The organism is Wenzhouxiangella sp. AB-CW3, from assembly GCF_014725735.1.
In the GTDB taxonomy this organism is placed as follows: Bacteria; Pseudomonadota; Gammaproteobacteria; order Xanthomonadales; family Wenzhouxiangellaceae; genus Wenzhouxiangella.
In genome coordinates this window covers 1,984,720-2,042,390 of record NZ_CP061368.1, presented here as the reverse complement: position 1 = coordinate 2,042,390, position 57,671 = coordinate 1,984,720, and the positions used below count along the sequence as shown (strand labels likewise).

Genomic DNA, 57,671 nt, shown 5'->3' with positions numbered 1-57,671 from the left:
GTTGATCAACCGGCGAGCCCCGGTTTTCGGCCTTGTCATCGTTAGCCGACCAGGAGCGGATGGTTGGCACCGTCGGATCGGGGCGGCCGATAAAGAAGCCCTGGGCGTAGTCGACACCGAGGTCGGCCAGCATGGCCAGGGTTTCGGCATTCTCCACGAACTCCGCCACCGTTTTCTTGCCCAGCCTGCGGGCGATGTCGGCCATGGACCGGACCAGGTTCTGGTCAATATGGTCCGTGGTGAGATTGGTGATGAAACTGCCGTCGATCTTGACTGTATCGACCGGAAACTGCTTGAGATGCGCGTAACTGTTGAAACCCGAGCCGAAGTCGTCCAGGGCGAAGCGACAGCCCAGCTCGCGCAACTGCTGCACCATCTCCCGGGTTCGCTCGAGGTTGCCGATGGCCGCGGTCTCGGTAATTTCGAATGTGATGCGGTTGGGATCGCTGCCTGCTTTCTCCAGCCCCTTGCGGATGAAGGGCACCAGGGTGGCATCGTCAAAGGCGCGACCAGAGAGGTTGACGTTGAGGGTAATGCGTTCCTGCGAGCCAGCCAGGACATGCAGGGCCTCGGACACCACCCAGCGGTCGATATCGTGAATCAGGCCGGTCTGTTCAGCCACGGTGATGAACTCCGCCGGCGGCATCAGGGAGCCATCCTCGGCCAGCATGCGCAACAGCACTTCGTACTGGCGAATGCTGTGGTCGTGAATGTCGAGTACGGGCTGAAAGACCAGGCGAAAGCGGCTCTGGCTGAGCGCATCGCGAATCATCGGCACCCAGTGCAGGGCGCGGCGTTCATTGACCAGGGCGCCGTCGCGCTCGTTGTAGACGTGAACCCGGTTGCCCTGGTCGCTCTTGGCGACAAAGCAGGCCTGGTAGGCCCGGGTCAGGGCCTGGGTGGCAGTCATTTCACCGTCGGGAAGCATGGCTATGCCGATGCTGGCGGTCAGCGGATAGACATGCGCGCTGTCGCGGAAGCGTGCCTCGGTGAGCATGCGTCGCAGTCGCTCTCCAACCTCGATGGCGTCGTCCTCGCTGCAGCCATAGAGCAGGACGGCAAACTCGTCCGAACCTGGCCGGGCGACGATATCCTCGTCCCCGGCCTCACCACGTATGGTGCGGGCAATACGATTCAGGAGGCGATCGCCGGCCTGGTAGCCCTCGTAGGTGTTGACGACCTTGAAGCGGCCGATATCGATGTAGAGCAGCGCGGCCGTGCGGTCCTCGCTGGTGCAGACTTCGGCCAGTCGCTGCTCGAGAAAATGTCGGTTGAACAGCCCGGTCAGCTCGTCGTGGCTGGCCCGGTACTTCAGCCGTGCGCTGGCGATGCGCTGCTCGGTACGAATCAGATCGACGCGCCGTGCCAGCACGGATCGGGTTCGACCCAGGCGCTGCAGACGCATGGCTGCCTGCAGGCGCATGTGCAGCTCGGCCATGCCCGGCGGGGTGGTCAGCACGTCGGTGACCAGCTCCGGCTGCACCTTGTCGACGGCATCGCTATCAACCAGTGCCAGCAGGGCGGTGCCGCTGCCACCGGGCAGGGCCCGCAGGTTCTCGGCGAAGGCCGGGAGCGTCAGGTCGGGGGTGTCATCATCGAACAGGCAGATGGGAGGCCGGCCTGCCATGTCCGGGCCGTTGGCTTCGTAGTGGCGCAGCGCGGCCATCGCCTCGGTGAAGTGCTTCAGGCCGGCTACGCCGCTGAACCCCTGCAGGCCCTGCTCGATCTGAACAGCGAGCTCATCGCTTGGCGAAACCAGCAGAACGACCGGGCCGGACAAGGCCGTGCCATCATCGTGCCCTGAAGCTGTTTGCTGCTCAATCAAGACGCCCCTGTGCCTCCTTATGGAATGGTCACCACGGCTGCGGCCGTGCCTGGCAACAGGCGGCCGCAATCATCCTCGTTCCCATTCAGCGGCCGCGAAGGAGGGCAACTTTAGAAGGAGGGTGAAAAAGTTTGCTGTCGGCTAAAGCAATGGCCGGGCAGGCCGCTACAAACGGTACAGGCCATGCGTGTACGACAGCGCGGGCACGGCGTTTGCATGCCATGGCCATAGGCACATCAACAATTGATCCAGGACCAGTTGAGGACGCAACATTGAAGAATCTTTCGGTAAAGATCAAACTTGCGATTCTGGTCGGCAGCATGGCGGTGCTGCTGGTCGTGATCGGCGTGACCGGGTTGAGCGGCATGAACCGTACGGTTGCCGGCCTGGAGACGGTCTATGAGGATCGCACCGTCGTCATCAACCAGTTGACCGAAATTCGTCACTTGCTCAATCAGAATCGCTACGCCCTGGTGTCGTCGGTGGTGACACCCAGTGAAGAGTACGTGCGTCGGCAAGCCAATCGTGTTGAGGGCAACATAAGCCGCATCGACGAGATCTGGTCGGACTACCTGCAGACCTACCTGACACCGGAAGAAGAGATCCTGGCCGGCGAATTTGCCGAAGTGCGTGGTGCATTCGTCGATGCCCTGCGGGAAGTGGTGATCGAGTTGCGCGAGGGTGAGATCGAATATGCCGAAATGATGATCCAGTCTCAGATCCGGCCGCTCTACGAGCCGGTCGGAGAGGCTATTGCCGCCTTGGTGGATCTCCAGGTTCAGGTTGCCGGAGAAGAGTATGGCGCCGCCACGGCCGCATATGCACGGCAGCGAAACCTGACGGTCGGCATTATCCTGATCGGCCTGTTGTTGTCGGGGATATTCAGCATACTGCTTCTGCGTGGCATTACCGGCCCGCTGGACCGGGCCTTGCAGATTGCCCGTGGGCTGGCCGAAGGCGATCTGACTCAGAAGATCGAGGTCGGGTCGCGCGATGAGATCGGTCGGCTGCTTGAAGCCATGCAGGACATGATTGCACGCCTGACCCAGGTGGTTGGTGAGGTCAATGGCGCCTCCAGCGCTCTGGCCTCGGCTTCGGAAGAAGTCTCGTCCACTGCCCAGAGCCTGAGCCAGGGAGCCAGTGAGCAGGCCGCCGGGGTCGAACAGACCACTTCTTCGGTGGAGCAGATGTCGGCCTCGATCGAGCAGAACAACGAAAATGCCCGCATTACCAATGATATGGCCGACAAGGCGGCGCGCGAAGCCGCCGAGGGCGGCGAGGCCGTGGGCAAGACGGTCGATGCGATGAAGTCCATCGCCGAGAAGATCTCGATCATTGACGAGATTGCCTACCAGACCAACCTGCTGGCGCTCAACGCGGCCATCGAGGCGGCGCGTGCCGGCGAGCATGGCAAGGGATTCGCGGTGGTCGCCGCCGAAGTGCGCAAACTGGCCGAGCGCAGCCAGGTGGCGGCTCAGGAGATTGGTGAGGTGGCCCAGGGCAGTGTGGGCCTGGCCGAGCAGGCCGGCGAGCTGCTAGAGCGCATGGTGCCCTCGATCCAGAAAACCTCCGATCTGGTCAAGGAAATAAGCGCAGCCTCCACCGAACAGGCGGCCGGCGCACGCCAGATCAACGACGCCATGGGGCAACTCAACTCCACCACCGAGCAGGCCGCTTCCTCATCCGAGGAACTGGCTTCGACCTCCGAGGAGATGAGTGGTCAGGCAGAACAGTTGCAGCAGCTCATGACTTTCTTCCGAGTCAGCGAAGCCGGGTTCGTCGGCGGTGGCGAGTTGCCGGCTAGTGACTCACGCGGACTTTCTTCGCGTCGTGGCAGGCGGCCCAGCGAGGAACACGGCAATGACCCGGTTGCACCACGAAAGGCAGCGATTCGCAGCGACAGCGACGAGTCCGATTTTGTTCGATTCTAGAGGATCACCATGACGCACAGCAGTTCGAGCGCACAGCCTACCGATCCCACGGCCCGCCAGGCACAGGCCGAGCAGGATCGACAGTTTCTGACCTTTCGACTCGACAACGAGTTGTACGGCTTCGGGATTCTGCATGTGCGCGAGATTCTGGAGTACAGCCGCCCCACGCGCATGCCCATGATGCCGGAGTTTGTCCAGGGGGTGATCAGCCTGCGCGGGGAGGTCGTGCCGGTCATCAATCTGGCACGCCGATTCGGACTGCCCGAATCCGAGGTCACCAAGCGCACTTGTGTCGTGGTCATCGAGATCTCGCGCGGCCAGTTGAAGCAGGACCTGGGGGTCATGGTCGACAGTGTCTCCGAAGTGGTCGAGATTCCGCCGGAACAGATTCGCCGGGCCCCGGAGTTCGGGGCACGCATCGGCCCGGACTTCGTGCGCGGCATGGGCAAGGTCGACGATCAATTCGTGATCCTGCTGGCAGAAGAACGCGTCCTGTCCATGGATGAGCTGGCCCAGGTCAGCGAAGCCACGGAACAGGTCGCCGAAGAACATTCACCTGCGGATCAGGAGGACACCGGATCCGGCCAATGACAGTGCCCCCCGGGGCGGGAGAAAGACCAGGACATGTGGTTTTCCAACCTCAAGATTCGGACCATTTTCATCGTGCTGGGCAGCATCAACCTGGTGCTGGCGCTCCTTGCATTGACTGCGGTGACCAACTATCGCGGTGCAGCCAATGACCTGAGAGAGGCGGAGGTCAACCGCCAGGAATCCATCGCGATGGCCAACGAAATGCGTGAAAGTTCGGTCAACCTGACCCGGTTTGCGCGCGCCTTCGTGGTCACCGGCGAGCCTCGTTTCGAGCAGATTTACAACGACATCATTGCCATTCGTGCCGGAGAGCAGCCACGGCCCGAAGACTATCATCGCATCTACTGGGATTTCGTTGCCGCAGGTGACGTGCCGCGGCCCGACTCGGACCAGCAGGTCGCATTGCTGGATATGTTTCGCGAGGCCGGCTTTACCGAGGAGGAGTTCGCCCAGCTCGACCGCTCGCTGGAGCGATCCAGTGCCCTGGCCCGTACGGAGGCCGAGGCCATGGACCTGGTCCGCAATCAATCGACGCGGAGTATTGGCGAGGATGCCGGGGGCGATCTGGGTCGGGCCCGTGAAATGATGTTCAGCGACGAGTATTTCCGTCAGGCAGCCCGCATCATGGAGCCGCTCGACGAGTTCTATCTGCTGGTCGACCAGCGCACCCAGGGCGCCATTGATACGGCCGAGGCCGCTCAGCAAAGGGCATTTATTGGCGTGCTGGTGGCTTTGCTACTGATGGTGATGATGGTGGCCGGTTCCCTGTTGATGGTCTACTGGCGCCTGGGAGGCTCGCTTAACCGGGCCCGAGAGGCTGCCCAACGGCTGGCCGAAGGTGATCTGACCAGCGAGATAGAAGTCACCAGCAACGATGAAGGTGGCCAGCTGCTGGGTGCCATGCGCGAAATGCAGCAGAAGCTGGGGCAGATCATCGGTGATGTTCGGGCTGGTTCCGATTCGCTGGCGTCGGCGTCGGAGCAGGTGTCGGCAACTGCCCAGACCCTGAGTCAGGGTTCCAGCGAGCAGGCGGCCAGTGTCGAGCAAACCACTTCCGCGGTCGAGCAGATGGCCGCTTCCATCGAGCAGAACAAGGAGAACTCCCGCGTGACCAACGAGATGTCGGCCAAGGCGGCACGGGAGGCCGGTGAAGGCGGCGAGGCCGTCGGCAAGACGGTTGGCGCGATGAAGGAGATTGCCGAGAAGATCTCGATCATCGACGAGATCGCCTACCAGACCAATCTGCTGGCGCTTAATGCGGCCATCGAGGCGGCACGCGCCGGCGAACATGGCAAGGGTTTCGCGGTGGTGGCCGCCGAAGTGCGCAAGCTGGCCGAGCGCAGCCAGGTGGCGGCTCAGGAGATCGGTGAAGTTGCCCAGGGCAGTGTGAGCCTGGCCGAGCAGGCCGGGCAGTTGCTTGAGCAGATGGTGCCGTCGATCCAGAAAACGGCCGACCTGGTCGAGGAAATCTCGGCTGCTTCCGAGGAGCAGGCCTCCGGGGCCAGGCAGATCAACGATTCCATGGAGCAGTTGAATTCGACCACGCAGCAGTCGGCCTCTTCTTCCGAAGAGCTGGCCTCGACCTCCGAGGAGATGAGTAGCCAGGCTCAGCAACTTCAGCAGCTGGTCGCCTATTTTCGTCTGCGCGAAGGGCGGGTCGCTTCGGGTCAGGGCCGAAACAGGCCAGAATCAAGGAGTGGCTTTGAGAACAGTGCGCGGCGCCGGCCGGTTCAGGCAGGAAAGGCTGAGCCCGCCACGGCAGACTTTGTGCGTTTCTGATGGCACGAACATCAGCCGCAGTTGAACAACGAAACCGGTGGTCGCTTGCGGGTGAACCGGACAGCATGAGGGAAGGAGAGAGAACATGCTCAAGGATCTGAGAATGGCGTGGAAGCTGGGCATCGGGTTTGGCCTGATCCTGCTGTTGCTGGTCAGTGCAACCATCATGTCTTTCTGGGCACTGACCGGGGCCACGAATGATTTCGGCGATTATCGTGAACTGGCCATCAGCGGAAACGATGCGACTTCCGCCAATGCCGATCTCCTTCGCATGCGCCTGATGGCGCTGGAGTATAACCACAGCAGTTCGGAAACCGATCTCGAGGCTCAGCGTGAAGCCATGTCGGACCTGCGCTCAGCGCTGGAGGATATGCGAGCCAATGCGACCGAGGCTCAGCGGATCTATTTTGACCAGATTGAATCCGCTCTCGAGGAGTTTGATTCGGTATTCGAAGAAATCCGGGGACTGATGGAGCGCAGGGACGACCTGGTCTTTGACTACATAGATCCCGACGCGGAATTCATGGAACAGCAGCTCAGCCAGGTGCTGGTCAGCTCGCGGGCTGACGGAGATATGGATGGTGCCTACGAGGCTGCCGTGGCCATGCGTCACCTGCTGCTGGCACAGATCTATACCGGCCGTTTTCTCGACTCCTATGCCATGGGGGATGCGGATCGTGTGCGCAGTGAGTTTCGAAACTTCAGTGGCGCACTGGTAGGGTTGCTGGATACCCTTGAAAACCCCATGCGAATGGCCATGGTCGAGGAGCTGGTCGAGGCCCACGAGGAGTTTCTCGAATCATTCGAGGAACTGGTGACCACGATGCTCGATCGCAATCAACTGAGGGAGCAACGACTCGATCCGGCTGGAGAACGAGTGACACAGCAGCTCGAAGAGCTTGCCGCCGGTATCGTCGCCACACAGGATGAACTCGGCTCGCAGGTGGCTACGCGCAACCAGCGCGGCATTGCCATGCAGATCATTGTAAGTTTGATTGCACTGGGCCTGGGAATACTCATGGCCTGGATAATCACCCGAAGTATTGTTCATCCGGTACAGCGGGCCCAGGCGCTTGCCGACCAACTTGCCGAGGGCGACCTGACCGCAGAGATCGAGGTTGATCGCAAGGACGAGATGGGTCAGTTGCTCGATGCGCTTCAGCGCATGACCGCCAGACTGTACGAGGTGATTGGCGACATCAAGGGCGTGGCGACTTCCATGTCATCGGCTTCCGAGGAGGTGTCGGCCACGGCACAGAGCCTGAGTCAGGGCTCCAGCGAGCAGGCGGCCAGTGTCGAGGAAACCACTTCCGCGGTCGAGCAGATGGCCGCTTCCATCGAGCAGAACAAGGAGAACTCCCGCGTGACCAACGAGATGTCGGCCAAGGCGGCACGGGAGGCCGGTGAAGGTGGTGAGGCTGTCGGCAAGACGGTCGGCGCGATGAAGGAGATTGCCGAGAAGATCTCGATCATCGACGAGATTGCCTACCAGACCAATCTGCTGGCGCTCAATGCGGCCATCGAGGCGGCGCGCGCCGGCGAACATGGCAAGGGTTTCGCGGTGGTGGCCGCCGAAGTGCGTAAGCTGGCCGAGCGCAGCCAGGTGGCGGCACAGGAAATCGGCGAGGTGGCCCAGGGCAGTGTGAGCCTGGCCGAGCAGGCCGGGCAGTTGCTTGAACAGATGGTGCCGTCGATCCAGAAAACGGCCGACCTGGTCGAGGAAATCTCGGCTGCTTCCGAGGAGCAGGCCTCCGGGGCCAGGCAGATCAACGATTCCATGGAGCAGTTGAATTCGACCACGCAGCAGTCGGCCTCTTCTTCCGAAGAGTTGGCCTCGACCTCCGAGGAGATGAGTGGCCAGGCCGAGCAGCTACAGCAACTGGTGGCCTATTTCCAGCTGCGTAGTGAGCTTATGTCGGGGATCGGTTCACCCGATGGTGAGCATGATCGCAATATGCTCACCGATCGTGCTGAAAACGCATCCAGGCATCAGGAGCGTACCGATTCTGTCCGTCAGCTCAGTCGAACCAGCCATGGCGAGCGTGAGCAGCAGGAGGAGGATGAATTTGTTCGCTTTTGACCAGGGAGCCTCAGGATCGCCGGTCTGATTGTTGTCTCGATGGACCGGGGCTATATAGTCTGAATTGCAGGGCATGGTGTCTTGTCGTTTCATGGAGTGTCGTCGATCTTGTCATCGAGAACCTTATCAAGGTCTTCCAGCGGGACATCCCGGCCACCTCCGGGCGGTGTGCCGGCCCTGACCGATTCCGAGTTCGAGCTGTTCAGAAAGCTCATGTACGAAACGGCCGGTATCAATCTGTCGCCGGCCAAGCGGGCGCTGGTAGCCGGTCGTCTCAGCAAGCGACTCCGGGAGCTGGGGCACCACAGTTTCCGTGAGTACTTTCAGTGGATCAGCGATGCCACGCCCAACTCCGCGGGGCGTGTCGAGCGTCAGTTGGCCATCGACCTGCTGACCACCAACGAAACCTATTTCTTCCGGGAAAACAATCACTTTGACTTTCTGCGGCAAGAGATTCTTCCGCAGTGGCAGAATCGCCGGGTTCGGATGTGGAGCGCGGCCTGCTCCAGCGGCGAGGAGGCCTATACCCTGGCCATGATCATGACCCTGGACGGCCGCTGCGACTGGGAAATCCTGGGTACCGACATCAGTACCCGTGTGGTCGAGAAGGCCCGCATGGGTGTTTACCCGATGGAACGAGCGGAAAAGATCCCGCAGCGTTACCTCAAGGCATGCTGCCTCAAGGGCGTGGGCGCAAAGGCGGGCCAGTTCATGATCGACCGCACAATTCGCCAGAAAGTGCGCTTCCAGACTGGAAACCTGATGAATGACCAGTCCAGTCTCGGACGTTTTGACCTTGTGTTGTTGCGCAATGTCCTGATTTATTTTGATCCCGAGGTCAAGCGGCGCGTAGTCCGGAATGTACTGTCCCGTCTGGTGCCGGGCGGGTGGCTGTTCGTCGGTCATGCCGAAAGCCTTAATGGCGTGGTCGACAACATCCGGCTGGTCAGGCCCTCCATCTACCGGAAAGAGGACTGAGCATGAAGTCACTGCTTTCCGATCCGCAGATCACGGTGGTGAACCTGGCGCCCGGCGAACTGCATTTTGGAGATGGGCGAACCGTCATCACGACTCTGCTCGGATCCTGTGTGGCGATCACCTTGTGGCATCCGCAGCGAAAGCTGGGTGGCATGTGTCACTATCTCCTGACCGATCGCAGTCAATACACCCGCAGTGCTCATTACGCACCGGGCTACTACGCGACCGATGCCATCGAGTTCTTTCTCAAGACCATCAGGAAGAACGGTTGCCGCCCCGATGATTTCGAGGTCAAGCTGTTTGGCGGCGGCAACATGTTCGAGAACATCAAGGTTCATGGCAATCCCATCAACGTCGCCCAAGTCAACGCCGACGAAGGGCGACGGATGCTCAACGAGAACGGGTTTCAGGTCAAGGCGGCGGATGTGGGTGGGGTGCGCTACCGCAAGATCTATTTCGAGCTGGCCAGTGGCGATGTCTGGGTTCAGTACGGTCGTCACAGTCATAATACATTTCAAGAGGAAACCAGATGAGTCTTCAAGGCGCTACCAGGCGGGGGGGGGTGAGTCGACCCGTCAAGGCATTGATCGTGGACGATTCGGCACTGGTACGGCGCGTGCTGAGTGACGTGCTGTCGGCCGATCCGGGCATCGAGGTTATCGCCACCGCGCATGACCCCATTTTTGCCATGCGCAAGATGAAACAGCAATGGCCTGATGTCATCGTGCTCGATATCGAGATGCCGCGCATGGACGGGCTGACGTTTCTGCGCAAGCTGATGAAGGCGCGACCCACCCCCGTAGTGATCTGCTCGACCCTGACGGTCAAGGGTGCCGAAACCACCATGCAGGCCCTGAGCGCCGGGGCGGTGAGCATCATTACCAAGCCCACGGCGGGTCTGAGTGATTTTCTCAACAGTGGTGCCAACGATGTGGTTTCCGCGGTCAAGGGTGCGGCCCAGGCACGGCTGAGAAACCTGGGGCAGTCGGTTGCCCGGCGGCCGGAGCCGGTTGCCCGCGGGCGTGAGCCTGCCGGCTCGACCCGGGAACCGGCGGTTGCACCGGTGGCAACCGCGATGAGTGAGACGACCCAGCAGGTGGTGGCGATTGGTACGTCGACCGGCGGCACACAGGCCCTGGAGCGTGTGCTCACGGCGCTGCCTGCGGTTACGCCGGGAATCGTGATCGTTCAGCACATGCCGGAGAAGTTCACCGCCATGTTTGCCGAGAGGCTCAACAGCATGTGTCGCATTGAGGTGCGCGAGGCACGTGACAACGACCGGGTGTTTACCGGGCGCGCCCTGATTGCGCCCGGCGGCCGTCACATGGAGTTGATTCGCCGCGGTGCCCAGTACCATGTTCGCCTGACCGATGCCGCTCCCGTCAATCGTCACAAGCCCTCGGTCGATGTTCTGTTTCACTCCGTGGCCGAGCAGGCCGGTCGCAACGCGGCGGGCTTCATTCTCACCGGCATGGGCGATGACGGCGCCCGCGGTTTGCTGGCCATGTCCCGTGCCGGCGCGCACACCGTGGCCCAGGACGAAGACAGTTGCATCGTGTTCGGCATGCCGCGCTCGGCCATCGGCTTGGGCGGGGTGGCCAAGGTGTTGTCACTGGACAAGATGGCAGGAGAAATCATGCGCTCGGTCTCGGCGGCTCATTGATTCGTTTGTGATGATGGGTGTTCATTGCGCTTTCAGGGCCGTTACAATAGGCCGCTTTGAACTGACCGGAGCCTTGCCCGATGGAACAGACCTCGCTGAAGAATCTTCTGGACGACCTGGAGCGCCGTGTGCGGGCGCTGAGGGGGTATCTTTGACTACGATGGCAAGGTAGAACGTCTCGAAGAAGTCACCCGTGAGCTGGAAGACCCGGACGTCTGGAACGATCCGGATCATGCCCAGGCACTGAACAAGGAGCGCTCCGACCTGGACCGTCTGGTGACCGCACAGCGGGCGGTGATCGAAGGCGTGGCCGATGCGGGCGAGTTGCTGGAGCTGGCCCTATCCGAAGATGACGAGGAGACCCTGGCCAGTGTCGGCGGTGATCTCGAATCGCTGCAGAAGCAGGTCGAGGAACTGGAGTTTCAGCGCATGTTCTCCGGCGACATGGATGATCGTCCGTGTTTCATCGACATTCAGGCCGGCTCCGGCGGTACCGAGGCCCAGGACTGGGCCGAGATGCTGTTGCGCATGTATTTGCGCTGGGCCGAGCGTCGCAACTGGAAAGCGGAACTGATTGAGGTGTCGGCCGGTGACGTGGCCGGCATCAAGAGCGCAACGGTGCGCGTTGAAGGCGACCACGCCTTCGGCTGGTGCCGTACCGAAACGGGCGTGCATCGACTGGTGCGCAAGTCGCCGTTCGACTCGGGCAACCGGCGCCATACCTCGTTTGCCAGCGTGTTCGTTTCGCCCGAAATCGATGACAGCATCGAAGTGGAAGTCGATCCCTCGGATCTGCGCATCGATGTCTACCGGGCCTCGGGCGCGGGTGGTCAGCACGTCAACCGCACCGAGTCGGCCGTGCGTATCACGCACGAGCCCACGGGAATCGTGGTGCAGTGCCAGACCGACCGCTCACAGCACAAGAACAAGGATCGGGCCATGAAGCAGCTGCGGGCCAAGCTCTACGAGTTCGAGCTGCAGAAGCAGCAGGAGAAGGCCCAGGCCGCCGAGGACGAAAAGGCCGATATCGGCTGGGGTAGCCAGATCCGCAACTATGTGCTGGACCAGTCGCGCATCAAGGACCTGCGCACCGGCGTGGAGCGGTCCGATACCCAGAAGGTACTCGATGGCGACCTCGACGAATTTGCCGCCGCCCAGCTCCAGGCCGGGTTGGAGTAGGGCATTGGCCAATTTCCGCGGATGCACGCAGATGAGCACGGATAGGGTTCCAGACGCCTGTTATCTGCGTTGATCTCCGATGATCTGAGTTCATCTGCGGGTTTAATGAAGACGGATAATGCAATGACGGACAAGGACAACAATGGTGCGCTGGAAGTCGACGAGAATCGTCTGATTGCCGAGCGGCGCGAGAAGCTCAGAAAGTTGCGCGAGCACGGTGAGGCGTTTCCCAACGATTTTCGGGTCACCGTCACGGCCGCTGAGCTCAACGAGCGCTTCGCCGATGGTGAGCGTTGGGACCAGTCGGCACTCGAAGGTATCGAGGAGCCGTTCAGCCTGTCCGGGCGGATCATGAGCCGGCGGGTGATGGGCAAGGCCAGTTTCGTCCATATTCAGGATGGGTCGGGTGAGCGTATCCAGCTCTACCTGCGCCGCGACGATCTGCCCGAGGGCGTTTATCGCGATTTCAAACAATGGGATATCGGCGATATCGTGGGCGTTAGCGGCCGGGTCATGCGAACCCGGACCGGCGAGTTGTCTCTCCACGCGAGTGAGCTCTGCCTGCTGACCAAGTCCCTGCGCCCGCTGCCGGAAAAGTGGCATGGTCTGAGCGACCAGGAAACCCGCTATCGGCAGCGTTATGTCGACCTCATCGTCAACCCGGATGTGCGAGAAACCTTTGTCCGGCGTTCGTTGATTGTCCGCTCGATTCGTCGCTATTTCGACAGTCGCGGGTTTCTCGAGGTCGAAACGCCGATGATGCATCACATTCCCGGCGGCGCCACCGCCCGGCCGTTCGTGACCCACCACAATGCGCTGGATCTTGATCTGTACCTGCGTGTTGCTCCCGAGCTGCACCTCAAGCGTCTGCTGGTGGGCGGTCTGGGCAAGGTCTACGAGATCAACCGCAACTTCCGCAACGAAGGTGTTTCGACTCGGCACAATCCCGAGTTCACCATGCTCGAGTACTACTGGGCCAATGCCGACTACAACGACCTGATTGCACTGACCCAGGACCTGCTCAATACCGTGGTCAGCGAGCTGCCGGGCATGAGCGACGGCCGGGTCAGCTTCCAGGGCGAAACGATTGATTTCAGCAGTCAGTATGACCGCGTGCGCGTGGCCGATGCCGTGATCGATCACTACGAGGAGGTCGAGCCCGCCGACATCAAGAACGCCGATCGGCTGCGCTCGGTGTGCCGTTCGCATGACATTCACGTGGACGACAACTGGGGTTGGGGCCGTCTGCTGATGGAGTTGTTCGAGGCAGGTATCGAACAAACCCTCATCCAGCCCACCTTCGTGGTCGACTATCCGATTGAAGTCTCGCCGCTGTCGCGTCGCAACGACGAGGACCCGGATTTTGCCGATCGTTTCGAGCTGATTGTCGCCGGCCGGGAGATTGCCAATGGCTTTTCCGAGCTCAACGATCCGGAAGACCAGGCCGAACGTTTTCGAGACCAGGTCGAGGCGCGTGACGCCGGCGATGCCGAGGCCATGCATTTTGATCACGACTACATCCGAGCCCTGGAATACGGCATGCCGCCGGCCGCCGGCGAGGGTATCGGCATCGACCGACTGGTCATGCTGCTGACCGACTCTCCGTCCATTCGCGACGTGCTGCTGTTTCCCTACCTGCGGCCGGAGAGCGATTCGGCCGGTTGACCCCACGGCCATGATCGCGGGCTACGGCCGGTAGGAGACATGCTGTCGAGGCGGCAGGTCTGGCACAATGGCCTCATGACCGCGTTTCCAGAGCAAGCGACCGGGGCCATGAATGTCTGTTGTTGACGTTGCCGTCATCGGGGCAGGCTGGTCCGGATTGACTGCGGCCAGCCGTCTGGCCGCCCGTGGCCTGTCGGTGTGTGTGCTGGAGAAATCGCGTGGTCCGGGCGGGCGCAGTGCGACCCGGCGCGAGGACGGGTTGGCCTTTGATCATGGCGCGCAGTATTTCACGGCCCGCAGCGATGCATTCCGGCGCCGGGTCAGCGTCTGGGAACAGGCCGGTCTCGTGGCCGAATGGCAGCCACGTCTGCGTGTACTGGGTCCGCGACCGAATGACCTCGATGACCCACCTCAGCGGCGCCTGGTGGCCGTGCCTGGCATGAACGGGTTGATCAGACGACTGGCCGATGGGCTCGATTGCCGTTACAGCTGTCGGCTGACCTCGGCCCGCTTTGAGCGCCAGTGGCAGCTGGAAACCGAAGTTGGGAAATCACTGACGGCACGCGCGTTGTTGCTGACAGCACCACCGGCTCAGAGTGCCGAGCTGCTGGGGGAAGGGCATGCGCTTTACCCGACACTCAGTACCGTACCGATGCAACCATGTTGGGCGGTCATGCTGGGCTGGGACGAGACGCTGCCGGTGGAATTCGACGCCGCTTTCGTCAACCAGGGGGCGCTGACCTGGCTGGCGCGCAACAACAGCAAGCCGGGACGGTCTGGCGGCGAGTCCTGGGTGCTGCATGCCAGTGATTCGTGGTCGGAGGCCAATCTGGAAGAGGAGCCGGGCCGGGTTATCGACAGCCTGTATGAGGCGTTGATTTCGATCGATGCCGGATTCGGAAAGACGCCTCGTATCAGGACCGCCCACCGCTGGCGTTATGCCATGGCCCGTCGGGCCATGCAGAAAGGCTGCCTGGTCGACGGCGAAAGCCGGGTCGTGGTGGCAGGGGATTGGTGCAGCGGCAGCCGGATCGAGGGCGCCTGGACCAGTGGTGTGGCCGCGGACCGGATGCTGGCCAGCCTGCTGCTTTAGATTTTTCTCTCAGGTGTTGCCGGCCAGCGGGGCGGCTGTTTCATGCAGGCGGAGCTCGATCTCGCCATCTGGATCGCGGGCGATGGTGAGCATGGCAATGCCGTTTTCATCAATGCGGATCGCACTGCCTTCCTCGTGCCAGTCGCCGAGCACGATGCGCTGGCAGTGGCGCTGGTCGACCTCGATATCGTGAATGGCCCGCCGGTGAGTATGGCCATGGATGATGCGCCGGACGCCCGAGTGATGACGAAAGCATTCGCTCACGGCATCGGCGTTGACATCCATGATCTGCTGACCGGTCTGGCCCGTGTGCCGCTTGCTGCGCCAGCGCGCCAGCCGCGCCAGGGTGCGGCGCAGCCATAGCGGGTAGGACAGTACCTTGCGTTGCCAGTCTGGGTTGCGCGCCTTGCGCCTGAAGCGCTGATAGGCGACATCGTCGGTACACAGGATATCGCCATGCATCAGCAAGACCTCGGTTCCGGCATGGTTCAGATGCCACGGCTCTTCGATGCGCTCCATTCGGGCCAGTTGGCAGTAATCGTCGCCGACCAGGAAGTCGCGGTTGCCGCACAGAAAGCGAACCTCGACCCCCTGTTCGGCCAGCCGGGCGCTGGCCGCGGCCACATCGCGCTCCATCGCACCAATGCCATCATCCCCGATCCAGGCCTCGAACAGATCGCCCAGAATGTAAAGCGCCCGGGCCTGGCGCGCCGGCCCATCGAGAAAATCGACGAGCAGGCGCGTGGTTTCCGGGCGCTGCGGATCGAGGTGCAGATCCGCGATCAGGTAGATGGGAGCGACGGAACTCAGGGCAGTTCCACCCGCTCGAGGATGACCGGCTCTTCAGGTACGTCGCGGTGATGACCGTGGATGCCGGTAGGAACCTGGCGAATGGCATCGACAACATCCATGCCATCGACGACCCGACCGAACACGGCATAACCCCAGGCCTGGCCCGACTGGGTTCCACGATGGTTGAGGAATTCGTTGTCGCTGACGTTGATGAAGAACTGCGCGGTGGCCGAGTGCGGATCGTTGGTCCGCGCCATGGCCAGGGTGCCACGCTCGTTTTTCAGGCCATTGTCCGCTTCGTTCTTGATCGGATCGCCGGTGGATTTCTGTTCGAAGTCGGTGTCGAAACCGCCGCCCTGGATCATGAAGTTATCGATCACGCGGTGGAACAGCGTGCCGTCGTAATGTCCGTCGCGGGCATAGTTCAGAAAGTTTTCGACGCTGATCGGCGCATCGTCTTCAAACAGCTCGACGGTAATGGCGCCATGGTTGGTGTGCAGGATCACGCTGGGATTCTCCGTTGATGCAGGTTCGTCGGCCATTGCCGCCACGGGCAGGGCCAGGACAAGAACAGTCAGGATATGCAGGGTTGTGCGCATGTTCCAAAAATCTCTTGTTCAGGGGGTGCCAATGATACTGTCTCGGGCGGCGAATCGGTAGGGCGGATGGTGCACGCCGGCCTCGGTGACGATGCAGTCGACCAGTGTGGCCGGGGTGATATCGAATACCGGGTTCCAGGCATCGAAGCCCGGCGGGGTGTGATCCAGACCTGCCGCCCGCCAGATCTCTCCCGGATCGCGTTGCTCGATGGCAATGTCCTGTCCCGAGGGGGTGTCTGGATCGACGGTGGAGGAGGGGGCGACCACCATGACGCGAACGCCGTAGTGGCGGGCGATGACGGCCAGCGAACAGGTGCCGATCTTGTTGGCGACATCCCCATTGGCGGCGATGCGGTCGGCGCCGGTAATCACCCATTGCACCTGGCCGGAAGCCATCAATGCTGCGGCTGCACCTTCGATAACGACTTTGAACGGCATGTCCATCCGGGCCAGTTCCCAGGCCGTGAGCCGGGCGCCCTGAAGCCAGGGGCGGGTTTCGCCGGCAAAAATTCGCCTGATTTTGCCGGCCCGGTAGGCGGCGGCCACCACGCCCAGGGCCGTGCCAATGCCTCCGGTTGCCAGCGCCCCGGTATTGCAGTGGGTGAGCACGCCCGAGCCCGCGTCGATGCAGGCGCTGCCGGCTGCGGCCATGGCCTGGTTGGCGGCCACGTCCTCGGCGTGAATGCCGCGCGCCTCGGCTTCCAGCATTGTCGGATCGGGCGAACCGTGCCGCTTAGCCGCACGGCGCATGCGCGCCAGTGCCCAGGCCAGGTTGACCGCGGTAGGCCGGGCCTGCTCCAGTTGCTCCAGGCGCCGCTCCCAGGCCTCGGGATCGTCTCCGTCCTGCGCGGCGGCGATGACCGCGCCATACGCGGCGGCAATACCAATGGCCGGGGCGCCACGCACCACCAGGTCGGCAATGGCCCGTGCCACTTCGTCGCTACGGTCCAGCGTCAGCCAGTCGGTCCGGGCCGGCAGCAGACGCTGATCTAGCAGCCTGAGCACGCCGCGCTCGAAAATGATGGCCTGAATGTCGTGCCCAGGCATGGAGGAGTGTGTCGTCATGACCGGCATTCTACGCAAGCCGGGGGCGGAATGCGCAGTTTGCCGGGTTAATGTCGGCCGCATCCTCCGGCTTGCCGGCAGGCTGCCTCGAAATGGTGGCCTGTGGTAAAATTTCACGTTTGTTGCTTTCATTTCCGAGGGCTTGCGACACAGTCCTTGGGGTGGAGTGAAAGCCTAACCAAATCAGGCGCTTGCATGGCGCCCGGTCGCTGACAGACAGGATCTCTCCCGATGGCGGAAATGGCACGTGAAGTGCTCCAGGTCAACCTGGAAGACGAGATGCGTCAGTCCTACCTCGATTACGCCATGAGCGTGATCGTGGGTCGGGCGCTCCCGGACGTTCGCGATGGTCTCAAGCCGGTTCACCGGCGTGTGCTGTTCGCGATGCATGTACTGGGCAACGACTACAACAAGCCGTACAAGAAGTCGGCGCGCGTGGTGGGTGACGTGATCGGTAAATACCACCCGCACGGTGACAGCGCCGTCTACGACACCATCGTGCGCATGGCCCAGCCGTTTTCCATGCGCTACATGCTGGTCGACGGGCAGGGCAACTTTGGTTCCATCGATGGCGATTCGGCCGCCGCCATGCGTTATACCGAGGTGCGCATGGCCCGGCTGTCGCACCAGTTGCTGGCCGACATCGACAAGGAAACGGTCAACTTCATTCCCAACTACGATGAGTCGGAGTCGGAACCCACGGTTCTGCCGACCCGGGTCCCGAACCTGCTGGTCAACGGTGCTTCCGGCATTGCAGTGGGCATGGCCACCAATATCCCGCCGCACAACCTGGATGAGGTGATTCGTGCCCTGCTGGCGATGATCGAGGATCCCGAGATCGACATCGACGGGATCATGGAATACATGCCAGGCCCGGATTTCCCCACCGCCGCCATCATCAACGGCGCCAGCGGTATCCGCCAGGCCTACGAGACGGGCCGCGGGCGCATCTATCTTCGGGCTCGCACCGAGATCGAGACCGATGACAGCAGCGGGCGCGTCCGCATCGTGGTCAACGAGCTGCCGTACATGGTCAACAAGGCGCGGCTGCTGGAAAAGATTGCCGAGCTGGTCAAGGAGAAGCGACTCGAGGGCATCAGCGAACTGCGTGATGAGTCCGACAAGGACGGCATGCGCATGGTCATCGAGCTCAAGCGCGGCGAAGTGGCCGAGGTGGTGCTCAACAATCTGTTCCAGCTCACCCAGTTGCAGACCGTATTCGGCATCAACATGGTCGCACTGGTCGACGGTCAGCCCAAGCTGCTCAATATCCGCCAGGCCCTGTCGGCCTTCCTGGCCCATCGCCGCGAGGTGGTGACGCGGCGCAGCCTTTACGAGCTGCGCAAGTCCAGGGAACGTGCCCATATTCTCGAGGGGTTGACCGTTGCCCTGGCCAATCTCGACGAAGTCATTGCCCTGATCAAGGCCTCCAAGACGCCTGCCGATGCGCGCGAGGCGCTGCAGTCCCGTCGTTGGGACGCCGGCCTGGTGGCCGCTCTGCTTGGGCGTGCCGGCGCCGATATGTCGCGCCCGGAAGACCTGTTGCCGGAGTACGGACTGGACGAGCGCGGCTACCAGCTCTCGCCCCAGCAGGCCCAGGCCATTCTGGATCTGCGATTGCAGAAGCTCACTGGCCTGGAACAGGACAAGCTCTCTGAAGAATACGAGGAGATCCTCGAGACCATTCGCGAGCTGATGCGCATCCTGTCCGAGCCTGACGCGCTGATGGGCGTGATTCGCGAGGAACTGGAGGCGCTGCAGGAGCAGTACGCCGATCCGCGCCGCACCGAGATCGTGCGTGATCATCTCGACCTGACCATGGAAGACCTGATCACCCCGGAAGACGTGGTGGTCACGCTGTCACATGCCGGCTATGCCAAGTATCAGCCGCTGGACCGCTACCAGTCGCAGAAGCGTGGTGGCCGGGGGCGATCGGCTGCGCGCACCAAGAACGAGGATTTCGTCGAACGTTTCTGGGTGACCAATACCCATGACACGCTGCTGGTGTTTACCTCGGCCGGCAAGGTGTACAAGACCAAGGTGTACCAACTGCCCCAGGCCGGGCACAACAGCCGGGGCAGGCCCATGGTCAACCTGCTGCCGCTCGAAGAGGGCGAACGCATTAACGCCGTGCTGCCGACCCGGGAGTTTTCCGACGACTGGTTCGTGTTTTTCGCCACCCGGGCCGGGCGGGTCAAGAAGACCCCGCTGTCGGACTTTGCCAATATCCGTTCCAATGGTATCTGGGCGGTGTTGCTGGAGGAGGGCGACGAGTTGGTCGATGTGGCCTTTACCGACGGTGAGCGCGACATTCTCCTGTTTTCATCGGCCGGCAAGACCATCCGCTTCAACGAGTCCGATGTGCGACCCATGGGTCGACAGACTCGTGGTGTCGTTGGGATTCGTCTCAAGGACGATCAGGAAGTGGTCTCCATGCTGGTTGCCGACGATGGAGACGTGCTGCTGGCCACGGCCAACGGCTATGGCAAGCGCACCGATCTCGAGGAATTCCCGGTCTACCGCCGTGGTGGGCAGGGCGTGATCGGTATTCAGACCAGTGGCCGAAATGGTCCGCTGGTCGCGGCGCTGGGCGTGAGTGAAGAAGACGACGTGATGCTCACCTCCAATGCCGGCACCCTGGTGCGGACCTCGGTCGACGAGATTTCGCGACTGGGCCGCAATACCCAGGGCGTGACCCTGATGCGGCTGGGCAAGAACGAACAGTTGATCGGCCTGGCACGGGTGGCCGCAGCCGAAGACGAGGAAGCCGCCGCCGAGACCGAAGAGTAGTCGAGGGGCCGATTCAGTCGTCAGCTTCGAAGCGGTCGTGGAAGATGGGTGGAGAACCGACTTCCAGTTGCACCGGAATGGCAAGCAACTCGTCATTATCGGCGTTGCTGGCCACGCACAGCACGGCATGGTGCAGCCCATCGGACAGTCCGCTGCTGTCGACCGTGACCTCGACCGGGGCGCTGTCGCCGCCTGAAATCAAGCCGTCGCTCGGCGCGACATCGAGCCAGTCGGCGCCGGGTGCCGAATCGTTGCAGGCTTCGACTTCCAGTTGCACTCCGGTAACGCCAAGCTCACCCGGTCCGAACAGGCCATCGACGGTGTTGACGCGGAGGGTGAACCGGTCGCCGGCCCCGACACTGACCGAGGCCTGGGCCTGGTGGAAAGACACCTGGCTGTCATTGTCGGCCAGTTCGGTTTCGTCCTGGTTGATCAGGTAGCTGGCGGAATCGAAGTTGCCGGGATCCAGCGATTGGTAGCCCCAGTCGAACTGCAGAGTGCCATCGGCCGGGATGTCAATTTGCAGGTCGGTATTGCCACCGACCCCGTCATCACCGCCGATCAGCAGGATCTCCAGGGCCGCGTTCTGAGTGAATTCGACCGAGCCGGCGACCGCTTCGGGATCATTGATCAACTGCCAGTTCGCAGGGTCATCGAAGCTGATGAGGGCCTGGGCGCCACTTGCGGCCTGTCCGGGCCTGTTGGTGGCAATATCGAACTGCAGGTCACCGGTCCCGCTGTTGTCGATGAGCAGCGACTGCTGCGCCTGGCCGTCGACTGGTACCACGAATGTCAGTACTTCGGGTGACACGGCAATCAGCGGTGCCGGACGCGTGGTGAACTGTCTGACCGGGGACCAGTTGCCAGGCCCGCACAGGTTGATGGCCCGCACCCGCCAGTAGTGGTCGCTTAGCCCTGGAAGTGGCTCGTCAGGCACGAAAGAGGTGCCGAACACCAGCTCATCGACAAGCGGCTGGCTGAAGTCGGACGTTGCGGCCACCTGCAGTTGGTAGTTCTGGGCTTGCTCCCCGCTGACCGCAGTCCAGGCGATTTCGGGTGTCAGCGACTGGTCAGTGCTGTTGTCGGCCGGGGCGACCGGGTCGGGCAGTTCGGTCAACGGCGCATCCAGGCGCAGATACAGGGTGGAGCTACGCTTCAGGCCCTCGCCGTCCTCGGCTTCGACGGTGACCAGTGTATGAGCCGGCGCGCTGTGTTCATCGGTCGACAGCGTCCAGGTCGAGCTGCCGGGCACATCGATGCTGGACGGATCGAAACTGCTGTCGATATCGGCCGGCAGACCCTGCTGATTCAGCTCTACCGTTTCGGTGTAGGGGCCGACGGGGCTGGCCAGTACATCGATATCGAAAATGCCGTCCTGATCGCTCAGGCAGGCCTGCAACGAGGTCGGTTCCAGCGCCAGGTTGAAGCCGGGATCGCCTTCGATGCAGTTGTAGCAGGCAATGGCGAAATCCTGGCTGGGGTCGCCGGGGTCATAAGGATTCAGGGCGTCGCCAGCCAGGCTGGTAGCCAGAACATTGAGCTGAATCTGACCCTGGTGCTGGTCGGGACGCAGCCAGATCCCTTCACTGTTGTTGCGGTCGTCCGGCTGGCCACCGGGTGCTGACCAGCCGTCAGGCCCGGTGACATTGCCCAGGTAGGTATTGTCATCACCAGCCTCGACGACCAGGTCGAGAATATTGACCCAGGCCGGCGTGGTGCCTCCGTTTCCATGGCCGGGCGCGTCGGTCCAGGTCAGCATGACTTTGATCGGCTCGTCGGGGTCGGCCGCCTGGATGTTGAGTGCCCAGTCCTGGCCCGTGTCGTCGAACACCACCTCCTGGTCCAGCAGGAAAACGGAGCCACCGGTTGGATTCATGACGGCGTCCAGGTCGATGCGGCCGAATCCCTGGAAGCGGTCGGGGCGGTGGCCCAGTGTGCCGCCATCGGCGTTGGTGCCGCCGGCCAGGTCCCGGGCCGCGGCGGAGAATACCGCCCGGGTCAGGGCCGCGGAGGGTGGGCTGCCGGTCTCGTCGATATGGCGCTGGGCCCAAACGGCAACGGCGCCGGAGACCAGGGGCGAGGCCATGGAAGTGCCGCATTTCATGCTGTGTGCGCCAAAAAGGTCTGTGCTGTCAGTCGAACATCCAGGAGCAACAATATCGGGTACACGGCGGCCGTCGCAGGCCGGTCCGTGTCCTGAGTTGGCTGAGATGCTGAATATTTCCGCCATCGCCTGCTGCTCTCCGTCGCCATTCTGCAGATTGGTCGAACCCACGGCGAACAGATTCTTGGCCTCGTCCGGCGCGCCGAGCGAGCTTGGCGCGCAGGCACCCGGGCTGTCACCCCATCCATTCATGATGGACCAGACAGCCAGAATCGGGTGCTGGTCGGGATCATCAGGCAGGGCATCACGGCTGATCAGGTCAATATGGCGCGAGGGAATGTTATAGCCCTGCGGACTGCCGCTCGGGCCCCAGGAGTTGTTGCTGATCATGGCGCCACTGAGCGCGGCATCGGCCATGATGGTCAGCATGCCATCGGCCACCATGCCATCTTCCTCAGTGCCGAGGAAGGGTCGGTAGTCCTGGTTGACCAGGCTGGCGGACGGCGCCGCACCCTGTCCACGCAGGAAATCGTTGTGGTCCATCTCGCCTGACAGACCGGTACCGGCAATCGCACCGGCCACATGGGTGCCATGACTGCCGGCTGCACCGGTACAACTGCCCCCCGGGCCCAGGCAGTCCAGGATGTTGTCGATCAGGTCCGGATGGTCCTCGTCGATGCCGTTGTCGACCACGCTGACCGTGATGCCTTCGCCGTCGTAGCCGGTGACGGCCAGCCAGTCGGCATAGCCCGGGATGATGCTATCGCCATCGAACCCGCCAACGATGGACTGGTTGCTCATCTCGCCGCGCGGGCCGGGATCCCGGGGGACCGGCTGGATGACGTAAATGCCGGGGATGCGGGCCAGGTCGGGGTAGTTTTGGCCGGAAACAACCAGATGGACCACGTCAAAGTGGGCGGACTCTCGGGTCACCGAATGAATCACGGCGCCTTTCGAGCGCATTCTCTCAAGGGTGTCACGACGGGCGTGACGGCTGATCAACGCCATGTACGGCATTGGTTGCTGAGAACGCTGATCGGGAGTTCCTGCCAGGGTCTGCATGCGCCAGGCAGGCCGGACGGGGGTCGAGGCGCGGACATCGGGCAGGCGTGAGGCGGCACTGATCTGGTCGGCATCAGCCCAAACGTAGTAGCTGAATGGATGGATGGGTTGGATCACCGTTACGCCAGTGCCACGTAGATCCTGTAGCCACTGACTGCGCACAGGCCCTCTGAACTGGATCAGGTGAAAATCGCCTTCCGCAGCCGCCTGGTGCGGCGGCACACGGCGGCCGGGTCCGGTTTCATCCAGCAGGTCGATGCGCTCGCCGCCGAGGTTCAGCTCGAAGGGGTTCTCGATCCGCGTCAGACGGCCACCAGCCTGCTCCATGGCCCTGGCCTGGTCGACGCTGAGCCTGCCCCACTGAAACGCACCGTAATCGTCCAGGTCGGCTGTCGCGGCGCCGCGCTGCGCGGCCGGATGGCCGGTTTCGTGGTGAACTCGAACCCATACGTCGTCTTCGCTTGCGCTCCATGCCGGCCCCAGCCAGCCGACGATCAACAGGCCCAGGATCGCCAGTGCGACTAGCGGTCGGGTCATGCTGAATTGAGCCGATTGCTGTCGCATGGCGTTGACCGGGCCCGCAGGCTCAGCTGGCCTCCAGCCAGTCTTCCAGGGGCGGGCAGGAGCAGACCAGGTTGCGGTCGCCGTAGACATTGTCGACCCGGCCCACCGGCGCGAAGAATTTGTCCAGCTTCAGTCCCGCAACCGGCCAGCCGGCCTGGGTGCGTGTGTAGGCGTGGGGCCAGTCCTCGGCGGCCAGTTCAAGCGCTGTGTGCGGTGCATTCTTCAGCGGGTTGTTCTCGGCGTCCCATTCGCCGCTGGCCACGCGCTCGATCTCGCCGCGAATGGCGATCATGGCCTGAATGAAGCGGTCCAGCTCGGCTTTTGACTCGCTCTCGGTCGGTTCGATCATCAGCGTGCCGGGTACCGGCCAGGACATGGTCGGGGCATGAAAGCCATAGTCGATCAGTCGCTTGGCCACGTCCTCCTCGGTGATACCAGCCGACTCCTTGAAGGGGCGCAGGTCAACGATGCATTCGTGGGCGATGCGTCCGTTGCGACCGGTGTAGAGAATGTCGTAGTGCGATGCCAGTCGGCGGGCGATGTAGTTGGCGTTGAGCACGGCTACCTCGGTGGCGCGCTTGAGCCCTTCGGCGCCCATCAGGCGGATGTACACCCAGGAGATGGGCAGGATGCCGGCGCTGCCGAAGGGCGCGGCGGCAATGGCCGGGTTGCTGCCGTGCTCGGCTTCGATCAGGCCGGTGGGGTGCCCGGGCAGGAAGGGCACCAGGTGTTCACGCACGCCCACCGGGCCGATGCCCGGCCCGCCTCCGCCGTGCGGAATGCAGAAGGTCTTGTGCAGGTTGAGGTGACACACGTCGGCATAGTCGGCAATGCGCGACCAGCCCACCAGGGCATTGAGGTTGGCGCCGTCCAGGTAGACCTGTCCGCCGGCGTCGCGCACGCGCTGACAGATGGTGACCACGTCTTCCTCGAACACGCCGTGCGTGGAGGGGTAGGTGATCATCAGGGCCGCGAGCTTCTCGCGATGTTTCTCGATCCTGGCATCCAGGTCTTCCAGATCGATATTGCCCTGCTTGTCGCACTTGACCACGACAATGTCCATGCCGGTCATCTGGGCGCTGGCCGGATTAGTGCCATGGGCCGAGGACGGAATCAGGCAGACTGTGCGCTGACTCTCGCCTCGCGCTTCATGCCAGCCCTTGATGGCCAGCAGCCCGGCGTATTCGCCTTGGGAACCTGCATTGGGTTGCAACGAAACGGCGGCGAAACCGGTGATCTCGGCCAGCCAGCCAGCCAGTTCATCGATGAGCTGGTGATAGCCCCCGGCCTGGTCGGACGGGCAGAAGGGATGCAGATCGGAGAACTCGGGCCAGGTTACCGGAATCATTTCGGCCGTGGCATTGAGCTTCATGGTGCAAGAGCCCAGTGGGATCATGGCGTGAGCCAGGCTCAGGTCCTTGTTCTCCAGGCGCTTGAGGTAGCGCAGCATCTCGGTCTCGGAGTGGTAGCGCCCGAACACCTCGTGCTCCAGGAAAGAGCTGCTGCGACGCACATCGGCAGGTATGGCCAGGTAATCATTGCCCAGCTCAGCGTCGATGGCGAGTACGTCGTTCGATGCCTGGTCGAACAGGGCCAGCAGACTGTCGACGTGATGCTTGCGGGTCTGTTCATTGACGGACAGACCGATCAGTCCTTCGCGTTCAGTGCGCAGGTTGATGCCCTGTTCGCGTGCCTGACGAAGGATTTCGTCGCGACGCGAACCGTCGACTCGCACCTGCAAGGTGTCAAAGAACGCATCGTGTTCCAGTTCGAAGCCGGCCTTGCGAATGCCGTGGGCGAGGATGCAGGCGTGACGATGGATACGACCGGCAATCTTGCGCAGCCCGTCGGCGCCGTGCCAGACGGCGTAGAAACCGGCCATGACGGCCAGCAGGGCCTGCGCGGTGCAGATATTGCTCATCGCCTTTTCGCGGCGGATATGCTGCTCGCGGGTCTGCAGGGCCATGCGCAGGGCCGGGTTGTCGTGGCGGTCGCGCGATACGCCGATGATGCGGCCGGGCACACTGCGACGGTAGTCTTCGCGGGTGGCGAAGAAGGCTGCGTGGGGGCCGCCATAACCCATGGGAACACCGAAGCGCTGTGCCGAACCGACCACGCAGTCGGCACCGGACTCGCCCGGGCTTTTCAGCATGACCAGGGCCATGAGATCGGCAGCCACGGCAGCCAGCGCACCGCGCTCATGCGCGCTGGAAACCAGCTCATCCAGCGCCTGTACGGCACCATCACTGCCCGGGTACTGGATCAGAACGCCGAAACAGTCGGTTTCGGCCAGTTCGGCGGCCAGGTCATGGCACACGCGCACGTCCAGGTCGAGGTGGTGGCCACGATTCCGGACCACGTCGATGGTTTGCGGCAGGCAGTTGGCATCGACCAGGAACACATTGCTCTTGTTCTTGCGGTTGACTCGCTTGAGCATGGCCATGGCCTCAGCGGCGGCCGTGGCTTCGTCGAGCAGGGAAGCATTGGCCAGTTCCATGCCGGTCAGATCCATGACCATCTGCTGGAAGTTCAGCAGCGCCTCGAGGCGCCCCTGGGAAATCTCGGCCTGGTAGGGCGTGTAGGCGGTATACCAACCCGGGTTCTCGAACACGTTGCGCAGAATGACCGGGGGCACGATGGTGGGGTGATAGCCCAGGCCGATCATGCTGTGGGTGACGGTGTTGCGGGCTGCAATGGAGCGTATCTGATCGAGCACGCGCTCCTCGTTGTCGCTGGGCGGCAGGGCCAGCCCGCCATCGTGCCGGATGCTGCCGGGCATGGTCTGCTGCATCAGCGATTCGAGGGACTCCGCCTCGATGGTGTCCAGCATGGCGCGAATGTCTTCATCGCGCGGGCCGATGTGGCGGTCGACGAAGTCATCGTGGGACTCGAGCGTGTGCAGTGGCGTCGGGGCCGGATTGCGGTTATCGGTCATTGGATCACTCTTGCGGGATCGAATAGGTAATGGTCGAGCAGAAGAAAGGCAAACAGCGCCATAAGATAGACCACTGAGTAGCGAAACATCTGCATGGAAAGCTGTTCGTCGTCTGTTCTCATCAAGGCGATGGCATAGCCGAGAAAGCCGATGTTGAGTACCACGGCGCCGGCCAGGTAGGCCAGGCCGCTCATGCCGGTCAGCCAGGGCAGCAGGGTGACCAGCACCAGGATGATGGTATAGAACAGGATCTGCCAGCGAGTGAAGGCCACGCCGTGGGTGACCGGCAGCATGGGCACGTTGGCGGCGGCATAGTCATCGCGGCGATGGATGGCCAGGGCCCAGAAGTGGGGCGGCGTCCAGACAAAAACGATCAGGAACAGAATCAGCGCATGGCCGTGGATCTCTCCGGTAACCGCGGTCCAGCCCAGCACGGGTGGGATGGCTCCGGCAGCGCCACCGATGACGATATTCTGCGGCGTGGCACGCTTCAGCCAGGCGGTGTAGATGATGGCGTAGCCGATCAGTCCGGCAAAGGTCAGAATGGCCGTCAAGAGATTGACGAAGGCCAGCAGAAGCGCCATGGCTACGACGGCCAGGGCGATGGCAAAGCCGATGACCTGGCTTCTGCTGAGATGCTTGCCGGGAAGCGGGCGGTGACGCGTGCGCGCCATGATGCGATCGGCCCGTTCATCGAGCAGATGATTGATGGCCGCTGCGCTGGCGGCGGCCAGGCCAATGCCCAGCGACCCGGCCACCAGTGCCGCGAGCGGGATCATGCCGGGCGTGGCCAGTGCCATGCCGACCACGGCCGTGAACACGATCAGGGCGACGATGCGCAGCTTGCACAGGGCGAGGAACTGCCGGGACGTCTGCAGGGCCGTGGCGGTCATAACTCCGGTGCTTGTTGAGATGGTGGCTGGTCGGTTCGGGTCCAGGTCAACAGTCGTCGCAGGTCACGGCGCATGCCGTTGAAATCCGAACCGTCGGGATAGCGCAATATTATATTGGCCTGGGGGTCGAGAATGTAGCTGATTGGCCCGGACGGGTCCGATGGCAGCAGGGATTTGAAGCTCGCACCGGCCGTGCCGTCCAGAATCCGGATGCCGGCGGCCAGTTCCTCGATGTCGGCGCGTACATCGTCTGCTACTTCGGTATTCGAGACCAGGGTGATATCGATGTCGGGCTGGTGGCGGTCCTGGGCGCGGCGAACCTGGCGCAGCCAGTAGAGCGTTTCCACGCAGGCTTCGGAACATGGTCCCGCGGCCACGTGGATCAGCTGCCAGCGCTCGAGCAGGTCATTGCGACTCAGCGCGGCATCGTCGGCTCGCTGGATCTCAAAGGCGGGCAGCGCGTGGGGCGGTTCGAGCAACTCGCCGTAATTTCGGGTTTCACTGGGGCGCCATTCAAACCACTCGCTGTGCATGAGTACGGCGACGATGACCGGGGTGAAAAACACCGCGAATACGGCAATGATGGTGGTGCGGCTCATGATCGGCGCAAACTCCTGATGGTCAGTATCAGCCAGATGAAGAACACGACAATGCCAATGCTGGCCCACTGAAATGCATAGGCGCGGTGGCGCTCGGGCCCGAACGTGACCGGCTCCCATTCATCGCCGCTCAGGTGAGCGGGATGATCCGGTTCGAGCAGCACGATGCGATCAGCAACATTTTCGCCCAAGGCATCACGGATGCGTTCCAGGTCGAAGTAGGTCATCAGGTTGGGCCAATGGTCGGGGTCGAGCTCGGAGGCCCGGCCGATTTCCAGTCCGACCCTGGGCAATTCGGAGAGGCGGCCGGCGATGGTCACGCTGTCGCCCGGCGTCGGGAAGGACGGCAACTCGTCTCTTCGCGGCAAGGGTTGCCAGCCGCGATTGACCATCCAGGTCTTGTCCGTGCCGTGCGGCTGGAACGGCGTGAATACATGGACACCGGGCTGCATGTTGCGAACCTGGTTGTCCAGTAGAACATGGCGTTCTTGATCGAAGTCTCCGCTGGCCTCGACCAAGGCATAACGCCCGGGTGGCTCATCAGCCGCCAGGTCGCTGGCCGTGGCGCTTTCCCAGTCGGCCAGCAGCTCACTTTTCCATTCGGCCCGGTCGAGCTGCCACATGGTCAGGTACACGGCGGCGCCGATGACCAGCGCCGCTGCAACATGAGGCAGCGCATGCCGGATCATGACGCTTGCCCCTTATAATGGCAGTCACGATCACATCGGAACGGCACATTGTTGAGCAAGACACTGATTCTTGGCGCGTTCGCGGTCATTCTCTACACCCTGGCCTCAAGCTTCTATTTTCTGATACGCGATACAGGCGAGGGTGAACGCACGGTGCGCCGGCTGAGCTGGCGTGTCGGCCTGTCGCTGGGTCTGGTGATCATGCTGTGGATCGGCTTTCACCTGGGCTGGATCGAGCCCCAGGGTGTTAACCCGGTTCAGTACCCGGTCGCACCCGGCGGCTGATTCCAGAAGGGTTTCAGAGCTTGCCGAGCAGGTGCTCGGCGCTGGAGACGCGAAACTCACCCGGCTTATCGACCAGTAGATGGCGCACCACGCCGTCTTCGGCCAGCATGGCAAACCGCTGGGAACGAAACCCCAGCCCGAAAGCCCGCGCATCCAGCTCCAGGCCCAGGGTGCGGGTGAAATCGCCATTGCCATCGGCTGCCATGACAATACGGTCATCGGCGCCGGCTGCCCTGGCCCAGGCATCCATGACGAAAACATCCTGAACGGCCATGCAGACGATGCGGTCGATGCCGGCATCGAGAAAGCGTCCGACCTGCTCGCTGAACCCGGGCAGATGTCGGGCCGAGCAGGTTGGCGTGAACGGTCCCGGAACGGCAAACAGCACCACGCGGCCGGTGCCCAGCAGGTCGGTGGATGTCCGCTGCGCAGGGCCTTTAGGCGTCATCACCATCAGGCCCGCCTCGGGAATCCGTTCGCCCGCGGCAATGCCCATGTCAGGCACTCAGAGCCTGGTCGACGGCCTTGAGCAGTTCCTTCTTGTCCACCGGCTTGGTGATGTAGGCAGCCGCACCCTGGCGCATGCCCCAGACCCGGTCGGTTTCCTGGTCCTTGGTGGTGACGAAGATCACCGGGATGTGGGCGGTGTCCTGATCCTTGGTGATCTTGCGCGTGGCCTGCAGCCCATTGAGGCCGGGCATCACGATATCCATGAGAATCAGGTCGGGTGTGTGCGATTTCGACTTCTCCACCCCTTCCTCGCCGCTCGACGCGGTAACCACCTCGTGTCCAGCGCCTTCGACAATCTTCTGCAGCGAGTACAGGTGCGTCTCCGAATCGTCAACGATAAGAATCTTGGCCATTTTGTTCCCTTGCTTTGTCGGTCTGTAAGGTAGATGCCATCATACCCGAAATGCCGCCGATCGCGTCCGGGGCATCAGGCCATCTCGACGATGGTTCGCCCCTGGCCGCCACCGGCCAGCAGCCTGTCGAAAGTTCCGCCCAACCCGTCCAGATCGGTCCGGTTGGTCATGATGGACGGCAGGTGTCGTGGTTTCCAGTCGCCGGCCAGCTTTTGCCATAGCTGTTCCCGGATCTCGTAGGGGCAACCGGCGGAATTGATGCCCAGCAGCGTGATGCCGCGAATGATGAAGGGCATGACCGTGGTGTTCACGCCAATGCCGCCGGCCATGCCGCAGGAGGCGATATTGCCCCAGGGCTGGATGACACGGGTCAGGCCCGAGAGCATGTCGCCACCGACATTGTCGAAGGCGCCGGCAAACTGCGCCGAGGCCAGCGGCGATTCCGGCCAGTACAGGTCGTGGCGGGAGATGCACTGGGCGGCACCGAGTTCGTGCAGCCAGTCGAACTCCTCGACCTTGCCGGAAATGGCACTGACCTCGTAGCCGGCGCGCGAGAACATGTCGACGGCAATCGAACCCACGCCGCCGGAAGCGCCGGTGATCGCGATCGGCCCCATGTCGGGCTGCTGCCCATTGGCTTCCATACGCCACAGGGCAAGCGCGGCGGTGAAGCCAGCCGTGCCCAGGATCATGGATTCTTCGAGGGTCAGGCCCTCGGGCAGCGGCACCAGCCACTCCGAGGGAGCACGCATGTATTCGCTGTATCCGCCGTCGCGGGTTTCCGACAGGCCGCAGCCGGTGATCAGCACCTCGTCGCCTTCGATGAAACGATCGGATTGCGACTGCACCACGGTGCCGGCCGCATCGATGCCGCCATTGAGCGGAAAGCGCCGCAGGATCTTGCCCTTGCCGGTGCCGGCCAGCGCATCCTTGTAATTGACGCTGGAGTAAGCCACCCGGATGACGACATCACCTTCCGACTGCTCGTCGATGGACTGCTCGACCAGCTGCGCACGGTAACCATCCTCGTCGTCGAAGATGCGGAAGGCCTTGAATTTGTCGGGGATGGGTTTGGTCATGCCTTGCTTGATCCTTTAGTGCAATGCTGCCGATGACTCCAGGGGGTCAAGTTGCAAGTTGTATGTTGTCAGTTGCAAGTACCGTTGGCCACATCGCGGCGTAACGGGAGCTTGCAACTTGCAACCGACAACTTGCAACTCACTGAGCGAAGCTCAGTTGGCCTTGTGAATCGCGCGCTTGTCCACGGCCAGGGCGGCTTCGTGCACGGCTTCCGACAGGGTCGGGTGGGCGTGGATGATGCGGGCCAGGTCCTCAGAGGCGCCGGCGAATTCCATGGTCACCACGCATTCGGCGATCAGTTCCGAGGCATTGGGGCCGACGATCTGCACGCCCAGCAAGCGGTCGGTCTCGGCATCGGCAATTACCTTGACGGTGCCCGGTGCATGGCCCATGGCCAGACCTCGGCCGGTAGCGGCAAACGGGAAGTTGCCGGCGCGGTACTCGACGCCTTCTTCCTTGAGCTGCTTCTCGGTCTTGCCCACCCAGGCAATCTCGGGATCGGTGTAGATGACCCAGGGGACAGTATCCAGGCCGAAGTGACCATGCCCGCCGGCAATGGTCTCGGCCACGGCTATGCCTTCCTCGGAGGCCTTGTGGGCCAGCATCGGGCCGCGCACCAGGTCACCGATGGCCCAGACGCCATCGACCGAGGTCCGGCAATGGTCGTCGACCTCGACCTGGCCGCGATCGGTCAGCTTGATGCCGGAATCATCGGCCAGCAGTCCTTCGCTGGCTGCCTTGCGGCCCACGGCCACCAGCAGCTTGTCGAAGGTCTCGCTGTGCTCTCCGTCGGAGTCCTCGTAGGTCACCGTGACCTTGCCGTCCTTGACCTCGGCGCCGGACACCTTCGTGCCCAGGCGGATATCGAGTTTCTGCTTCTTGAACTCGCGCGCGGCCGCGCGGGAAACGTCCTTGTCCAGTGCCGGCAGCAGTTCGTCGAGGGCTTCGAACAGCATCACCTCGCTGCCCAGACGCGACCAGACGCTACCCAGTTCCAGACCGATCACGCCGGCCCCGATCACACCCAGGCGTTCCGGGACTTCGGGGAATTCGAGTGCGCCGATATTGTCGACGATGGCTTCGTTGTCGATCTCCACGTTGGGAATGGAAAACGACACCGAGCCGGCGGCCAGGATGACGTGCTTGCCCTTGGCCGTGTAGGTATCGCCGTCGTGCGGGGAAAGCTCGACTTCGCGGTCGGCCAGCAATTTGCCACGGCCGTTGACGAACTCGATCTTGTTGGCCTTGAGCAACTGACTGACGCCGCCGGTGAGCTGCTTGACCACCTGGTCCTTGCGCTTGAGCATCTGCGACACGTCGATGCCGACCTGGTCGACCTGGATGCCGTGGTCGGCATAGTCGTCACGCACATGGGCGTAGTGCTTGGAGGAATCCAGTAGCGCCTTGGACGGGATGCAGCCGATATTGAGGCAGGTGCCGCCCGGCGCCGGCTTGCCGTCGGCGTTCTGACGGTCGTCGACCAGCAGCACCTTCATCTCCAGCTGTGCGGCACGAATGGCAGCCACGTACCCACCCGGGCCGCCACCAATCACGATCAGATCAAATTCCTTGTCAGCCATGTGTCTTTACCTTGAATCTTGTCGTTTTTGAACTGCACAAACATGCAGATCGAATTTGGTAACCGCGGATGAACGCAGATAAACGCAGATCAGAAAGTACCTTGAGTCACTGACAGGAATAAGCCGGTGTATCTATCTTTACTTTCTAGTCGTTTCCGAAAGCGGGTGCTGTTTTCTATCAGCGTTTATCTGCGTTCATCTGCGGTTTGCTCATATTTTTAAAGGCCCAGCAGCATGCGGGCGGGGTCTTCGAGCGCTTCCTTGACCGCGACCAGGAACTGCACGGCGTCCTTGCCGTCGATGATGCGGTGGTCGTAGGACAGGGCGATGTACATCATCGGCCGGATGACGATCTCGCCGTTTTCGGCAATCGGCCGTTCCTTGATGGTGTGCATGCCCAGGATGGCGCTTTGCGGCATGTTCAGAAGCGGCGTGGACAGCAGCGAGCCGAATACGCCGCCATTGGTGATGGTGAAAGTGCCGCCCTGCAGGTCCTCGAGCTGGATCGCGCCCTTGCGCGCCTTGTCGGCGTAGTCGGCAATGCCCTGTTCGATCTCGGCCAGGCTCATCCGATGAGCATCTCGCAGGATGGGCACCAGCAGGCCGCGGTCGGTGGACACGGCAATGCCGATGTCCTGGTAGCCGTGATAGACGATCTCCTCGCCGTCAACCGAGGCGTTGACCACCGGATGCTTCTGCAGCGCCTCGCAGCAGGCCTTGACGAAAAACGACATGAAGCCGAGCTTGACGCCATGCTGCTGCTGGAAATCTTCCTTGTAGCGGGCGCGCATGTCCATGACCGCCTTGAGGTTGACTTCGTTGAACGAGGTCAGGATGGCGGCCGTGTTCTGGGCTTCCTTCATGCGCTCGGCGATGCGCGAGCGCAGCCGCGACATCTTGACGCGCTCTTCCGGGCGAGGGCCGGTGGCGCCGCCGGCCATGTGTTTCATGACATCGCCCTTGGTCACCCGGCCACCGCGGCCGGAGCCCTCGATGCTGCCGGCATCCAGGTCGTTCTCGGCCACCAGCCGGCGGGCCGAGGGGGGCAGGTCCTTTTCGGCCGAGCGGTCACGGCCCTTGCTGGACGGTGCCTTGTCGGCCGACTCTTCCTTCTTGCCCTTGTCGCCGGTATCGTCGCTGGCCGGCTCATCGTCTTTCTCCTCGTCAGCGGCCGGCGCTTCGCCTTCTTCCATCAGGCCGAGCAGCTCGCCCTCGGCAACGGTGGCGCCTTCTTCGGCACTGATGTCCTTGAGGACGCCGTCGGCGGGCGCCGGAACTTCCAGTACGACCTTGTCGGTTTCCAGGTCGACCAGGTTTTCATCGCGCGCGATGCTGTCTCCGGGCTTCTTGTGCCACTTGGCGACCGTGGCATCGGATACCGATTCGGGCAGGTTGGGGACTTTTACTTCAACACTCATGGGTTTTTCACTCCGATCCTTTGCCATGGGTCAGCGCATCGCCGACCAGACGTTTTTGTTGTTCAATGTGTACCTGGTAATAGCCGACTGCCGGGGAGGCCGAACCGGCACGGCCGGCATAGAACAGTTCCTGGCCCTCGGCAATGCAGGCCTGAAGGTGGTGACGAATCTGGAACCAGGCGCCCTGGTTGAGCGGCTCTTCCTGGCACCAGACCACTTCTCCGGCCTTGCCGTAGCGGGCGATGATCTTCTGCACTTCCTCGCGCGGGAAGGGGTAGAGCTGTTCCACGCGAACCAGAACGATATCGTCGATCTCGTCTTCGTCACGCTGCTTGGCCAGGTCGAAGTAGACCTTGCCGGAGCAGAAGACAATCCGCTTGACCTTGTCGGCATCCAGCCCGGCCGGGTCGTCGATGACCAGCTGGAACTGACCGTTCTCAAGATCTTCGAGGCTGGAGGTCGACGACTTGTGCCTGAGCAGCGACTTGGGCGTCATCACGATCAGCGGCTTGCGGAACTGGCGCAACATTTGCCGCCGGATCATGTGGAACATCTGCGAGGGCAGGGTGGGCACGCAGACCTGGATGTTGTTGCCCGAGCACAGCTGCATGAAACGCTCCAGGCGGGCAGACGAATGCTCCGGGCCCTGGCCCTCGTAGCCGTGCGGCAGGAACATGGCCAGGCCGCACAAGCGGCCCCACTTGGTCTCGCCCGACGAGATGAACTGATCGATGACGACCTGCGCGCCGTTGACGAAGTCACCGAACTGCGCTTCCCAGATGACCAGTGTTCCGGGGTCGGCGGTGGCATATCCGTACTCGAAGCCGAGCACGGCCTCTTCCGAGAGCAGAGAATCGATGACGGTGACGCGGCGCTTGTTGTCCGACAGGGTGGACAACGGCAGGTGCGAACTGCCGTCTTCCTGATTGTGCAGCACAGCGTGTCGATGGAAGAAGGTGCCGCGTCCCGAATCCTGGCCGACCAGGCGCAGTCCATGGCCGGATTCGACCAGGGTGGCGTAAGCCATGGTTTCGGCAAAGCCCCAGTCCATGGGTGTCTCGCCGGCGGCCATCTTGCGGCGGGTTTCGACGATGCGCTCGACCTGCTTGTGCAGGCTGAAGCCTTCCGGCAACGTGGTAAGGCGCTCCGAAAGCTCCCTGATTCGGTTGCGGTCAACGCCGGTTTCGACCGCTTCCTGCCAGTCGCCTTCAAGATAGGGCGACCAGTCCACGGTCTCGACGGGCTCGTCGAGCAATTCAACCACCGGTTCGCCGGCATCGAGCTTGTCACGGTAGGTGGCGGCAGCCTGATCGATGACCTTCTTCTCGGCCAGCCCGTCCTTGATGAGCTGGTCGGCATACTGCTTGCGCACCGGGTCCAGTTTGCGGATGACCTGGTACATGCGTGGCTGGGTGGCGGCCGGTTCGTCGGCCTCGTTGTGACCGTGGCGCCGATAACACACCAGGTCGAGCACGACATCCTTCTTGAACTCGCGACGGAAGTCGGCCAGCAGGCGGGTGGCAAACAGCACGGCCTCGGGATCGTCGCCATTGACGTGCAGGATGGGCGCCTGGACCATCTTGGCGACTTCGGTGCAGTAGAAGGTCGAGCGGGCATCAAGCGGGTGCGAGGTGGTGAAGCCGATCTGGTTGTTGACCACGACATGAAAGGTGCCGCCGACGGCAAAACCACGCGCCTGCGACATGTTGAGCAGTTCCATGACCACGCCCTGGCCGGCAATGGCGGCATCGCCATGGACCAGCACGGGCAGAACCTGTTCACGTTGCTCGTCACCCAGGCGGGTTTGACGCGCGCGGGCCGAGCCGGCCACGACCGGGTTGACGATCTCCAGGTGCGACGGGTTGAACGCCAGCGCCAGGTGCATGGGGCCGCCCGGGGTCGGCACATCGGAACTGAAGCCCATGTGGTATTTCACATCGCCACTGCGGTTGGGATCGTCCTTGGCCAGCGCGCCTTCGAACTCGGCAAAGAGCTCGCGCGGGCTTTTGCCAAGAATGTTGACCAGAACATTGAGGCGGCCGCGGTGGGCCATGCCGATGACCATTTCCCTGACACCCTGGCTGCCGGTATGGCGAATCAGAGTGTCGAACAGCGGGATCATGCTCTCGCCGCCTTCCAGCGAAAACCGCTTCTGGCCAACGTACTTCGAGTGCAGGTACTTTTCCAGGCCCTCGGCGGCCGACAGCTTGTCGAGCAGACGCTTGCGTTCTTCGGCATCCGGCGTGTAGTTGCCATGAGCGCCTTCGAGCCGCTGCTGCAGCCAGCGCCGCTGGTTGGTGTCGGTGATGTGCATGTACTCGACACCGATGCTGCCGCAGTAGGTGCGCTGGCAGATATCGATGATTTCCGACAGCGGGCGGTGGTCGGGGCCGGCCAGCGAGCCGGTGTGGAAGCTGGTGTTCAGATCGGCTTCCGACAGGCTGTGAAAGCCCAGCTCGAGGTCGGGCACGTCGGGGCGATGGCTGATGTCGAGCGGGTCGAGCCTGGCGCGCTGGTGGCCTCTGACGCGGTAGGCGTTGATCAGCCTGAGTACGCCGGCCTGCTTGAAGTCTTCGGCAACGCTGGCGCCGCCGCGATAATGTCCGTTGGCGGCCAGTTCACGGAAGTACTCGGTTATGGCCCGATGTCGCGTGTCTTCAGCGCTGTCGCTGAATGTCCTGAAGATCTTCTGCCAGTGTTCTGGAACGGACGTGGGATCGTCGAGCCATGCTTCGTAGAATTCCTCCACATAGGCGGCATTGCCGCCGGACAGATGGGAGGCCCGGTATTGCTCCTGCAAGTCGTCGGTCATTGGGCTGGTGCCAGGGAAATCGGATGGCCAGATAACGACTCGTGATTATAACGGCCCCGATGCGTGCTGTGTTGCCAACCGGGCCGATCAGGGGATATCGATTGCGCCCAGATCGCAAAGTTGTTCCAGGCCGTCACGGCACTCGAGCCACGCAGACCCTACGAGGCGTGTTTGAGCAAGTTCCCGGGCCAGGGGAGACGGGCACCGGATGGGCTCGCCATTGATTGTGAGATGCGCTTCGCCATGACGGCCATGGATAGCCAGGCGCGCCGATCCATGAAGCTTCAGCGAGCGGTTTCGGCCCAGGTGCTGCACAATCGTTTCCAGCTCCGGCTCCTCGTCGCGCGGCCACAGTCGCCACTGGGTAAGAATTCGACCCAGCAGCGCCTCTAACTCAGCATCCGGCATCGACAGGGTGTGTTCCAGCAAACGCCTGGCTTCCGTGACCAGCCCGGACCCGATGCGGGCCGGATTGTCGCGCTCGGGTTGCTGCACCGACAGTCGCGCCGGATTCCGGGACTGTGCGGTCAGTAATTCCCCCAGCAGAAAAAGCATTTCCGGTCCGCTTGGGGTGCGTAGTCCGACCGACCAGGTCTGACAAGTGTTCTGTGCCACGCCATGATGGGCGATGCTGGCGGGTAGATAAAGTGTGTCGCCGGGTTCTGCACGCACCTCGGTCTCGGGCTGCCATCGAGCCAGCAGCGCGAGTTCGAAGCGATTATCTAGTGTGGTGTCGAAGTTTTCGGCGAGCTGCCAGAGGCGGGTGCCGCCTACCTGAACCAGGAAAACGTCATACGCATCGGCATGGGCGCCCACCGAGCCGCCCGGCGCGGCCTGTGAAATCATGACATCGTCGAGCAGCCAGTCGGGCAGGAATTCTCGGAATCGATCCAGTACGGACTCGACCTCGGGTCGGGCCTTGTCCATCTCCTGGACGAGTACGGTCCAGTCCGAGGGGGTATCGGGCAGGTCGTCGGCCTCCAGCGGACCATGCAGCAAGGTCCAGTCGGCCAGATCCTGACGCCCTCGGATCAGCCGGGCCGGCAGGCTCAGAGAGTCGGCGGCATCGAGCAGATCGTCAAGTGGCAGCGGTGCGGCCTGTATCCAGTTGCCGATCAGGCAGGGACGACGCTGCCAGAACTCTTCGAGGAAGCGATCGGCGTCGAACGGATCCAGTCGTTCGACCGGATTCATGAATGCCGGGTGATGGCCCGCGCCATGTCGGCGGCATTGCCGGTGTAGTCGGCTGGAGTGAGTGCCAGCAGGCGTTCGCGATCGGCCTCCGGCAGGTCGAGTCCGGCGATGAACTCGCGGATGCGCTCCCTGTCGATGCCCTGGCCGCGCGTCAACGCCTTGAGTTTTTCATAGGGCTCGGGAATGCCATGCAGGCGCATCACGGTTTGTACGGCCTCGGCCAGCACTTCCCAGGCCTCATCCAGATCCTCGGCCAGGCGCTCGGGTGCCGGGGCGATCCGATCCAGCCCGCGCAGGATGGACTGCCAGGCCAGCGAGCAGTAGCCGAAGGCCGAACCCAGTGAACGCTGAACGGTGGAATCGGTCAGGTCGCGTTGGAATCGCGAGATGGGCAGCTTGCCGCCGAGGTGATCCAGCAGGGCATTGGCCAGGCCCAGATTGCCCTCGCCATTTTCGAAATCGATGGGGTTGACCTTGTGTGGCATGGTCGACGAACCGACTTCGCCCTCGACCAGCTTCTGGCGGAAGTAGCCCAGTGACACGTATCCCCAGGCATCGCGCGCGAAATCCAGCAGGATTGTGTTGATGCGCATGAGTGCATGCGCAACCTCGGCGATCATGTCGTGCGGTTCAATCTGGGTGGTGTAGGGGTTCCAGATCAGGCCGAGGTCTTCGACCACCTGACGCGACAGGTCCGGCCAGTCCAGTTCCGGGCAAGCGGCCAGGTGGGCATTGAAGTTGCCGACCGCACCGTTGATCTTGCCGGTGATTTCGATCTGGTCTAGCTGCCGCCGCTGGCGCCGGAGACGAAACACCACGTTGGCGATTTCCTTGCCCAGCGTGGTCGGCGAGGCAGTCTGACCATGGGTGCGCGAGAGCATGGGCAGTGCGGCATGCTCGGTGGCCATGGCCTGCAGACGGTCGTCGAGGCGGGCCAGCAGTGGATCGAGCTGTTCGACCACGGCCCGGCGTATGATCAACGCCCAGGACAGATTGTTGATGTCTTCCGAGGTGCAGGCGAAGTGGATGAACTCGGAAAATGGTGCCAGCGAGGGCCGTTCGTCCAGACGCTGCTTGAGCCAGTACTCGACCGCCTTGACGTCGTGATTGGTGCCGGCTTCGATCTTCTTGACCGCCTCGGCATCGTCCGGACCGAATTCTTCGCCCACCCGGTCCAGAAATTGCTGGTCATCCGGGCTCAGTGCGGGCAGGGCAGTGAAATCGGGATGGCCGGCCAGCGCCTTGAACCAGGCCAGCTCGACCACGACTCGGTGGCGGATCAGCCCGGCCTCGGAGCACAGGTCGCGCAGTCCGGTCAGACGGCCGGCATAACGCCCGTCGAGAGGTGAGAGTGCAGTCAGGGCATTCATGGCATTGGAAGTCATGGCAGTCTTGTCGCGAAGGGCCGGTAAACAGCGCGCCATTTTAACGCAGGGGCCGATGGCATGGCCTGCCAATCGAAAGGGGTTGATACACTGTAGCCTCTATACTGGCCCGGGATGCGCTTCCGACATGATGGTTCGAATGCTGCTGATGGTGATGAGCATCATGATGCTGGCCGCTTGTCAGTTGTTCGAACAGCGGCGCTGGGAGCCGGAGCCCGAACCGGAGCCTGCCACTGCCGAGGAGCCAGAACAGCTGGATCAATTGGACCAGGCATTGGTGCTGCTGCAGGACGGAGACCCCGAAATGGCTGAAGAATTGCTGACCGAGCTCTTGTCGGAACGGGGTGACCATGGACTTGCCCGGCTGTTGCTGCGCCAGATCCGGGAAGCACCGGAGTCCTTGCTGGGTGAAACACACCGCGAAATTCTGGTCGAGCCCGGCGACACGCTTTCGGAGCTGGCCGCACGTCATGCAGGCAATGGCATGTTGTTCTATTCCCTGGCCCGCCTGAACAGTATCGAGCGCCCGCGACTGTTGCAGCCCGGCCAACTGTTGAAAGTGCCCGCAGACACCGAGTCGGCTGAAGATGTTCCGATTGAGGCGGCGCTGATCGATCATGAGAGCGAGGTCACACCGGAAATCGTGCCCGAGGCGCATGACGAGCCTGAAGCGGTTCCGGAGGCAGCAGTGTCTGAATCACTGTCCGAGGCCCGCGCCAATGAGGTCGAGCACTACCATGACCGTGCGCTGCGTGCCTGGCGCGAACAGGATGTGGAAGCTGCCGTAGCCGACTGGGAGCGCGTGCTGGAATTGGATCCGGGTTTCAGGCCGGCCGAGGTCTACCTGGAGCGTGCTCGCGAAGTGCTCCGACGGCTGGAGGCGCTATGACGTACTCGAGTCGTCATCCTTCCCGCCACTAATGCTGCGCAGGGAAACTGGCCGGTCTGCCGCATCCATCTCCCGGGTATCGTCGATTTCGCCTTCCAGCGTGTCTTCGCCGCTCGGTAGCAGTGGCGCGGGCATGCGGGATTTCTCATGGCCATGCCGCTCATCCAGCCGGACGGCCATGTCGTTGAATCGTCGAAACAGCGTGGACAGTGCATCCAGCCGCGTATCGTCGAGCCGGAAGTCGTACTGACCGCGAGCGATTCGCTGCAGCCCCCAGGCCAGACGTTGTATCGACCGGCGTTGCGAGCGGGCGATCCAGGCAAAACCAATGGCGCTGACCAGCACAGTGGCCAGAAAGACGATAGCCAGCATCCACATCGTGGTCCACGCCGTGGTCTGGAGCTGACTGCCGTCCACGCCAAGCTGGGCCTGCCCGATTCGCCGACCCTGGAAACGGATCGGCGCCTGAAATTCCAGATGACCATCGTCCATCATGACCAGTCTGACATGACCACCGTCGCGCTCTACTGCCGTGCCTGACAGAATCGGCGGCTCCTCACCTTGCAGAAACGGATTGGTGCTGGCTTGAACCTGACCATGGCGGTCGACGATGTGCAGGTGCGTAATGCGGTCATTGGCGGCAAAGTCGTCGACCAGATTGCCCAGGGCGGTGGCATCCTCCAGCAACAGGGCTTCCGCGGTTTCCCGAGCAATGACCGAGGCCAGGCCATCACCGAATCCCAGCGTGGTTTCGGTCATCGTGGCGCGCTGACTGTGCCAGACCCAGGTGAGTCCGGCGCCCAGAACCAGCGCCAGGCAAAGGCTCAGGGCAAGTGGCCAGCGCCACGCGGGCGCTGCGCCGCGAGCCTGCTTCAGAAGTCCCCGGTCAAGGTCAGAGCGAATTTCCTGCAGTTCTTCCCGGATCAGGGCCCCGTCGGCATGGCGGGCCTCCGGTTCCTTGGCCAGCAGGCGAGTCACGAGCTCGACCAGCTCCACCGGAGTGTGGGGATCATGAGCGCTCAAGCGTGGCGGGGCATCATTGACGATCTGGCGGATCAGGGCGGCCAGAGGCTCGCCCTGGAACGGCAGATGGCCGGAAAGCGCGCGGTACAGCACCACGCCCAGACTGTAGAGGTCGGAGCGTTGGTCGGGGCGTTCTCCCTGCAACTGCTCCGGCGGCATGTAGCGCGGCGTTCCGACAATGGACGCATCCTGGCCCGCCTGACCTTCACGCAGTCGACGATCAATGGCGGCGATACCGAAATCCACCAGTTTGACCAGCCCGGATTCGGGGTCAATGAAGATGTTGGAGGGTTTGACATCGCGATGCACGATGCCTCGCTCATGGGCATAGTGGAGAGCGCCGGCCAGCTGAATGCCGATTTCAATGACACGTCGTGCATCAAGTGCCGGCACTTCTTCAAGATAGGAATCCAGGCTCTGACCCTGCAGTCTTTCCATGACCATGTAGGGCAGGCCATCGGCCTGGCCTACATCGAAGACGGTCACAATGCCCGGATGACTCAGGCCGCCGGCCGACCGTGCCTCGCGGAGAAAGCGCTGGCGGCTTTTTACATCGCGGGCATAACGTTCGCGCAGCACCTTGATGGCCAGGTGGCGATCAATATGAGGATCAAAGGCTTCGTAGACGATGGACATCGATCCACGACCCAGTTCACGGGTAATCCGATAGCGGCCAAGTCTTTCCATGTCACCTCGTTGATCAACCTGATTGTGCAGATGTTTCAGCCAACTTTAGGCCTTGGTTTCAACTGCGCTTTGCCCAAGCAAAAAACAGGGTATGACTGTGAAATACGAATAATCAGGTTAGCTATTGGCCAAAGATAGCATGCCCATAACCCCGCAGCCTTGCAATGTCCCTCTCAACGCGCCAATTGCCTGTAAAGCTGGTCCTTTTCCTGCCAGAGCGTGTTGATCCAGTCGCGTACGCGGTCGCGAAACTCGGGATCGCCCAGGTAGTCGCCACTTTGCAGCCAGTCGGGCACGGGGTAGCTTTGTATGGCGACCCGGACTTCCCTGACACGATTGGCAAACAGGTCGACCAGGCGCGGCCGGCCGTGCGGATAGACGATCGTGACATCGACAATGCGTTCCAGCGCATCACCCATGGCATCAAAGGTAAACGCCACACCGCCTGCGCGGGGTTTGAGCAGGTGCCGATAGGGTGAGGACTGGGCGGCATGGCGTGCAGGCCTGAACCGGGTGCCTTCAACGAAGTTGACGATGGCTACTGGCAGATCGCGGAAACGGGCGCAGGCCGCGCGGGTCGCCAGTACATCGTCGCGAGCCAGTTCCGGTCGGCGCCTGATCTGCTCGCGGCTGTGGCGCTTCATGAAAGGAAAGTCCAGCGCCCACCAGGCCAAGCCAAGCAGGGGGACCCAGATCAGCTGCCTTTTGAGAAAGAAGCGCAGCAATGGCAAGCGGCGATTGAACAGCTTTTGCAGAATCGGAATGTCGACCCAGCTCTGGTGATTGCAGATCACCAGCATCTGGCCCTCCGGATCGGGCTCGGGCAGGCCACTGACCTCGATGCGGGTCGTGGTCAGGTGATCGATCATCCAGGAATTCACGCCGATCCAGCTGCCGGCAATGGCCATCAGCATCCGATCCAACCCGCGACGCACGCGTCTTCCGGGCACGACCAGTTTGGCCAGTGCCACCAGTAGCAATGGTCCGACATGAACAATTGTGTTGAGACTCAGCAGCGCGGTGGCGCCGGCGACACGAAGCGCGAAGACGATAGCGGCAAACATTCGGCTATCTTCGCACGAACCATCCATCCAGGGACCGGGTTGCCGGTTTGATTTGAAAGCCGCAGACGAACGCAGATAAACGCGGATTCAGGACTTGGCGGTTCACTGATATCCGGGCGGTCAGAGATCCGATTGAAATAAATGGCCTGGAATCCGATAATTGCAGGGATTTAACTGCTGCCCGCGATCCAGGAGGTCGGGAACCTCCTGCCGGGGACCCCACATTGCCAGAATCCAGAACCAGGACCAGGACCAATTCAATCATGAGTGAGTATCGAACAGAACGTGACAGCATGGGCGAGCTCAAAGTGCCCGCCGATGCACTCTGGGGGGCTCAGACCCAGCGTGCCGTGAACAACTTTCCCATCAGCGGCCAGCCCATGCCGGCGCCCTTCATCCGCGCGCTGGGCCTGATCAAGGCAGCCTGCGCCCAGGCCAACCGTGACCTGCAGCTGCTCGATGATGCGCGGGCCGATGCCATCGCAGAGGCGGCCGGCAAGGTGGCTGACAATCGTTACGACGAGCATTTCCCGGTCGATATCTACCAGACCGGTTCGGGTACCAGCTCGAACATGAACAGCAACGAGGTCATCGCCCGCCTGGCCGACTCGAAAGGGCAGCTCGGTGTTCACCCCAATGATCACGTCAACATGAGCCAGAGCTCCAACGATGTGATTCCGACCGCCATCCAGGTCAGTGCCTGCCTGCAGGCCTCCGAGCACCTCCTGCCGGCACTCAAGCACCTGCATTCGGTTCTGGAAAAGCGTGCCGGTGAGCTCTCGGGTGTGGCCAAGACCGGCCGCACGCACTTGATGGATGCCATGCCGGTGACGCTGGGCCAGGAGCTTCAGACCTGGGCGGCCCAGATTCGCAGCGCCTATCGGCGAATCCAGGATGCACTCGACCGCATGCGTCGGCTGCCCCAGGGTGGCACCGCCGTGGGCACGGGCATCAATGCGCATGCCGAGTTCGGCGAGCGGGTCGCCGATCATCTGGCCCGCACCACGGGCTTCGAGTTCGTGTCGGCCGACAACAAGTTCGAAGGCATTGCCAGCCAGGATGTTGCCGTCGAGCTTTCCGGACAGCTCAAGGGGCTGGCGGTGGCCTTGATGAAGATCGCCAACGACCTGCGCTGGATGAACTCCGGGCCGTTGGCCGGGCTGGGCGAGATCGAGCTCGAAGCCCTGCAGCCGGGCAGTTCGATCATGCCGGGCAAGGTCAACCCGGTCATTCCCGAAGCCGTCTGCATGGTCGCTGCCCGGGTGATGGGTAATGACGGCACGATTACCGTTGCCGGTCAGTCCGGCAATTTCCAGCTCAATGTCATGTTGCCGGTGGTGGGTGCCACCCTGCTGGAAAGCCTGGAGATCCTGGGTAACGCGTCCCGCCTGCTGGCCGATCGGGCCATTGCGACGTTCAATGTGCGCGAGGATCGACTGGGCGAGGCACTGTGTCGCAATCCCATCCTGGTGACCGCGCTCAACCGCGTGATCGGCTATGAAAAAGGCGCCGCGGCGGCCAAGCAGGCCTATGCCGAGGGACGCCCGATCATCGACGTGGCTGCCGAGTTGACCGACCTGTCGCGCGAGGAGCTGGAAAAGCTGCTCGATCCGCTCAAGCTGACCGAAGGTGGTCTGTGACTTGCGTTCACCGTATATCACGGCAGCCGGTCACCGCCGGCTGCAGGATGAACTCAAGCAGCGCTGGAAGCTTCGCCGCGAGGTGACCGTGGCACTGGCCGCGGCCGCCGCCGAAGGTGATCGCTCGGAGAACGCCGAGTACATTTATCGCAAGAAGCAGTTGCGCGAGATCGATCGGCGTATCCGCTACCTGCAGAAACGCCTCGACGAAGTCCAGCCGGTGGCAGCACGCACCGACAACCCGGGCAAAGTCTTCTTCGGTGCCACCGTCACCCTGGAAGAGGAAGACAACAGCAAGGTGACTTATCGAATCGTCGGTGCCGACGAAACCGATGCCGATGCCGGCTGGATCTCGGTGGATTCACCCGTAGCCCGGGCCCTGCTGGGCAAGGCGATCGACGACGAGGCCGTGGTGCGTACGCCTTCGGGGGAGCGTGCGCTGACGGTGATCGCGGTGGAGTATGGGGACGGGTAGAGGGGGAGGAGGGTAGAGGGGGATGAAGAGTAGAGGGGAAGAGGGAAGACGGGCCAGGAGCTCGGTGCTTTTACCCTCTCTTCCTCTACCCCTCTCTCCCTCTCTCCCTCTTCCCATCCACCCCTCTGGCCATCACCAACCCCAGCCCCTTGAAATTCCCCAGCACGTCCCTACCTCTATCACCGAGGTCGCCGGAAACGGGACCTCGAATCAACGCCCGGCCTCCACGCAGGCGGGCACATCCTGAAAATTCGACCGATTGCTTCAAAAGGAGGATACGGTTATGAATACGTTTGATCTCTCTCCCCTGTATCGGACGGCGATTGGCTTTGATCGCCTGGCTGACATGCTGACTAACGCCTCGCGCGTGGACAGCAACGGCTATCCGCCCTATAACGTCGAGTCGCTCGGTGAGGATCGCTACCGCATTACCATGGCGGTGGCCGGCTTTAGCGAGGACGAGATTGAAATCACCAGCGAGCAGAACACGCTGACCATCTCGGGCAGCAAGCACGAGGAGCGCGATGACAACGAGGATCGCGAGTTTCTGTATCGCGGCATCGCCACGCGTTCGTTCGAGCGCCGTTTCCAGCTTGCCGACCACGTCAAGGTGGATGGCGCCAGCCTGGAGAACGGCCTGCTGCATATCGACATGGTGCGTGAACTGCCCGAACAGATGAAGCCGCGCAAGATCGAGATCGGTTCGGGACGTCTGCTGGAAGGTGAGCGCAAGGGCAAGGTCAAAGCGGCCTGACTCGCGCAATCGCCGATACCGCAATACCGGGGGGCGTCTCATGACGCCCCCTTTTTCGTCGTTGCTTCGTGTCGGTCCGGGAGGCTGGGGCCACCTTCCCTCCAGGGCACCGGCTGCGGCGGGATTTGTGTAGGATAGCGATCCATGACTTCCGCTCCCGCATCGTTTCTCTCGCGTCTCTATCCCATCTGGATGTGGCTGGTATACGTACCACTGGCCGCATTGACGACACTGGTCAGTGCCGTACTTGCCGTACCGCTGGCGCTGCTGGTTTCACCCCGGCTGGCCAATCGCTGCATTGCCGCCAACTGGGGTCGAATGCTGGCCTGGCTGGTCCCGGTCAGGGTCTCGGTGGAAGGACTGGATGGGGTCGATCCGTCCCGCTCCTATGTCGTGGTGGCCAATCACCAGAGTCAGTTCGATATTCCGGTGGTCTACGGATTCAGCGGGCTGGATCTGCGCTGGGTGGCCAAGGCCGAGGTCGGAAGGATTCCCTTCGTGGCCGCCGGTTGTCGCGCCATCGGACATGTCTTCATCAACCGTTCCGATCCTGACCAGGCGCGCACCGCCATCAATCGTGCCGTTGAGCGGCTGAAACCAGGCACGGGACTGATGTTCTTTCCCGAGGGCACTCGCAGTCGCAGCGGGGAACTGATGCGATTCAAGAAGGGCGCGTTCCGGGTGGCGATCGACCAGCAGTTGCCCCTGCTGCCGGTGTCGGTGATCGGCAGCCGCGATATTCTGCCGGCCGACAGCCTGAGACTGCGGCCGGGCCGAGTGCGCCTGCGCTTTCACGCACCCATCGACACCACCGGGATGTCGGCTGCAGATGTCGGTGACCTCCGTCGACAAGCCCATGAGATCATTGCCGAAGGCCTGAGAACGGGACACGAGGCATAGATGGATCTGCGTACCCCCGATCCGGAATTCACGGCGTCGCATCGGGCCCGTAGCAATTTTCGCCTGGCCATAAGGTTGACGCTGGTCTTCGTGACCGTGGTCTGGCTGGTCTATGCGATCGACCGCCTGCTGGGCCTGGAGCTGGCCAGGTTCGGACTGCGACCACGCGAGGCCGACGGTCTGCTCGGGCTCGTGACCACGCCCCTGCTGCATGGCAGTCTGACTCATATCGCGTCCAACAGCCTGCCCCTGTTTGTCGGCGGCGTGGCCATGCTGTTTCTCTATCCCAATTCAGCCTTGCGGGCCTTGCCGGCCATCTACATCGGTTCGGCGGCCCTGGCCTGGATCTTTGCCCGGCCCAGCATCCATATTGGTGCCAGCGGGCTGGTATACGGCATTCTGGCCTTCGTGTTCGTCTCGGGTATCCTGAGACGTGACCTGCGCTCGGTGGGTGTGTCGCTGATGATCTGGTTTTTCTACGGCTCGATGGTCTGGGGTGTATTGCCCACTCAGCCGGGCACCAGCTGGGAGTTGCACGCCAGTGGCATGGCGATTGGCGTGATCATGGCCGTGCTGTATCGCCGCTGGGATCTGCCGCCCCTGAAGCGATATGACTGGGAAGATGAAGAGGATGAGGACAATGAGTTTGAATGGGAGCAGGACCACGACCACGATGCCTGGAAGCATGACCGCCATCATTGATCGGGAAGGGGGCTGACCGTGCTCAGACGTCTGCTGGTCATACTTCTGGCCGTGGTGATTGTCCTGGTGATCGTCGGTTTCATGTTGCCACGCACGGTTGCCGTCGAGCGCGATCGGGTGTTCGATCATCCGCGCGAAAATCTGTTCGCGGTACTCTCGGACCTGCGTCACTTCACGCAGTGGAGCCCCTGGCTGGCCGACGAGGCGCCGGATTCGTTTCGGCTGGAGGGCAGGCCGTCGGGAATCGGCAGCACCCTGGTATGGCGGGAAGAGGCCGATGTCGGGGCCAGCCGAATGTGGATTACATCCATCGATCCCTTGCAGCGAATTGACTATGCGCTCGAGTTCGGCGACCGACAGGCTCGGGGCTGGTTCGTGATCGAGGACGATGTGGACGGATACCGGGTGCGCTGGGGCATGGGAATCCAGTCTGGAACCTTCGACCTGGTGGGACGTTACCTGGGACTGCTGCTGCCGGGGATGATCGGACGGTCCTATGAAGAGGGGCTGGATGATCTGGCCGATTACCTGGATGCCGCCGGGGGGGACGTGCCGGCCCTGCCGGAATCGCTGGTTACCGATTTTCTCGAAGCGGAGGGTTTCCCGGAGTGACCCGGGCGCGCCTGCATGTGCTGGGCTGTGGACGCACGGCCCGTGTGCTTGCACATCTCATGCATCAGGGCGGGCTGGTTGATATTGGCTGCGTGGTCAACCGTTCGCTGGAAAGCGCGCAGGAGGCCGTGACCTTTATCGGCGCCGGCCGGGCCGCTGAGCAGCTTCCACCAGACATCAGCAGCGACTGGCTGCTGTTGGGGCTGCCCGACGGCGTTATTGAACAAACCGCCGAGCGTGCTGCCAGCAAGCTGACCGGACAGCCGGAGCTGGTTTTTCACCTGTCCGGATCGGTCTCTTCCAGTGCCCTGGTCTCGCTGGGCGGTAAACACGCCGCGGTCCATCCCCTGCGGGCATTTGCCAACCCCGAGCATGCCGTCGCGCACTTCGACAACACCTGGTGCCTGGGGGAGGGGGATGCCGGGGCGCTGAAAAGTCTCGGCCCGGTGTTCGAGAAATGCGGGGCCCGCTTTTCGACCTTTGCGCCGGCCAACAAGGCCGCCTGGCATGCGGCCACCGTGGCCGCCAGCAACTTTCTGGTCGTGATCAATGGCCTGGCCCGGGAGCTGGCCGTTGCCGCCGGCGTGGACGAGGAAGATGCGAAAAACATGCTGGCCGACTTGCAGTTCGGCACGCTGACTGCCCTGGCCGACCGGCCCGCCGCCACTGCGTTGACCGGACCCTATGAGCGCGGCGATTCTGAGGCCATCGAACGGCTGCACGAGGCCGTGGCCCATGTGCTGGACAAGCCGCAGGCCGATCTCTACAACGCCTTGGCCCGGGGCGCGGTGCGGCTGGCCCGAATCAAGCGCGGGCCCGTCGAGGGCGACGAGACGGTGATCAGTCTCACCAGTCGATCAGGTTGACTCCTTCCAGGTCCGGGTCCCAGGCATCGTCTGCCGACTCCTGCTCCACCCCGATGGCCACGACCTCGCGAAAATGCTCGCCGGCGAGCAGGCGAACCCCCAGCCGTTCCAGGTGCGGATTCCATAACTGGCAGTCGGCCAGCAGGTAGTCCCAATGTTCCAGTGCCCGCATCAGTACGGCCAGGGCAATCTTTGATGCATCACGTCGACGGTGAAACTTCGATTCCGCGAAAAATATCCGGCCGATCGCCACGCCGTAGAGCCCGCCTGCCAGTTCATCATCCATGAAGACCTCGATGCTGTGGGCATGGCCGAAGCGATGCAGGCGGCGGTAGGCGCCTTCCATTTGCGGCGTGATCCAGGTGCCGCTCTGGCCCGACCGGGTCTGGGCGCAGGCACGGATGACTTCGTCGAAATCGGTGTCGGCTTGCGCCCGGAAGCGGCCCTGGCGCAGGGTCCGGCGCAGCCGCCGGGGCAGGTGCATATGGCCGGGAAAAAGGACCGCCCGCGGTTCCGGGGACCACCACAATATGGGCGAATCCAGTTCATACCAGGGAAAAATTCCCTGCCGGTAGGCATTCAGCAGTCGGGTAGGGTGCAGGTCGCCGCCCCAGGCGAGCAGTCCCTCGGGATGCATGCAGGCGGCCGGGTCGGGGAACGGGCTGTCGGGTGCGCTGCCAAGTTCTGGAATGGGAATGGGGGAGGTCATCGTGTGAAGGGGTCAAGCGTGTCCAGGTGCTGGCGGTACCGGCCCAGGGCTTCTTTCTCGTGCACCAGCCAGTTGGCAATGGCCCGGCGCAGGCCGGGATGTCGAATATAGTGAAATGAACGGGTCCGGGTGGGCAGAAAACCGCGTCGGATCTTGTGTTCGCCCTGGGCGCCGGGTTCGAACCACTTCAGGCCGTTGTGAATGCAGTAGTCGATGCCCTGGTAATAGCAGGCTTCGAAGTGCACGTCCCGGCTATCCACCAGGCTGCCCCAGTAGCGTCCGTAGAGTCGCTGAGCATCGCGCCAGAAAATGGCGGCAGCCAGCGGCTCGTCGTGCTGCGAGGCCACGCAGAGCAGGAAGTCCCGGCCAAAGCGTCGTGCGCACAGTTCGAAGAAGTGACGATTCAGGGAGGGCAGGTTGCCATACAGGGCAAAAGTTGACTGGTAGCAGCGGTCGGCCAGATCGATATCGGCATCCGTCAATGCCTCGCCGGTTTTCCACTCGAACTGCCAGCCCTGCTGTTTGACCCGTCGGCGTTCGGCCCGGATGTTCTTGCGCGGCTTGTGTCGCAGGCGCGAAAGAAAGTCGTCGAAATCCCGGTAGCCCGGGTTGGTCCAGTGAAACTGCCAGTCGTGACGCTCCAGCCAGCCGGCCTCGCGCAGAACCGCGGCGTCTGAATCGCTGCAGAAGTTGATGCCGGCCGATGACAGGCTGCGCTCGTGTACCCGGGCTTCCAGGTCGCGGACCAGCTCGAGCGCAGCGGCCGGATGCTGCTCGCTGCCCAGCAGACGGGGCCCGGTCACCGGGCTGAAGGGAGCGGCCACCAGCAGTTTCGGATACCAGCGCAGGCCGGCGGCCTGCGCACCATGGGCCCAGGCCCAATCGAAAACGAACTCGCCATGCGAGTGCGATTTGATGAATGCCGGTGCTGCTGCCCGAGGCGCGGCAGCGTCTCCAACCAGGGAAATGCAGGTGTTCCAGCCATTGCCCCCGATGCAGCCGGCCTGTTCCAGGCTGGCCAGAAAGCGCCAGTCGACAAACGGCCCGGTCTCCCGGGCCAGGGCATTCCACTTCGCTTCGGGCAGCTGCGCGAAGCGATCCAGTGGGCAGGCGGAATCAGCTGCCGAGGTCGTCAAGGAACTTTTCTGCATCGAGCGCGGCCATGCACCCGAATCCGGCCGAGGTCACTGCCTGTCGATAGACGTGATCGGCCACGTCACCGGCAGCGAATACACCCGGCACGCTGGTTGCCGTGGCCATGCCGTCCTGTCCGGAGCGGATATGGATGTAGCCGTCGGTCATGTCGAGCTGGCCCTTGAAAATGCCTGTGTTGGGATCATGGCCGATGGCAATGAACACGGCGTCGAGATCGAACGACTGCGTGTCGCCGGTGTTGACATGCCGGATACGCATGCCGGTCACGCCGTCATCGTCGCCCAGCACCTCGTCGAGCACATGGTCCCACTGGATCTCCACCTTGCCTTCGGCCTCGCGCTGAAAGAGCCGCTCCTGCAGAATCTTTTCGGCGCGCAAGGCGTCGCGGCGATGCACCAGCGTTACCTTGCTGGCGATATTGGACAGATAGAGTGCTTCCTCGACCGCCGTGTTGCCGCCGCCAATCACGGAAACCGGCTTGTCACGATAGAAAAAACCGTCGCAGGTGGCACAGGCCGATACGCCGCGGCCCTTGAACGCTTCCTCGGATTCCAGCCCGAGATAGCGGGCCGAGGCGCCCGTGGCGATGATCAGGGAATCGCAGGTGTAGACGCCGCTGTCGCCTTCAAGCCGGAAGGGGCGGGTGTCCAGGTCGGTGGTGTGTATGTGGTCGAGGATGATTCGGGTATCGAAGGCCTCGGCATGCTGGCCCATGCGCTGCATCAGGGCCGGCCCCTGGAGGTCGGGATAGTCGCCCGGCCAGTTTTCGACATCGGTGGTCGTCATCAGCTGTCCACCCTGTTCCAGGCCGGTGATGACCGCCGGCTCGAGATTGGCGCGGGCGGCATAGATCGCGGCGGTGTAGCCGGCGGGACCGGATCCCAGGATCAGAAGGCGAAAATGTTTCGGGTCTGACATGTATAATTTTCTCCGGAATTTGAGGGTGTCTGGTCAGGCGGGTAGTGTACCCGGCGATCCGGGTTCCCGGGCCGCAAACCCGACTAGCTTGGGTCGTCCGGTCCGCTTTCAAGCATGCCGGTGGATGAACGGTGCTTTCCAGGCATCAGTCATCGCCGGCATTCATTCATGGTGCGGCAGGAGGAGCAGTCCCGCCGCTTTGACGCCCGGGCACCGTGTCCGGGACCACTTTATTTGGCAGTTTTCCAAGGAGACTCAAGAAAATGCGCATCGGAATCCCCCGTGAGATCAAGACCCTGGAAGGGCGTGTTGCCCTGGTTCCGGCAGCCTGTGGTGATCTGGTCCGGGCCGGACACGAGGTGTTCATCGAATCGGGTGCCGGCCTCAAGAGCGGTTTTACCGAGGAGGACTTCGAGGCCGTGGGTGTGGGCATCCTGCCCGATGCCGCCGCGTTGTACGGCAAGGCTGAACTGGTGGTGAAGGTCAAGGAGCCGATCGAGGGGGACCTGGATCACCTGCGCTCCGACCACCTGCTGTTCTGCTACCTGCACCTGGCTGCCGAACCGAAACTGACCGAGCGGCTGATCGATATCGGTCTGACCGGCGTGGCGTTCGAAACTGTTGAAGAAGCCGATGGCTCGCTGCCGCTGCTGGCGCCGATGAGCAACATCGCCGGACGCATCGGCGTGCAGGTGGCCACGCATCTGCTGCATCAGCCGCAGGGCGGCCGTGGCATTCTGCTGGGCGGCCTGCCGTCGGCCGACCGCGGCCATGTGGTGGTGCTTGGTGCCGGTGCGGCGGGTGGTAATTCCGCTCGGCTGGCCGCCGCATCCGGTGCGCGGGTGACGGTGTTCGACAAGCGCCAGGACCGATTGGCGGAAATGATGGCAATCGGCTCCAATGTCACCGCGCTCTATCCCTACATTGAAACCGTTGGCGAGTATGTTTCGCGGGCCGACATGGTCATCGGGGCCGTGCTGGTCACCGGTGCGCGGGCACCGCACGTGGTCACGCGCGAGATGATCAGCTCGATGAACGAAGGCAGCGTTGTGGTTGATATTTCTGTCGACCAGGGCGGCTGCGTGGAATCCACCCGTCCCACGACCTACAAGGATCCGACATACCAGGTCGATGGCGTGACCCACTTCTGTGTCACTAACATGCCCGGTGCCGTGCCACGCACTTCCAGCCAGGCGCTTTCGGCGGCTATCCTGCCTTATGTTCAGCAGATGGCGCGGCCCGACTGGGAGCAGCGCCAGGCACTGGCCAGGGGTGTGAACGTGCGTTCCGGCGAGCTGGTGCACCCGGCATTGAAATAAGTATAATCAGTTATTTATATAAGAAACCTGACAGGATATCTACGGAGTGAGCAAGCGCGGCAAGCAGGTCGACAAGAGCAGTGAAGCCGGGCAGGCCATGAAGCAGCGCCTGGCCGAGGCGCTGTTTCTGGTGATCCTGGTGGTGGCCGTCTACCTGCTGCTGACCCTGCTCAGTCACCATCCCGATGATCCCGGCTGGTCACGGGAGACGGCCGGCTCCGAAGTCAGCAACCTGGGGGGGCGCTTTGGTGCCTGGCTGTCGGACCTGTTCCTGTTCCTGTTCGGCTACATGGCCTATGTGGCGCCGGTCCTGGTCGGGATGGCCGGTGTCCGTATTCTGCGTGAACGGACCGAGCCGGCCAGCATGCCCGAGTGGGGAATGCGTACCCTGGGCCTGCTGATGTCCATCGTGACCGGATGTCTGTTGCTGGCCATGCAGTCTCGGGGCAGCCTGACGCAGCCTGGCGGTGTGATCGGGGATGTGCTGACCGCGCCCATGATCAGCACCATGGGACTGACCGGTTCGGTACTGTTCAGTTTTACGCTGTTCCTGGCCGGTATCACGCTGTTTACCGGCCTGAGCTGGCTGCGGGTGGTCGATCACACCGGCCGTTTCATCCTGTTGTCCGGTGCCTGGCTGGCCGAAAAAATGGTGGCGGCACGCGACTGGATTGCCGGCCGACGCGCCCGGGCCGAGCGCGAGGAAGTGCGCAAGCGCGATCAGGACCGGCGCAAGACTCGCACGGAAGTGCGTATCGAGCCGCGCGTCGAGCCTGAACCGCCCAAACCGAAAAAGCGCGAGGCCAGGCAGCAGCCCCTGTTCAAGAACCTGTCCGAGGGTGAGCTGCCACCGCTGGATCTGCTCGATGCCCCGCCGCGTCAGCGGGCCGGATACTCCGAGGAAGCGCTCAAGGCCATGAGTCGGCAGGTCGAGTTGAAGCTGGCTGATTTCGGCGTCGAAGTCGAGGTGGTAGCCGTGCATCCGGGCCCGGTGATCACCCGTTTCGAGCTGCAACCGGCCCCGGGCGTGAAAGGTGCCCAGATCTCCAACCTGGCCAAGGACCTGGCCCGCGGGCTGAGCGTGATCTCGGTACGCGTGGTCGATGTCATTCCCGGCAAGAGCGTGATCGGTCTGGAAATCCCCAATCAGAACCGCGAGGTGGTCTACCTGCGCGAGATACTGGCCTCCGATGCCTATACGCGCGCCTCCTCGCCACTGACCCTGGGCTTGGGCAAGAGCATCGCCGGCAAACCGGTCGTCGCCGACGTCGCTCGCATGCCGCACTTGCTGGTTGCCGGCACCACCGGGTCGGGCAAGTCGGTGGCCATCAATGCCATGATCCTGAGCTTCCTGTACAAGGCCACGCCGGAGCAGGTGCGAATGATCATGGTCGATCCGAAGATGCTGGAGCTGTCGGTGTACGAGGGCATCCGGCATCTGCTCACGCCCGTCGTGACCGACATGAACGAGGCCGCCAATGCGCTGCGCTGGTGCGTGGCCGAGATGGAGCGGCGCTACCGACTGATGGCCTCACTGGGCGTGCGCAACCTGTCGGGCTACAACCGCAAGGTCAAGGAGGCCGCCGACAAGGGGCAGCCTCTGCCCGATCCGCTGGTTGATCCATCCCAGCTGGCCGAGGGCGAAGAACCGCCCACGTTGGAAAAACTGCCCTATATCGTGGTCGTGGTCGACGAGTTTGCCGACATGATGATGATCGTGGGCAAGAAGATCGAGCAGTTGATCGCGCGTCTGGCCCAGAAGGCGAGGGCATCGGGCATACACCTCATCCTGGCCACCCAGCGCCCGTCGGTGGATGTCATCACTGGTCTGATCAAGGCCAATATTCCTACCCGGATGGCCTTCCAGGTGTCTTCCCGTGTCGATTCCCGCACCATCCTCGATCAGCAGGGCGCCGAGCAGCTGCTTGGACATGGCGACATGCTCTACCTGCCGCCGGGCTCGGGATTGCCCGAGCGCATTCACGGCGCGTTTGTCGACGATCATGAAGTCCATGCCGTGGTTGAATCGCTCAAGCAACAGGGGCCGCCGGACTACCTGGAGGATGTCCTGGCCGACACCCAGACCACCGTTGACGGCCAGCAGATCGGCGTGACCGGCCTGCCCGAAAGCGGCGGTTCGGATTCAGAGGATGAACTCTACGACAAGGCCGTTGCCTATGTTCTGGAAAGCCGGCGGGCCTCGATTTCCAGCGTCCAGCGACACCTGAGAATCGGCTACAACAGGGCCGCGCGCCTGATCGAGGAAATGGAAGCGCAGGGCGTGGTCAGTCCGCCGGAGCACAACGGCCAGCGTGAAGTGCTGGCGCCCGCGCCGCCCAAGTAGCGCACGGTCCGGCTCAGCCGCCATTCAGCATGAAGCTGGCAGGCTGTTGCCGGACATCATGAATCATCTACCGGAGCCCCAAGCGAATGCACAGATCTCTGATTGCGCTGGCACTGATGACTGCCGCCACCCTGGGCTGGGCCGATGCCCGCGAACAACTCGAGCGCTTTGCCGAGAATCTTGAGACCCTGTCCGGTGAATTTGAGCAGGTCACCATTGACGACAGCGGGCGGGTCATTGAGGAAGTGGAAGGCCAACTGTACTTCAGTCGTCCCGATCGTTTCCGCTGGGACTACGAGTCGCCGTTTCCCCAGCAGATGGTGGCGGATGGCGAACAGCTCTGGCATTTCGATGAATCGCTGGACCAGGTCACGGTGCGTGACCAGCCCGATGCCGCCGAGTCGCCGCTACTGGTATTGACGCGCCCGGAGCTGCTGGATCGCTTCTATTCGATCGAGGATACAGGCGATGACCAGGTCATCCAGTTCCTGCCCCTGGCCGATGATGCCGACTTCGAGCGGGCACGCCTGCATTTTCGTGACGAAATGCCCGAACTGCTGGAGCTGCATGACCAGTTTGGTCAGATCACGCGCATCCGTCTTATCCGGCTTCAGCGCAATCCCGAGATTGATGCCGAGGTTTTTACGTTCGAGCCGCCGCCAGGCGTCGATGTGCTGGAAGGCTATTGAGTCGAGAGCGGCCCGTCTCGGTCAATCCCTTACGCGTGAACGACGTCCATCGCGCTGCGTGCCCGGAAACGGACCGCTGAGCGCGGAAAACGGTCGTGCCTGACGTTCGCGTATTTCGCGTTCGCCTGGCGCGTCGCGGCGGGCGGCACGGCGATCGCGTACAGGTCCGGGTCCTCGGCGGAGATGGCGTTCCGGCACATAGAGCACGCGGTTGGCTTCGCTCGTGCGCTGGCTGGGTTCGGCGGCGGCTTGCCTGCGCTGCTCCAGCCGGGCCTGTTGCAGGGCCAGGCGCTGCGCCTGCCGTGACTCGATGAATGCCCGGTTGCGCTCGGCCACCTGATCGAGGTCGCCGGCCGGGGCAATCACGCTGATGGTGCTGGTGGGCTGGTGGACTTCAACCTGATCGGCGCAGGGCTGGTCTGAGAAGACCACCTGGCTGTCCCGCTCGCAGCGGTAGATCTCGGCATTGGCCGCGCTGGCAATCAGCAGGGTCGATAGGGCAATCAGCACTCCGTGTCGGGTCATGGCTGCGCTCCCACTGGTCCCTAAGCGTCCTGTGCGGTGGCGCTGTCTTCACGGTCGGGGTCTGAAAGCGTTTCCACCGACTGACGGGCATCGTCGATGAGACGGTGGCACTGTTTGCTCAGGGTCACCCCGCGCTTGAAGCGCTCCAGGGAGTCGGCCAGGGACAGTTCGCCGGATTCCAGGGATTCAACGATTTCCTCCAGCTCGCCCAGTGCCGATTCGAAGTCGGCGGGTTGCGCTTCGGATTCCGCTTGCTTGTCTTCTTTCTTCATGCGCTCGATTCTAGCAGCCCTAAACCGATGCTGTCTCCCAGATCAGGCGGGCACGGGCCTGGTCCAGTGCCTCCCTGAGCGGGGTGCTCAGCCAGCGCTCACCCACGCCGGCCAGTTGATCTTCCAGCCAGATTCTCGGCCAGTGCGGGCGTTCCCAGGGAGGTACGCCCGCTTCGGCCAGCAGCTGGCCGACTTTGCGATGGTGAGACGAGCCATCGACCTTCAGGCGCTCGCCGGCCCGACCGGAACGGACTTCCAGGGGCAGGGGCGGGTCTGTCGCCCCGTCGATGCGCAGGCTTCCCAGCTTGCCGGGAAGTTGCAGGCGTTGCCCCTGCGTCCAGCGACATGACCAGGTTTCGGGCGGGTCGGGCAGGCGGCTCAACCACAGCCGCTTGCGCCAGGATCGGATATGACCGGCCGACCAGCTCAGCTGTGGCTGGCGGTCACCGGCCGCATCGCGCAACTGATCAACGAAGCGTTCGACGCGCCGCCCCGGGGGTGAATCCAGCCCTTCGTCATGGCACCACTGTCGAATCATCTCTCCGATCCTGAAGGCCGGCCAATTCCCGGTATCTTCGAGGCTGAGCGATAGGTCGGGCTGTTGCCGTGTGTCCAGATCCTCACGGGTCAGCACC

At 62.6% G+C, this 57,671-nt stretch carries 48 protein-coding genes (2 of these 48 only partly in view); 23 read left to right on the top strand and 25 right to left on the bottom strand.

The genetic code is table 11. The features are described from left to right. Positions 1-1,825 carry the 5' portion of a putative bifunctional diguanylate cyclase/phosphodiesterase gene (locus IC757_RS08930; protein ID WP_190973969.1) on the bottom strand. It extends 8 nt beyond the left edge of the window, so 1,825 of the gene's 1,833 nt are visible here — the first part of the coding sequence; it begins with the start codon at positions 1,823-1,825; its stop codon lies off the left edge, out of view. A gap of 272 nt (positions 1,826-2,097) precedes the next feature. On the opposite strand from IC757_RS08930, the gene IC757_RS08925 reads away from it, so the two are divergent. From IC757_RS08925 to IC757_RS08880, 10 genes are all read left to right on the top strand, one after another. Beyond that, complete coding sequence (locus IC757_RS08925; protein ID WP_223846077.1) at positions 2,098-3,756, top strand: methyl-accepting chemotaxis protein; 1,659 nt, start codon at positions 2,098-2,100, stop codon at positions 3,754-3,756. A 9-nt stretch (positions 3,757-3,765) separates the two neighbouring features. Continuing rightward, on the top strand, positions 3,766-4,347 hold the full coding sequence (locus tag IC757_RS08920) for a chemotaxis protein CheW (RefSeq protein WP_190973967.1): 582 nt from the start codon (positions 3,766-3,768) through the stop codon (positions 4,345-4,347). 33 nt (positions 4,348-4,380) lie between these two features. Then, positions 4,381-6,126 (top strand): methyl-accepting chemotaxis protein, encoded by a 1,746-nt coding sequence (locus IC757_RS08915; protein WP_223846076.1) that lies wholly within the window; start codon positions 4,381-4,383, stop codon positions 6,124-6,126. Between the two features lie 85 nt (positions 6,127-6,211). After that, positions 6,212-8,206: a methyl-accepting chemotaxis protein gene (locus IC757_RS08910; protein ID WP_223846075.1), complete on the top strand. Its 1,995-nt coding sequence runs from the start codon at positions 6,212-6,214 to the stop codon at positions 8,204-8,206. Between the two features lie 108 nt (positions 8,207-8,314). Continuing rightward, positions 8,315-9,184 (top strand): CheR family methyltransferase, encoded by an 870-nt coding sequence (locus tag IC757_RS08905; protein ID WP_223846074.1) that lies wholly within the window; start codon positions 8,315-8,317, stop codon positions 9,182-9,184. Between the two features lie 2 nt (positions 9,185-9,186). Next, the gene (locus IC757_RS08900; RefSeq protein ID WP_190973966.1) at positions 9,187-9,717 is read left to right on the top strand and encodes a chemotaxis protein CheD; all 531 of its coding nucleotides are present in this window, start codon (positions 9,187-9,189) and stop codon (positions 9,715-9,717) included. 29 nt (positions 9,718-9,746) lie between these two features. Continuing rightward, complete coding sequence (locus IC757_RS08895) at positions 9,747-10,847, top strand: chemotaxis response regulator protein-glutamate methylesterase (RefSeq protein ID WP_223846073.1); 1,101 nt, start codon at positions 9,747-9,749, stop codon at positions 10,845-10,847. An 80-nt stretch (positions 10,848-10,927) separates the two neighbouring features. Further along, positions 10,928-12,026, top strand: a protein-coding gene (prfB, locus tag IC757_RS08890) for a peptide chain release factor 2 (protein ID WP_190973964.1) whose coding sequence is annotated in 2 segments (ribosomal slippage) — positions 10,928-10,999 and positions 11,001-12,026 — 1,098 coding nt in all. Because the reading frame shifts where the segments join, the coding sequence is not laid out codon by codon here. A gap of 123 nt (positions 12,027-12,149) precedes the next feature. After that, positions 12,150-13,691 (top strand): lysine--tRNA ligase, encoded by a 1,542-nt coding sequence (gene lysS, locus IC757_RS08885; RefSeq protein WP_190973963.1) that lies wholly within the window; start codon positions 12,150-12,152, stop codon positions 13,689-13,691. A 112-nt stretch (positions 13,692-13,803) separates the two neighbouring features. Beyond that, positions 13,804-14,784 carry an NAD(P)/FAD-dependent oxidoreductase gene (locus tag IC757_RS08880; RefSeq protein WP_190973962.1) on the top strand — a complete coding sequence of 327 codons (981 nt, stop codon included), beginning with the start codon at positions 13,804-13,806 and terminating at the stop codon, positions 14,782-14,784. Positions 14,785-14,793: 9 nt separating this feature from the next. Here IC757_RS08880 and IC757_RS08875 read toward each other — a convergent pair whose 3' ends face one another. From IC757_RS08875 to mtnA, 3 genes are read right to left on the bottom strand one after another with little or no spacing between them, the layout of a single operon-like run. Beyond that, entirely contained in the window at positions 14,794-15,567 is a 774-nt protein-coding gene (locus tag IC757_RS08875) for a UDP-2,3-diacylglucosamine diphosphatase (protein ID WP_223846344.1), read from the bottom strand. Between the two features lie 23 nt (positions 15,568-15,590). Next, positions 15,591-16,175 (bottom strand): peptidylprolyl isomerase, encoded by a 585-nt coding sequence (locus IC757_RS08870; RefSeq protein ID WP_190973961.1) that lies wholly within the window; start codon positions 16,173-16,175, stop codon positions 15,591-15,593. Between the two features lie 18 nt (positions 16,176-16,193). Next, positions 16,194-17,240, bottom strand: coding sequence for an S-methyl-5-thioribose-1-phosphate isomerase (gene mtnA, locus IC757_RS08865; RefSeq protein WP_190973960.1), 1,047 nt, complete (start codon positions 17,238-17,240; stop codon positions 16,194-16,196). A gap of 231 nt (positions 17,241-17,471) precedes the next feature. Here mtnA and gyrA point away from each other — a divergent pair, with 231 nt between their 5' ends. Further along, complete coding sequence (gyrA, locus tag IC757_RS08860) at positions 17,472-20,030, top strand: DNA gyrase subunit A (RefSeq protein WP_190973959.1); 2,559 nt, start codon at positions 17,472-17,474, stop codon at positions 20,028-20,030. Positions 20,031-20,043: 13 nt separating this feature from the next. Here gyrA and IC757_RS08855 read toward each other — a convergent pair whose 3' ends face one another. Genes IC757_RS08855 through IC757_RS08835 form a run of 5 tightly spaced genes read right to left on the bottom strand, consistent with a single transcriptional unit; the run spans position 20,044 to position 28,876 of the window. Further along, the gene (locus tag IC757_RS08855) at positions 20,044-23,733 is read right to left on the bottom strand and encodes a S8 family serine peptidase (protein ID WP_190973958.1); all 3,690 of its coding nucleotides are present in this window, start codon (positions 23,731-23,733) and stop codon (positions 20,044-20,046) included. A gap of 49 nt (positions 23,734-23,782) precedes the next feature. Then, positions 23,783-26,695 (bottom strand): aminomethyl-transferring glycine dehydrogenase, encoded by a 2,913-nt coding sequence (gene gcvP, locus IC757_RS08850; protein ID WP_190973957.1) that lies wholly within the window; start codon positions 26,693-26,695, stop codon positions 23,783-23,785. After that, positions 26,692-27,588, bottom strand: coding sequence for a heme o synthase (gene cyoE, locus IC757_RS08845; protein WP_190973956.1), 897 nt, complete (start codon positions 27,586-27,588; stop codon positions 26,692-26,694). The genes gcvP and cyoE overlap by 4 nt, the downstream gene beginning before the upstream one ends. After that, complete coding sequence (locus tag IC757_RS08840; protein WP_190973955.1) at positions 27,585-28,187, bottom strand: hypothetical protein; 603 nt, start codon at positions 28,185-28,187, stop codon at positions 27,585-27,587. Before IC757_RS08840 ends, cyoE begins: the two co-directional genes overlap by 4 nt. Further along, on the bottom strand, positions 28,184-28,876 hold the full coding sequence (locus IC757_RS08835) for an SURF1 family protein (RefSeq protein ID WP_190973954.1): 693 nt from the start codon (positions 28,874-28,876) through the stop codon (positions 28,184-28,186). Before IC757_RS08835 ends, IC757_RS08840 begins: the two co-directional genes overlap by 4 nt. A gap of 51 nt (positions 28,877-28,927) precedes the next feature. Between IC757_RS08835 and IC757_RS08830 the strand changes: the two genes are divergently transcribed. Then, the gene (locus IC757_RS08830; protein ID WP_190973953.1) at positions 28,928-29,161 is read left to right on the top strand and encodes a twin transmembrane helix small protein; all 234 of its coding nucleotides are present in this window, start codon (positions 28,928-28,930) and stop codon (positions 29,159-29,161) included. A 13-nt stretch (positions 29,162-29,174) separates the two neighbouring features. Here the strand turns inward: IC757_RS08830 and IC757_RS08825 are convergent, their stop codons facing one another. From IC757_RS08825 to purB, 8 genes are all read right to left on the bottom strand, one after another. After that, positions 29,175-29,657 (bottom strand): peroxiredoxin, encoded by a 483-nt coding sequence (locus tag IC757_RS08825; protein ID WP_190973952.1) that lies wholly within the window; start codon positions 29,655-29,657, stop codon positions 29,175-29,177. Between the two features lies 1 nt (position 29,658). Further along, positions 29,659-30,024, bottom strand: a complete 366-nt coding sequence (locus tag IC757_RS08820; RefSeq protein WP_190973951.1) for a PleD family two-component system response regulator — start codon at positions 30,022-30,024, stop codon at positions 29,659-29,661. A gap of 74 nt (positions 30,025-30,098) precedes the next feature. Beyond that, complete coding sequence (locus tag IC757_RS08815; RefSeq protein WP_190973950.1) at positions 30,099-31,103, bottom strand: YhdH/YhfP family quinone oxidoreductase; 1,005 nt, start codon at positions 31,101-31,103, stop codon at positions 30,099-30,101. A gap of 153 nt (positions 31,104-31,256) precedes the next feature. After that, positions 31,257-32,684: a dihydrolipoyl dehydrogenase gene (gene lpdA / locus IC757_RS08810; protein WP_190973949.1), complete on the bottom strand. Its 1,428-nt coding sequence runs from the start codon at positions 32,682-32,684 to the stop codon at positions 31,257-31,259. 218 nt (positions 32,685-32,902) lie between these two features. Next, a complete protein-coding gene (odhB, locus tag IC757_RS08805) occupies positions 32,903-34,102 on the bottom strand; it encodes a 2-oxoglutarate dehydrogenase complex dihydrolipoyllysine-residue succinyltransferase (protein WP_190973948.1) in 1,200 nt (399 codons plus the stop codon). A 7-nt stretch (positions 34,103-34,109) separates the two neighbouring features. After that, positions 34,110-36,914, bottom strand: a complete 2,805-nt coding sequence (locus IC757_RS08800) for a 2-oxoglutarate dehydrogenase E1 component (RefSeq protein ID WP_190973947.1) — start codon at positions 36,912-36,914, stop codon at positions 34,110-34,112. 87 nt (positions 36,915-37,001) lie between these two features. Beyond that, the gene (locus IC757_RS08795; RefSeq protein ID WP_190973946.1) at positions 37,002-38,108 is read right to left on the bottom strand and encodes a cupin domain-containing protein; all 1,107 of its coding nucleotides are present in this window, start codon (positions 38,106-38,108) and stop codon (positions 37,002-37,004) included. Continuing rightward, positions 38,105-39,493 (bottom strand): adenylosuccinate lyase, encoded by a 1,389-nt coding sequence (gene purB / locus IC757_RS08790; protein WP_190973945.1) that lies wholly within the window; start codon positions 39,491-39,493, stop codon positions 38,105-38,107. The genes IC757_RS08795 and purB overlap by 4 nt, the downstream gene beginning before the upstream one ends. Positions 39,494-39,620: 127 nt before the next feature. On the opposite strand from purB, the gene IC757_RS08785 reads away from it, so the two are divergent. Then, positions 39,621-40,382 (top strand): LysM peptidoglycan-binding domain-containing protein, encoded by a 762-nt coding sequence (locus tag IC757_RS08785; protein WP_190973944.1) that lies wholly within the window; start codon positions 39,621-39,623, stop codon positions 40,380-40,382. Here the strand turns inward: IC757_RS08785 and IC757_RS08780 are convergent. Continuing rightward, complete coding sequence (locus tag IC757_RS08780; RefSeq protein ID WP_190973943.1) at positions 40,377-42,092, bottom strand: serine/threonine-protein kinase; 1,716 nt, start codon at positions 42,090-42,092, stop codon at positions 40,377-40,379. The two genes, IC757_RS08785 and IC757_RS08780, sit on opposite strands and share 6 nt — an antisense overlap. 173 nt (positions 42,093-42,265) lie before the next feature. After that, complete coding sequence (locus IC757_RS08775; RefSeq protein ID WP_190973942.1) at positions 42,266-43,156, bottom strand: acyltransferase; 891 nt, start codon at positions 43,154-43,156, stop codon at positions 42,266-42,268. A 263-nt stretch (positions 43,157-43,419) separates the two neighbouring features. Between IC757_RS08775 and IC757_RS08770 the strand changes: the two genes are divergently transcribed. From IC757_RS08770 to IC757_RS08740, 7 genes are all read left to right on the top strand, one after another. Beyond that, positions 43,420-44,796 (top strand): class II fumarate hydratase, encoded by a 1,377-nt coding sequence (locus IC757_RS08770; RefSeq protein ID WP_190973941.1) that lies wholly within the window; start codon positions 43,420-43,422, stop codon positions 44,794-44,796. A gap of 1 nt (position 44,797) precedes the next feature. Next, on the top strand, positions 44,798-45,271 hold the full coding sequence (gene greB / locus IC757_RS08765; protein ID WP_223846072.1) for a transcription elongation factor GreB: 474 nt from the start codon (positions 44,798-44,800) through the stop codon (positions 45,269-45,271). A 283-nt stretch (positions 45,272-45,554) separates the two neighbouring features. Further along, positions 45,555-46,025 (top strand): Hsp20 family protein, encoded by a 471-nt coding sequence (locus tag IC757_RS08760; RefSeq protein ID WP_190973939.1) that lies wholly within the window; start codon positions 45,555-45,557, stop codon positions 46,023-46,025. A gap of 144 nt (positions 46,026-46,169) precedes the next feature. Then, positions 46,170-46,925 (top strand): lysophospholipid acyltransferase family protein, encoded by a 756-nt coding sequence (locus IC757_RS08755; protein WP_190973938.1) that lies wholly within the window; start codon positions 46,170-46,172, stop codon positions 46,923-46,925. Continuing rightward, positions 46,926-47,627 (top strand): rhomboid family intramembrane serine protease, encoded by a 702-nt coding sequence (locus IC757_RS08750; protein ID WP_190973937.1) that lies wholly within the window; start codon positions 46,926-46,928, stop codon positions 47,625-47,627. An 18-nt stretch (positions 47,628-47,645) separates the two neighbouring features. Then, the gene (locus tag IC757_RS08745; RefSeq protein ID WP_190973936.1) at positions 47,646-48,239 is read left to right on the top strand and encodes an SRPBCC family protein; all 594 of its coding nucleotides are present in this window, start codon (positions 47,646-47,648) and stop codon (positions 48,237-48,239) included. Next, entirely contained in the window at positions 48,236-49,105 is an 870-nt protein-coding gene (locus IC757_RS08740) for a Rossmann-like and DUF2520 domain-containing protein (protein WP_190973935.1), read from the top strand. The genes IC757_RS08745 and IC757_RS08740 overlap by 4 nt, the downstream gene beginning before the upstream one ends. Here the strand turns inward: IC757_RS08740 and aat are convergent. Genes aat through trxB form a run of 3 tightly spaced genes read right to left on the bottom strand, consistent with a single transcriptional unit; the run spans position 49,086 to position 51,887 of the window. Further along, positions 49,086-49,814: a leucyl/phenylalanyl-tRNA--protein transferase gene (gene aat / locus IC757_RS08735; protein WP_190973934.1), complete on the bottom strand. Its 729-nt coding sequence runs from the start codon at positions 49,812-49,814 to the stop codon at positions 49,086-49,088. The two genes, IC757_RS08740 and aat, sit on opposite strands and share 20 nt — an antisense overlap. Then, the gene (locus IC757_RS08730) at positions 49,811-50,950 is read right to left on the bottom strand and encodes a GNAT family N-acetyltransferase (protein ID WP_190973933.1); all 1,140 of its coding nucleotides are present in this window, start codon (positions 50,948-50,950) and stop codon (positions 49,811-49,813) included. Before IC757_RS08730 ends, aat begins: the two co-directional genes overlap by 4 nt. Next, a complete protein-coding gene (gene trxB / locus IC757_RS08725; protein ID WP_190973932.1) occupies positions 50,931-51,887 on the bottom strand; it encodes a thioredoxin-disulfide reductase in 957 nt (318 codons plus the stop codon). Before trxB ends, IC757_RS08730 begins: the two co-directional genes overlap by 20 nt. Before the next feature lie 263 nt (positions 51,888-52,150). On the opposite strand from trxB, the gene ald reads away from it, so the two are divergent. The 3 genes from ald (at position 52,151) to lolA (ending at position 56,239) form a co-directional block, all read left to right on the top strand. Further along, positions 52,151-53,206 carry an alanine dehydrogenase gene (ald, locus tag IC757_RS08720; RefSeq protein ID WP_190973931.1) on the top strand — a complete coding sequence of 352 codons (1,056 nt, stop codon included), beginning with the start codon at positions 52,151-52,153 and terminating at the stop codon, positions 53,204-53,206. A gap of 46 nt (positions 53,207-53,252) precedes the next feature. Further along, positions 53,253-55,550, top strand: a complete 2,298-nt coding sequence (locus IC757_RS16720) for a DNA translocase FtsK (RefSeq protein ID WP_317976320.1) — start codon at positions 53,253-53,255, stop codon at positions 55,548-55,550. Between the two features lie 86 nt (positions 55,551-55,636). After that, complete coding sequence (lolA, locus tag IC757_RS08710; protein WP_190973930.1) at positions 55,637-56,239, top strand: outer membrane lipoprotein chaperone LolA; 603 nt, start codon at positions 55,637-55,639, stop codon at positions 56,237-56,239. Between the two features lie 21 nt (positions 56,240-56,260). On the opposite strand, the gene IC757_RS08705 is transcribed toward lolA, so the two are convergent. The 3 genes in view from IC757_RS08705 to tilS are tightly spaced (at most 20 nt apart) and all read right to left on the bottom strand, a layout consistent with a single transcriptional unit that may run on beyond the window. Continuing rightward, positions 56,261-56,764, bottom strand: a complete 504-nt coding sequence (locus tag IC757_RS08705; protein WP_190973929.1) for a DUF4124 domain-containing protein — start codon at positions 56,762-56,764, stop codon at positions 56,261-56,263. A gap of 20 nt (positions 56,765-56,784) precedes the next feature. Further along, positions 56,785-57,036: an exodeoxyribonuclease VII small subunit gene (locus IC757_RS08700; RefSeq protein ID WP_190973928.1), complete on the bottom strand. Its 252-nt coding sequence runs from the start codon at positions 57,034-57,036 to the stop codon at positions 56,785-56,787. 19 nt (positions 57,037-57,055) lie between these two features. Next, a protein-coding gene (gene tilS, locus IC757_RS08695) for a tRNA lysidine(34) synthetase TilS (RefSeq protein WP_190973927.1) crosses the window boundary here: on the bottom strand, positions 57,056-57,671 show its end. The gene runs 665 nt beyond the window's last position; 616 of the gene's 1,281 nt are visible here — the last part of the coding sequence; its start codon lies off the right edge, out of view; its stop codon occupies positions 57,056-57,058.

Excerpts from the sequence above, each read along its gene's own strand:
- IC757_RS08915 (WP_223846076.1), top strand. The coding sequence starts at position 4,381 with ATGTGGTTTTCCAACCTCAAGATTCGGACCATTTTCATCGTGCTGGGC.
- gyrA (WP_190973959.1), top strand. The coding sequence starts at position 17,472 with ATGGCGGAAATGGCACGTGAAGTGCTCCAGGTCAACCTGGAAGACGAG.
- IC757_RS08815 (WP_190973950.1), bottom strand. The coding sequence starts at position 31,103 with ATGACCAAACCCATCCCCGACAAATTCAAGGCCTTCCGCATCTTCGAC.
- cyoE (WP_190973956.1), bottom strand. The coding sequence starts at position 27,588 with ATGACCGCCACGGCCCTGCAGACGTCCCGGCAGTTCCTCGCCCTGTGC.
- aat (WP_190973934.1), bottom strand. The coding sequence starts at position 49,814 with ATGACCTCCCCCATTCCCATTCCAGAACTTGGCAGCGCACCCGACAGC.
- IC757_RS08770 (WP_190973941.1), top strand. The coding sequence starts at position 43,420 with ATGAGTGAGTATCGAACAGAACGTGACAGCATGGGCGAGCTCAAAGTG.
- purB (WP_190973945.1), bottom strand. The coding sequence starts at position 39,493 with ATGACTTCCAATGCCATGAATGCCCTGACTGCACTCTCACCTCTCGAC.
- IC757_RS08700 (WP_190973928.1), bottom strand. The coding sequence starts at position 57,036 with ATGAAGAAAGAAGACAAGCAAGCGGAATCCGAAGCGCAACCCGCCGAC.
- trxB (WP_190973932.1), bottom strand. The coding sequence starts at position 51,887 with ATGTCAGACCCGAAACATTTTCGCCTTCTGATCCTGGGATCCGGTCCC.
- IC757_RS08705 (WP_190973929.1), bottom strand. The coding sequence starts at position 56,764 with ATGACCCGACACGGAGTGCTGATTGCCCTATCGACCCTGCTGATTGCC.
- IC757_RS08825 (WP_190973952.1), bottom strand. The coding sequence starts at position 29,657 with ATGGGCATTGCCGCGGGCGAACGGATTCCCGAGGCGGGCCTGATGGTG.
- IC757_RS08910 (WP_223846075.1), top strand. The coding sequence starts at position 6,212 with ATGCTCAAGGATCTGAGAATGGCGTGGAAGCTGGGCATCGGGTTTGGC.
- IC757_RS08820 (WP_190973951.1), bottom strand. The coding sequence starts at position 30,024 with ATGGCCAAGATTCTTATCGTTGACGATTCGGAGACGCACCTGTACTCG.
- IC757_RS08775 (WP_190973942.1), bottom strand. The coding sequence starts at position 43,156 with ATGTTTGCCGCTATCGTCTTCGCGCTTCGTGTCGCCGGCGCCACCGCG.
- IC757_RS08870 (WP_190973961.1), bottom strand. The coding sequence starts at position 16,175 with ATGCGCACAACCCTGCATATCCTGACTGTTCTTGTCCTGGCCCTGCCC.
- IC757_RS08800 (WP_190973947.1), bottom strand. The coding sequence starts at position 36,914 with ATGACCGACGACTTGCAGGAGCAATACCGGGCCTCCCATCTGTCCGGC.
- mtnA (WP_190973960.1), bottom strand. The coding sequence starts at position 17,240 with ATGACGACACACTCCTCCATGCCTGGGCACGACATTCAGGCCATCATT.
- IC757_RS08780 (WP_190973943.1), bottom strand. The coding sequence starts at position 42,092 with ATGGAAAGACTTGGCCGCTATCGGATTACCCGTGAACTGGGTCGTGGA.
- IC757_RS08880 (WP_190973962.1), top strand. The coding sequence starts at position 13,804 with ATGTCTGTTGTTGACGTTGCCGTCATCGGGGCAGGCTGGTCCGGATTG.
- ald (WP_190973931.1), top strand. The coding sequence starts at position 52,151 with ATGCGCATCGGAATCCCCCGTGAGATCAAGACCCTGGAAGGGCGTGTT.
- IC757_RS08835 (WP_190973954.1), bottom strand. The coding sequence starts at position 28,876 with ATGATCCGGCATGCGCTGCCTCATGTTGCAGCGGCGCTGGTCATCGGC.
- lpdA (WP_190973949.1), bottom strand. The coding sequence starts at position 32,684 with ATGGCTGACAAGGAATTTGATCTGATCGTGATTGGTGGCGGCCCGGGT.
- lysS (WP_190973963.1), top strand. The coding sequence starts at position 12,150 with ATGACGGACAAGGACAACAATGGTGCGCTGGAAGTCGACGAGAATCGT.
- IC757_RS08840 (WP_190973955.1), bottom strand. The coding sequence starts at position 28,187 with ATGAGCCGCACCACCATCATTGCCGTATTCGCGGTGTTTTTCACCCCG.
- lolA (WP_190973930.1), top strand. The coding sequence starts at position 55,637 with ATGCACAGATCTCTGATTGCGCTGGCACTGATGACTGCCGCCACCCTG.
- odhB (WP_190973948.1), bottom strand. The coding sequence starts at position 34,102 with ATGAGTGTTGAAGTAAAAGTCCCCAACCTGCCCGAATCGGTATCCGAT.
- IC757_RS08785 (WP_190973944.1), top strand. The coding sequence starts at position 39,621 with ATGATGGTTCGAATGCTGCTGATGGTGATGAGCATCATGATGCTGGCC.
- IC757_RS08795 (WP_190973946.1), bottom strand. The coding sequence starts at position 38,108 with ATGAATCCGGTCGAACGACTGGATCCGTTCGACGCCGATCGCTTCCTC.
- IC757_RS08855 (WP_190973958.1), bottom strand. The coding sequence starts at position 23,733 with ATGACCCGACCGCTAGTCGCACTGGCGATCCTGGGCCTGTTGATCGTC.
- IC757_RS08760 (WP_190973939.1), top strand. The coding sequence starts at position 45,555 with ATGAATACGTTTGATCTCTCTCCCCTGTATCGGACGGCGATTGGCTTT.
- gcvP (WP_190973957.1), bottom strand. The coding sequence starts at position 26,695 with ATGACCGATAACCGCAATCCGGCCCCGACGCCACTGCACACGCTCGAG.
- IC757_RS08920 (WP_190973967.1), top strand. The coding sequence starts at position 3,766 with ATGACGCACAGCAGTTCGAGCGCACAGCCTACCGATCCCACGGCCCGC.
- IC757_RS08755 (WP_190973938.1), top strand. The coding sequence starts at position 46,170 with ATGACTTCCGCTCCCGCATCGTTTCTCTCGCGTCTCTATCCCATCTGG.
- IC757_RS08750 (WP_190973937.1), top strand. The coding sequence starts at position 46,926 with ATGGATCTGCGTACCCCCGATCCGGAATTCACGGCGTCGCATCGGGCC.
- IC757_RS08900 (WP_190973966.1), top strand. The coding sequence starts at position 9,187 with ATGAAGTCACTGCTTTCCGATCCGCAGATCACGGTGGTGAACCTGGCG.